General features: G+C 70.4%; 50 protein-coding genes (2 of these 50 cut by a window edge). 28 read left to right on the top strand and 22 right to left on the bottom strand.

Annotation, left to right across the window (positions count from 1 at the left end; genetic code table 11):
* Window positions 1–618, bottom strand: partial view of an IclR family transcriptional regulator gene (locus tag OIC96_RS06600; RefSeq protein ID WP_330308806.1) — the 5' portion only. It extends 150 nt beyond the left edge of the window; only the first 618 of its 768 coding nucleotides appear in the window; it begins with the start codon at window positions 616–618; its stop codon lies off the left edge, out of view.
* Window positions 615–1,118, bottom strand: a complete 504-nt coding sequence (locus OIC96_RS06595) for a MarR family winged helix-turn-helix transcriptional regulator (RefSeq protein WP_406502197.1) — start codon at window positions 1,116–1,118, stop codon at window positions 615–617. Before OIC96_RS06595 ends, OIC96_RS06600 begins: the two co-directional genes overlap by 4 nt.
* Window positions 1,119–1,298: 180 nt before the next feature.
* On the opposite strand from OIC96_RS06595, the gene OIC96_RS06590 reads away from it, so the two are divergent.
* From OIC96_RS06590 to OIC96_RS06575, 4 genes are read left to right on the top strand one after another with little or no spacing between them, the layout of a single operon-like run.
* Window positions 1,299–2,216 (top strand): SDR family NAD(P)-dependent oxidoreductase, encoded by a 918-nt coding sequence (locus tag OIC96_RS06590; protein ID WP_330308807.1) that lies wholly within the window; start codon window positions 1,299–1,301, stop codon window positions 2,214–2,216.
* Window positions 2,216–3,091, top strand: coding sequence for an amidohydrolase family protein (locus tag OIC96_RS06585; RefSeq protein ID WP_330308808.1), 876 nt, complete (start codon window positions 2,216–2,218; stop codon window positions 3,089–3,091). Before OIC96_RS06590 ends, OIC96_RS06585 begins: the two co-directional genes overlap by 1 nt.
* Before the next feature lie 51 nt (window positions 3,092–3,142).
* Entirely contained in the window at window positions 3,143–4,669 is a 1,527-nt protein-coding gene (gene menE, locus OIC96_RS06580) for an o-succinylbenzoate--CoA ligase (RefSeq protein WP_330308809.1), read from the top strand.
* A complete protein-coding gene (locus tag OIC96_RS06575; RefSeq protein WP_330308810.1) occupies window positions 4,666–5,121 on the top strand; it encodes a MaoC family dehydratase in 456 nt (151 codons plus the stop codon). The genes menE and OIC96_RS06575 overlap by 4 nt, the downstream gene beginning before the upstream one ends.
* Before the next feature lie 102 nt (window positions 5,122–5,223).
* On the opposite strand, the gene OIC96_RS06570 is transcribed toward OIC96_RS06575, so the two are convergent.
* The 7 genes from OIC96_RS06570 to OIC96_RS06540 form a co-directional block, all read right to left on the bottom strand.
* Window positions 5,224–6,891 carry a histidinol-phosphatase gene (locus tag OIC96_RS06570; RefSeq protein WP_330308811.1) on the bottom strand — a complete coding sequence of 556 codons (1,668 nt, stop codon included), beginning with the start codon at window positions 6,889–6,891 and terminating at the stop codon, window positions 5,224–5,226.
* Between the two features lie 62 nt (window positions 6,892–6,953).
* Window positions 6,954–8,798: a LamG-like jellyroll fold domain-containing protein gene (locus OIC96_RS06565; RefSeq protein WP_330308812.1), complete on the bottom strand. Its 1,845-nt coding sequence runs from the start codon at window positions 8,796–8,798 to the stop codon at window positions 6,954–6,956.
* 37 nt (window positions 8,799–8,835) lie between these two features.
* Window positions 8,836–11,784, bottom strand: coding sequence for a glycoside hydrolase family 2 TIM barrel-domain containing protein (locus OIC96_RS06560; protein ID WP_330308813.1), 2,949 nt, complete (start codon window positions 11,782–11,784; stop codon window positions 8,836–8,838).
* On the bottom strand, window positions 11,784–12,620 hold the full coding sequence (locus tag OIC96_RS06555) for a carbohydrate ABC transporter permease (protein WP_330308814.1): 837 nt from the start codon (window positions 12,618–12,620) through the stop codon (window positions 11,784–11,786). The genes OIC96_RS06560 and OIC96_RS06555 overlap by 1 nt, the downstream gene beginning before the upstream one ends.
* A 12-nt stretch (window positions 12,621–12,632) precedes the next feature.
* Window positions 12,633–13,595: a carbohydrate ABC transporter permease gene (locus OIC96_RS06550; RefSeq protein WP_330308815.1), complete on the bottom strand. Its 963-nt coding sequence runs from the start codon at window positions 13,593–13,595 to the stop codon at window positions 12,633–12,635.
* Window positions 13,595–14,881 carry an ABC transporter substrate-binding protein gene (locus OIC96_RS06545; protein WP_330308816.1) on the bottom strand — a complete coding sequence of 429 codons (1,287 nt, stop codon included), beginning with the start codon at window positions 14,879–14,881 and terminating at the stop codon, window positions 13,595–13,597. Before OIC96_RS06545 ends, OIC96_RS06550 begins: the two co-directional genes overlap by 1 nt.
* A gap of 101 nt (window positions 14,882–14,982) precedes the next feature.
* Entirely contained in the window at window positions 14,983–15,990 is a 1,008-nt protein-coding gene (locus tag OIC96_RS06540) for a carbohydrate kinase family protein (protein ID WP_330308817.1), read from the bottom strand.
* Window positions 15,991–16,116: 126 nt separating this feature from the next.
* On the opposite strand from OIC96_RS06540, the gene OIC96_RS06535 reads away from it, so the two are divergent.
* The 4 genes from OIC96_RS06535 to OIC96_RS06520 all read left to right on the top strand — a co-directional run bounded on the left by OIC96_RS06535 (window position 16,117) and on the right by OIC96_RS06520 (window position 22,435).
* Window positions 16,117–16,866, top strand: coding sequence for a DeoR/GlpR family DNA-binding transcription regulator (locus tag OIC96_RS06535; RefSeq protein WP_327433483.1), 750 nt, complete (start codon window positions 16,117–16,119; stop codon window positions 16,864–16,866).
* Between the two features lie 52 nt (window positions 16,867–16,918).
* On the top strand, window positions 16,919–18,256 hold the full coding sequence (locus tag OIC96_RS06530) for a 6-phospho-beta-glucosidase (protein ID WP_330308818.1): 1,338 nt from the start codon (window positions 16,919–16,921) through the stop codon (window positions 18,254–18,256).
* A 28-nt stretch (window positions 18,257–18,284) separates the two neighbouring features.
* Window positions 18,285–21,332, top strand: coding sequence for an alpha-mannosidase (locus tag OIC96_RS06525; RefSeq protein ID WP_330308819.1), 3,048 nt, complete (start codon window positions 18,285–18,287; stop codon window positions 21,330–21,332).
* A 173-nt stretch (window positions 21,333–21,505) separates the two neighbouring features.
* Window positions 21,506–22,435, top strand: coding sequence for a sulfotransferase family protein (locus OIC96_RS06520; protein ID WP_330308820.1), 930 nt, complete (start codon window positions 21,506–21,508; stop codon window positions 22,433–22,435).
* A gap of 26 nt (window positions 22,436–22,461) precedes the next feature.
* Here the strand turns inward: OIC96_RS06520 and OIC96_RS06515 are convergent, their stop codons facing one another.
* The 3 genes from OIC96_RS06515 to OIC96_RS06505 all read right to left on the bottom strand — a co-directional run bounded on the left by OIC96_RS06515 (window position 22,462) and on the right by OIC96_RS06505 (window position 26,553).
* Window positions 22,462–23,448, bottom strand: a complete 987-nt coding sequence (locus OIC96_RS06515) for a D-cysteine desulfhydrase family protein (RefSeq protein WP_330308821.1) — start codon at window positions 23,446–23,448, stop codon at window positions 22,462–22,464.
* Window positions 23,449–23,564: 116 nt separating this feature from the next.
* Complete coding sequence (locus tag OIC96_RS06510; protein WP_330308822.1) at window positions 23,565–25,247, bottom strand: carbohydrate binding domain-containing protein; 1,683 nt, start codon at window positions 25,245–25,247, stop codon at window positions 23,565–23,567.
* Window positions 25,248–25,377: 130 nt separating this feature from the next.
* Window positions 25,378–26,553 carry an ATP-grasp domain-containing protein gene (locus OIC96_RS06505; protein ID WP_330308823.1) on the bottom strand — a complete coding sequence of 392 codons (1,176 nt, stop codon included), beginning with the start codon at window positions 26,551–26,553 and terminating at the stop codon, window positions 25,378–25,380.
* A gap of 342 nt (window positions 26,554–26,895) precedes the next feature.
* On the opposite strand from OIC96_RS06505, the gene OIC96_RS06500 reads away from it, so the two are divergent.
* Entirely contained in the window at window positions 26,896–27,804 is a 909-nt protein-coding gene (locus OIC96_RS06500; RefSeq protein ID WP_330308824.1) for a metallophosphoesterase family protein, read from the top strand.
* Window positions 27,752–28,441, top strand: coding sequence for a 4'-phosphopantetheinyl transferase family protein (locus tag OIC96_RS06495; protein WP_330308825.1), 690 nt, complete (start codon window positions 27,752–27,754; stop codon window positions 28,439–28,441). The genes OIC96_RS06500 and OIC96_RS06495 overlap by 53 nt, the downstream gene beginning before the upstream one ends.
* Before the next feature lie 53 nt (window positions 28,442–28,494).
* Here OIC96_RS06495 and OIC96_RS06490 read toward each other — a convergent pair whose 3' ends face one another.
* Window positions 28,495–28,731 (bottom strand): hypothetical protein, encoded by a 237-nt coding sequence (locus OIC96_RS06490; RefSeq protein ID WP_330308826.1) that lies wholly within the window; start codon window positions 28,729–28,731, stop codon window positions 28,495–28,497.
* 261 nt (window positions 28,732–28,992) lie between these two features.
* Here OIC96_RS06490 and OIC96_RS06485 point away from each other — a divergent pair, with 261 nt between their 5' ends.
* On the top strand, window positions 28,993–30,036 hold the full coding sequence (locus tag OIC96_RS06485) for an alpha/beta fold hydrolase (RefSeq protein ID WP_330308827.1): 1,044 nt from the start codon (window positions 28,993–28,995) through the stop codon (window positions 30,034–30,036).
* A 247-nt stretch (window positions 30,037–30,283) separates the two neighbouring features.
* On the opposite strand, the gene OIC96_RS06480 is transcribed toward OIC96_RS06485, so the two are convergent.
* Genes OIC96_RS06480 through OIC96_RS06465 form a run of 4 tightly spaced genes read right to left on the bottom strand, consistent with a single transcriptional unit; the run spans window position 30,284 to window position 34,208 of the window.
* Entirely contained in the window at window positions 30,284–31,762 is a 1,479-nt protein-coding gene (locus OIC96_RS06480; RefSeq protein WP_330308828.1) for an FAD-dependent oxidoreductase, read from the bottom strand.
* Window positions 31,746–32,972: an MAB_1171c family putative transporter gene (locus OIC96_RS06475; protein ID WP_330308829.1), complete on the bottom strand. Its 1,227-nt coding sequence runs from the start codon at window positions 32,970–32,972 to the stop codon at window positions 31,746–31,748. The genes OIC96_RS06480 and OIC96_RS06475 overlap by 17 nt, the downstream gene beginning before the upstream one ends.
* A 16-nt stretch (window positions 32,973–32,988) precedes the next feature.
* The gene (locus OIC96_RS06470; RefSeq protein WP_330310366.1) at window positions 32,989–33,519 is read right to left on the bottom strand and encodes a toxin-antitoxin system, toxin component; all 531 of its coding nucleotides are present in this window, start codon (window positions 33,517–33,519) and stop codon (window positions 32,989–32,991) included.
* A 32-nt stretch (window positions 33,520–33,551) separates the two neighbouring features.
* Entirely contained in the window at window positions 33,552–34,208 is a 657-nt protein-coding gene (locus OIC96_RS06465; RefSeq protein WP_330308830.1) for a helix-turn-helix domain-containing protein, read from the bottom strand.
* A gap of 273 nt (window positions 34,209–34,481) precedes the next feature.
* Between OIC96_RS06465 and OIC96_RS06460 the strand changes: the two genes are divergently transcribed.
* Window positions 34,482–35,138, top strand: a complete 657-nt coding sequence (locus OIC96_RS06460) for an MmyB family transcriptional regulator (RefSeq protein ID WP_330308831.1) — start codon at window positions 34,482–34,484, stop codon at window positions 35,136–35,138.
* A 78-nt stretch (window positions 35,139–35,216) separates the two neighbouring features.
* On the opposite strand, the gene OIC96_RS06455 is transcribed toward OIC96_RS06460, so the two are convergent.
* Window positions 35,217–35,999 carry a cache domain-containing protein gene (locus tag OIC96_RS06455; RefSeq protein ID WP_330308832.1) on the bottom strand — a complete coding sequence of 261 codons (783 nt, stop codon included), beginning with the start codon at window positions 35,997–35,999 and terminating at the stop codon, window positions 35,217–35,219.
* Window positions 35,953–36,810, bottom strand: a complete 858-nt coding sequence (locus tag OIC96_RS06450) for a FadR/GntR family transcriptional regulator (protein WP_443058306.1) — start codon at window positions 36,808–36,810, stop codon at window positions 35,953–35,955. Before OIC96_RS06450 ends, OIC96_RS06455 begins: the two co-directional genes overlap by 47 nt.
* Before the next feature lie 77 nt (window positions 36,811–36,887).
* Between OIC96_RS06450 and OIC96_RS06445 the strand changes: the two genes are divergently transcribed.
* The 4 genes from OIC96_RS06445 to OIC96_RS06430 all read left to right on the top strand — a co-directional run bounded on the left by OIC96_RS06445 (window position 36,888) and on the right by OIC96_RS06430 (window position 40,916).
* The gene (locus OIC96_RS06445) at window positions 36,888–37,925 is read left to right on the top strand and encodes an ABC transporter ATP-binding protein (RefSeq protein WP_330308833.1); all 1,038 of its coding nucleotides are present in this window, start codon (window positions 36,888–36,890) and stop codon (window positions 37,923–37,925) included.
* Window positions 37,926–37,992: 67 nt separating this feature from the next.
* Window positions 37,993–39,192, top strand: a complete 1,200-nt coding sequence (locus OIC96_RS06440; protein ID WP_330308834.1) for an ABC transporter substrate-binding protein — start codon at window positions 37,993–37,995, stop codon at window positions 39,190–39,192.
* Between the two features lie 7 nt (window positions 39,193–39,199).
* Entirely contained in the window at window positions 39,200–40,090 is an 891-nt protein-coding gene (locus tag OIC96_RS06435) for an ABC transporter permease (protein ID WP_330308835.1), read from the top strand.
* 10 nt (window positions 40,091–40,100) lie between these two features.
* Window positions 40,101–40,916, top strand: a complete 816-nt coding sequence (locus tag OIC96_RS06430; RefSeq protein WP_330308836.1) for an ABC transporter permease — start codon at window positions 40,101–40,103, stop codon at window positions 40,914–40,916.
* Between the two features lie 37 nt (window positions 40,917–40,953).
* Here the strand turns inward: OIC96_RS06430 and OIC96_RS06425 are convergent, their stop codons facing one another.
* Window positions 40,954–42,363 (bottom strand): aminopeptidase P family protein, encoded by a 1,410-nt coding sequence (locus OIC96_RS06425; protein WP_330308837.1) that lies wholly within the window; start codon window positions 42,361–42,363, stop codon window positions 40,954–40,956.
* A gap of 77 nt (window positions 42,364–42,440) precedes the next feature.
* Here OIC96_RS06425 and OIC96_RS06420 point away from each other — a divergent pair, with 77 nt between their 5' ends.
* From OIC96_RS06420 to OIC96_RS06365, 12 genes are all read left to right on the top strand, one after another.
* The gene (locus OIC96_RS06420) at window positions 42,441–43,595 is read left to right on the top strand and encodes an NAD(P)/FAD-dependent oxidoreductase (protein WP_330308838.1); all 1,155 of its coding nucleotides are present in this window, start codon (window positions 42,441–42,443) and stop codon (window positions 43,593–43,595) included.
* Window positions 43,592–43,891, top strand: a complete 300-nt coding sequence (locus tag OIC96_RS06415) for a (2Fe-2S)-binding protein (RefSeq protein ID WP_330308839.1) — start codon at window positions 43,592–43,594, stop codon at window positions 43,889–43,891. Before OIC96_RS06420 ends, OIC96_RS06415 begins: the two co-directional genes overlap by 4 nt.
* A complete protein-coding gene (locus tag OIC96_RS06410; protein ID WP_330308840.1) occupies window positions 43,884–45,296 on the top strand; it encodes an NAD(P)/FAD-dependent oxidoreductase in 1,413 nt (470 codons plus the stop codon). Before OIC96_RS06415 ends, OIC96_RS06410 begins: the two co-directional genes overlap by 8 nt.
* 118 nt (window positions 45,297–45,414) lie before the next feature.
* Window positions 45,415–46,314: a dihydrodipicolinate synthase family protein gene (locus OIC96_RS06405; RefSeq protein WP_330308841.1), complete on the top strand. Its 900-nt coding sequence runs from the start codon at window positions 45,415–45,417 to the stop codon at window positions 46,312–46,314.
* 31 nt (window positions 46,315–46,345) lie between these two features.
* Window positions 46,346–47,347 carry a proline racemase family protein gene (locus OIC96_RS06400; RefSeq protein WP_330308842.1) on the top strand — a complete coding sequence of 334 codons (1,002 nt, stop codon included), beginning with the start codon at window positions 46,346–46,348 and terminating at the stop codon, window positions 47,345–47,347.
* A gap of 166 nt (window positions 47,348–47,513) precedes the next feature.
* A complete protein-coding gene (locus OIC96_RS06395) occupies window positions 47,514–48,203 on the top strand; it encodes a GntR family transcriptional regulator (RefSeq protein WP_330308843.1) in 690 nt (229 codons plus the stop codon).
* Between the two features lie 93 nt (window positions 48,204–48,296).
* Window positions 48,297–49,307, top strand: coding sequence for a LacI family DNA-binding transcriptional regulator (locus OIC96_RS06390; protein ID WP_330308844.1), 1,011 nt, complete (start codon window positions 48,297–48,299; stop codon window positions 49,305–49,307).
* 152 nt (window positions 49,308–49,459) lie between these two features.
* Complete coding sequence (locus OIC96_RS06385; RefSeq protein ID WP_330308845.1) at window positions 49,460–50,800, top strand: ABC transporter substrate-binding protein; 1,341 nt, start codon at window positions 49,460–49,462, stop codon at window positions 50,798–50,800.
* An 8-nt stretch (window positions 50,801–50,808) separates the two neighbouring features.
* On the top strand, window positions 50,809–51,777 hold the full coding sequence (locus OIC96_RS06380) for a carbohydrate ABC transporter permease (protein ID WP_330308846.1): 969 nt from the start codon (window positions 50,809–50,811) through the stop codon (window positions 51,775–51,777).
* Window positions 51,774–52,649: a carbohydrate ABC transporter permease gene (locus tag OIC96_RS06375; protein ID WP_330308847.1), complete on the top strand. Its 876-nt coding sequence runs from the start codon at window positions 51,774–51,776 to the stop codon at window positions 52,647–52,649. Before OIC96_RS06380 ends, OIC96_RS06375 begins: the two co-directional genes overlap by 4 nt.
* A gap of 63 nt (window positions 52,650–52,712) precedes the next feature.
* Entirely contained in the window at window positions 52,713–54,314 is a 1,602-nt protein-coding gene (locus OIC96_RS06370; protein ID WP_330308848.1) for a glycoside hydrolase family 13 protein, read from the top strand.
* Between the two features lie 119 nt (window positions 54,315–54,433).
* Window positions 54,434–56,584 (top strand): discoidin domain-containing protein, encoded by a 2,151-nt coding sequence (locus OIC96_RS06365; protein WP_330308849.1) that lies wholly within the window; start codon window positions 54,434–54,436, stop codon window positions 56,582–56,584.
* Here the strand turns inward: OIC96_RS06365 and OIC96_RS06360 are convergent.
* Both OIC96_RS06360 and OIC96_RS06355 read right to left on the bottom strand, forming a co-directional pair.
* A complete protein-coding gene (locus OIC96_RS06360; protein ID WP_330308850.1) occupies window positions 56,553–57,371 on the bottom strand; it encodes an ABC transporter ATP-binding protein in 819 nt (272 codons plus the stop codon). The two genes, OIC96_RS06365 and OIC96_RS06360, sit on opposite strands and share 32 nt — an antisense overlap.
* A 20-nt stretch (window positions 57,372–57,391) precedes the next feature.
* Window positions 57,392–57,671, bottom strand: partial view of an ABC transporter permease gene (locus OIC96_RS06355; protein ID WP_330308851.1) — the end only. The gene runs 500 nt beyond the window's last position; 280 of the gene's 780 nt are visible here — the last part of the coding sequence; its start codon lies off the right edge, out of view; the stop codon is at window positions 57,392–57,394.

Here is a 57,671-nt window from a genome sequence, read left to right as displayed (position 1 = left end):
CGTCCCGCGCACCGGAGCGGCCACCGACAGGGCGTCGTCGGTCACCTGACGGCTGCTCACCGCCACTCCCGTGCGCCGTACTTCGGCGAGCAGGCGGCGCAGCCGGGCCGGATCCGTGACGGTGTGCGGGGTGAAGGAGGCGAGCGGGCGGTCGCAGTACGCGTCCTGGAGCGCCGGGTCGCCGTGGGCGAGCAGCGCGAGCCCCACGCCGGTGGCGTGCAGCGGCCAGCGGGCGCCCACCTGGATGCGGACGCCGACCGCGGAGCGCCCGGAGATCCACTCGATGTAGACGACCTCGGAGCCGTCGCGGACGGCAAGCTGCACGTTCTCGTGCGTCGCTTCGTACAGGTCCTCCAGGTGCGGCAGTGCGATCTGCCGCAGCGCCAGGCCGCGCGGGGCGAGTGCCGCGATCTCCCAGAGGCGCAGGCCCACGTGGTAGACGCCCTCTTCGTCCCGCTCCAGTGCGCCCCACTCGGTGAGGGCGCCGACCAGCCGGTGGGCCGTGGTGAGGGTGAGCCCGGCCCGGCGGCTGATGTCCGTCAGGCACAGCGCCGGGTGCTCGTGGTCGAAGGCGGCGAGCACGGCGAGCAGACGGTCGGGCGCGGACAGGGTGGTCATGAGTCGAGTTCGGTCTCGGTGATCCGTTGCAGGAGCGCGTGCAGGGTCTCGCGCTCGGCGGGGCCGAGGGGCTGGAGCAGATCGTTGGTGACGCGCAGGCCCGCTTCGTCGGTGTCGCGCAGGAAGGACCGGCCGTCCTCGGTCAGGACGACGATCCGGCTGCGGCGGTCGTCCGGCGAGGGGCGGCGCTCGGCGAACCCGAGCTTCTCCAGGTCGTCGACCAGGCCGACGATCGCGCTCGGGTCATAACCGAGCCGGGTGCTCAGCTCCCGCTGGAGCGCGCCCTCGGAGGTGGCCAGGAAGCGCAGCAGCGCGTAGTGGCGCAGGCGCAGCCCGGACTCCTGCAGAAACGTGTTGAACAACTGACCCGAGCGCAGACCCAGCCGGTACAGGAGATATCCGGTGTCCGCGTGCAGCCCGCGCATCCACGGCTCCTGCGCGTCGATGGAGGCGGGGGTGGCGGCGTGCGGCTGGCGGGCGATGGCGGGCTCCCTGGTCATGGCCCCGGGCGGGGCGGTCCTGCGTCCTTCTCCGGTACGGAGTGACGTCCGTACGAGAACAGCATGGCGTACAAGTCGAACGGCAACAACTATTGACGTCAACAATTATTGTCCTTAGCTTCGATCTCGTAGCCGCACCTGCTTCTCGTAGCCGCATCTGCTTCTCGAAGGGACACCGTCGTGCCCAGCATCGATCTCACCGGCAAGGTCGCCGTCGTCACCGGCTCGGGCCGTGGCCTCGGCCTGGCCTACGCGCACGCTCTCGCCGCCGCCGGAGCCTCCGTGGTCGTCAACGACGTCGACGAGGCCGTCGCCGAGCAGGCCGTCAAGGCGATCACCGAGGCGGGCGGCACCGCCGTGGCCGAGGTGGTCCCGGTCGGCACCAGCGAGGCCGCCGACCGCCTGGTCAACCGTGCCGTGGAGGAGTTCGGACGGCTCGACATCCTGGTGACCAACGCGGGCATCCTGCGCGACAAGGTCCTGTGGAAGATGACCGACGAGGACTTCGACGCGGTGATCACCACCCACCTCAAGGGCACCTTCACCTGCGCCCGCGCCGCCGCCGTGCGGATGCGCGAGCAGGGCGAGGGCGGCAGCCTGATCCTGGTCGGCTCGCCGGCCGGGCAGCGCGGCAACTTCGGCCAGACGAACTACGCCGCCGCGAAGGCGGGCATCGCCGCCATGGCCCGTACCTGGTCGATGGAGCTGGGCCGCGCGGGCATCACCGTCAACGCGATCGTGCCGGTCGCCGCGACCGCGATGACCGAGACCATCCCGGCGTTCGCGCCGTACATCGAGGCCATGCGGGAGGGCGCGCCGCTGCCCGACTTCCTCCGCAAGGGCGAGGGCTTCGGGACCCCCGAGGACTGCGCCGCCCTCGTCCCCTTCCTCGCCTCCGAGGCCGCCCGCGGCGTCACCGGGCAGGCCATCGGCATCGGCGGCGACAAGGTGGCACTCTGGTCGCATCCGCAGGAGATCAAGGCGGCGTACGCGGACGGCGGCTGGACCCCGGACACTCTGGCCGACGCCTGGGCCACCTCTGTCGGCGCCGAGCCGCAGACCGTCGGGATCCCCGCGCCGAAGCTGCCGGAGGCGTGATGGACCTGAACGAACTGGTCGCGATCGACGTCCACACCCATGCCGAGGTGTCGTCGAAGGGCCACTCCTCGCTCGACGACGATCTGCACGACGCCTCCAGCGCCTACTTCAAGGTCGAGGGCAAGCGGAAGCCGACCCTGGAGGAGACAGCCGCCTACTACCGCGAGCGGAAGATGGCCGCCGTGATCTTCACGGTGGACGCCGAGTCCGCCACCGGCACCGCGCCCGTCCCCAACGAGGAGGTCGCGGAGGCGGCGGCCGCCAACGCGGACGTGCTGATCCCCTTCGCCTCCATCGACCCCTTCCGCGGCAGGGCGGGGGTCAAGCAGGCCCGCCGGCTGGTCGAGGAGTACGGGGTGAAGGGCTTCAAGTTCCACCCCAGCATCCAGGGCTTCTTCCCCAACGACCGCTCAGTGGCGTACGACCTCTACGAGGTGATCGAGGAGACCGGCACGATCGCCCTCTTCCACACCGGGCAGACGGGGATCGGCGCCGGAGTGCCCGGCGGAGGCGGCATCCGGCTCAAGTACTCCAACCCGCTGCACGTGGACGACGTGGCCGCCGACTTCCCGCATCTGAAGATCATCCTGGCGCATCCGTCCTTCCCCTGGCAGGACGAGGCGCTCGCCGTCGCCACACACAAGCCGGGCGTGCACATCGACCTGTCCGGCTGGTCCCCGAAGTACTTCCCGCCGCAGCTGGTGCAGTACGCCAACACGCTGCTGAAGGACAAGGTCCTGTTCGGCTCCGACTTCCCCGTCCTCACCCCCGACCGCTGGCTCGCCGACTTCGAGAAGCTGCCGATCAAGGACGAGGTCAAGCCGAAGATCCTCAAGGAGAACGCCGCCCGACTGCTCGGGCTGAGCACACCGTAAGGGGCCACCCCATGTGCCATCCCATGTGCGACGACGGACAGGGGCAGACAGATGCGCAATGAGGGACTGGGGTCGTGGCCCGCACGCCGGGCCCGCAAGACCCCGCACCGCACCGCCCTGATCCACGGCGACCGCGACGTCAGCTACGCCGAGCTGTACACGCGCACGACCCGGCTCGCGCAGGCCCTGCGCGCCCTGGGCCTGCGCCGCGGCGACCGGATCGCCTATCTCGGCCCCAACCATCCCGCGTACCTCGAAACCCTCTTCGCCGCGGGTGCCCTGGGCGCGGTGTTCGTACCGCTCAACCCCCGGCTCGCCGGCCCCGAGATCGCCTACCAGCTGGGCGATTCGGGCGCCAAGGCCCTGGTGTACGCACCGTCGCTCGCCGGGCTCGTCGCGGGGCTGCCGGGCCACACCGACGTCCGTACGTTCCTCGAAGTGGGCGAGCGCTACGAGGAGTTGATCGCCGGGGCCGCCGAGGAGCCGGTCGACCAGCCTGTCACCGCCGACGACACCTGCATCATCATGTACACCTCGGGCACGACGGGCCGCCCCAAGGGCGCGATGCTCACCCACGGCAATCTGACCTGGAACGCGGTCAACGTCCTCGTCGACCACGACCTGATCGCCGACGAACGCGCCCTGGTCTCCGCCCCGTTGTTCCACACGGCCGGGCTGAACATGCTCACCCTGCCGGTGCTGCTCAAGGGCGGCACCTGCGTCCTGGTCGAGTCCTTCGACCCGGCGGCCACCCTCGACCTGATCGAACGGCACCGGATCACCTTCATGTTCGGCGTGCCGACCATGTTCGACCAGGTGGCCAGGCATCCGCGCTGGGCCGACGCCGACCTGTCCTCGCTGCGCATCCTCACCTGCGGCGGCTCGCCGGTGCCGACCCCGCTGATCGCCGCCTACCAGGAGCGCGGCCTCACCTTCCTCCAGGGCTACGGCATGACGGAGGCCGCGCCCGGCACCCTCTTCCTGGACGCGGAACACGCCGAGAGCAAGGCGGGTTCGGCGGGCGTGCCGCACTTCTTCAGCGATGTCCGGGTCGTACGGCCCGACTTCACGCCGGTCGACATCGGGGAGACGGGCGAGGTGGTCGTCCGCGGCCCGCACGTCATGCCCGGCTACTGGGGCCTGCCCGACGAGACGGCCGCCGTCTTCACCGACGGCTGGTTCCGCAGCGGAGACGCCGCCCGGATCGACGAGGACGGCTATGTCTTCATCGTCGACCGCATCAAGGACATGATCATCTCGGGCGGCGAGAACATCTACCCCGCCGAGATCGAGGACCTGCTCCTCGCCCACCCCGACATCGTCGAGTGCGCGGTCATCGGTGTCGCCGACGACAAGTGGGGCGAGGTGCCGCGCGCGGTCGTCGTCGCCCGCGAGGGAATCGACCTGGACCCGGACGCCGTCCTCGCGTCGCTCGCCGGACGCCTCGCCAAGTACAAGATCCCGAAGTCGGTGGTCATCGCGGACGAACTCCCGCGCACCGCCTCCGGAAAGCTCCTCAAAGCCCGTGTCCGTACGCGGTACGGCACCACCAACTCCTCGACAGGGAAGCGCATATGAGCATCACCGTGAACGGCCTCGACGAACTCAAGAAGCTCGCGGGCAGCGACCTCGGCACCAGCGAGTGGATCGAGATCACCCAGGAACGCGTCAACACGTTCGCCGACGCCACCGGCGACCACCAGTGGATCCACGTCGACCCGGAGAAGGCGGCCGAGGGCCCCTTCGGCGCGCCCATCGCGCACGGCTATCTGACCCTCTCCCTCTTCATCCCGCTCTTCACCGAACTCCTGGACGTCGAGGGCGTGTCGACGAAGGTCAACTACGGCCTGAACAAGGTGCGGTTCCCCTCCCCGGTGAAGGTCGGCTCGCGGATCCGGCTGGTCGCGAAGCTCGCCTCGGTCGAGGACGTGCCCGGCGGGGTGCAGATCGCCGTCGACGGGACGATAGAGATCGACGGCGGCCAGAAGCCCGCCGCGGTCCTGCAGAGTCTGTCTCGGTTCTACGCCTGACGGGTTACCGCTGACGGTACGTGTACGCGGCCGTGGCCGTGGCCGTGACGCACGCTCCGGGCGGGAACGCCTCGGCCCGGGGCGTGCCGCGCTGACGCTACGTCAAGCACCAGCCACATCGACGAAGACCGGGTTCGCATAGAACCACGTGTCGACCCACGGGTCACCGTTCCCGGGCACGTGCGGTATCGGGCCGTGCGGGTCGATCGACGCGCCGAGATAGCCCGCACCATTGCGGTTGCCGTCGCTGCCGCGCAGCCGGACGTAGAAGGACTCGTCGCCGGCGACCAGCGGGATGCGCAGGGTGTACGTCCCGTTCCGGCCGCTCACGTCCCGCGTGTGGACGACCCTGGTGTCGGGCGCCCGCCAGTCGTCGCGGTCGGCCGCCGGGCCGCGCACAGCGCCACGGATCACGTCGACATGGGCCAACTCGGGCAGGATTCCCTGGGGGTTGGGGCGGGAGGCGGTCGTCACGGTGACCGACAGCGTGAGCTTCTCGCCCTTGCGGACCCGCAGCCGACCACCCATCGTGACGCCCGGGCCATGGTCGCAGTCCCGCTTCAGGCGGACGTCGAGCCCGTCCAGCAGGTGCCCGTGGTCGAGCCAGACCCGGCCCGCGCGCAGGCCCGCCATCACCGAGCGGTAGCCGTAGCGGGTCACACCGACATGCGTACGGCTGAACTGGCCGGGCCAGAAGTCCCCGCCCGGCTGCTGGGTGTCGGTGTTCACCGGGTCGGGGATGTGCCCGGTGTTGTCGAAGTTCTGCCCGGGCGCCCAGTCGCCGTTCTTCCAGGTGTCGAAGACCACGCGGTGCACATCGGAGTTGGTGGTGATCGTGAAGAGCCTGCCCTCGGCGAGCATCGCGTCCCACATGCCGCCGACGGTCGCCGTCATCCAGTCGAACCCGCCGTACAGGACGTAGGCGTCCGCCGGGTAACCGGCGAAGGAGTTCTCGGACGGCTTGTTGACGTACTCGCCGCGCTGCTGGCCCGAGCCGACCCAGCCGGGGATACCGCCGCCCTGGGCGCCGGGCGCGCCCTCCATGCCGATCATGATCTCGGGTGCCGCGTCACGCCAGCCCCGCATCTCGTGCGGGGAGTCGATGCCGAGGCGCAGGGGGTGGTTGGCGAGGACGAGGACATCGTCGACGTATCCGGTGCGGCGCTGTTCGGCGAGCCACTGGATCGCCTTGACCGCGTGGGCCTCGTTGCGCGCCGTGTCGGGGCTGGTGGGGGAGCCCGCCGTGTAGCCCAACAGCTTGCCGTCGTAGGCGAGTTCGAACTGGGTGAGCAGGTCCACCTCGTGCGGGCCGGGCGCCGCGAAGACCGTGGCGTGCTCGGCGGCCGGGATGTACCACTCCAGGCCTTGGAAGATCAGCTGGCGCGGGTTGTCGGTGCGCGCCTTCAGGATCTCCTGGTGCTCCAGCTGGGCGCCGTAGTTCGCGTGCCCGAAGTTGGAGTGTTCGTTGAACACCATCCAGTCGAGGCCGTACCGGGCGCCCGCCTGGGCGAGTTGGGAGAACGTGTACTTCGCGTCGTGGCTGTAGACGGAGTGGATGTGGTGGTCGCCCACGAGATAGGCGAGACGCGGGTCGTCACCGCCGTAGCGTCCGGTGGCGGCCGTCGCGGGCGTCGCGAGCGAGCCGACCGCGAAGGCCGCCCCGAACAGGCCCGCCCGGCGCAGCAGTCCGCGCCGTGACATGCCCTGCGGGTCCAGCGAGGCGGGGGATACGGATGGGTCGGCCCAGGCGGGCAGTTGCTGCTCGGACATGCGGACGTTCTCCCTCGGGGAGTCGAAAAGTCTTTGGGGGTATGCCGGCCGACTGCTGCGGCTCAGTGGTTCATGAACTGTGCGACGGACAGGGCTCGTTCGACGATGCGCACATCGCCGAGCCGTCCGTGCAGAATCTGGTCGATCTTCCCCGCGTACTCGTAGCCGCCGAGCAGCCACGGCAGGCCGAGGGAGGTGAGTCCGACGGCGGAGGCGTGCGGATTGCGGGCGACCGGGCAGCCCTGGACGTACATCGTGGTGTGCGAGCCGTCGTTGACGACGGCGACGTGCCACCACTGCTCGCGGGCCGTCTCGTCGCCCCAGTTGGTGGCGATGCCCTGCTGGTCGAGCGGCCGGACCGCCCACTGCGGGCCGGGTCCGTCGGACAGGGAGAGCGTGGCGAGCGGCTCGTCCGGGTCGTCGGCGGTCTTGCCCGCGCCGCCGCCCGTACCGGTACGGCTGACCAGCGAGGCCCAGGCGTGGTGGGAGGGGTCCCAGTCGGCGGGGAGCTGGTAGAAGGCCTCGATGGTGTAACCGCGCTGGAAGGTCGCCGAGTTGAGGGGTGCGCCGTCGACCGTCCGCAGATACGCGCCCTTCAGCGGAGGCTTGCCGCCCTGGAAGACGAGGCTGCCGTGCCCCGGCTGGTCCGGGTGGTGCGCCGACGACCAGCTGAGGGCGCCGTCGGCGACCTTGACCACGGTCAGGTCGTTGCCGCGCCCCGACAGGTCACGGACCGTGCCCTCGACCGCCGTACCCTCCTCGTGCCCGTCGAACCGCCAGTACGCCACCGTGCCCCGGACCAGCATCTTCGCGGCGGGCCTGGACGGACGCGCGGGCACGGGTGCGAAGCCCGAGAAGCGCTTCTCGAAATCGACGGCGACGGAGAACCGGTCGGCGTCGCCGCTGAGTTCGATCTCCTGCCGCTCCAGTTCATTGAGCCCCTTGGCCGCCCGGCCCAGGATCCACGGCGAGATCGTCTCGACGTCGATGGTGTTCCGGTCGAGGTCGAAGCGGTAGAGGCGGATCATCGCCGCGCCGCCGTAGTAACGGTTCTGATAGTTCGTCAGATGCAGATGGACGTCGTTCCCGGCCGCGTTCTCGCGGGTGGCACGGGCGGCGGGCCAGTAGTGCCCGTTGAGCGTGAGGAAGATCTGGTCGTGGTCGTGGACCAGCTCGTCCCAGAGCCGCTGACCGTACGAGGAAAGGGTGTCGTCGTCGACGACCAGCTCGTGCGTGGTCAGGATGACGGGCGTGTGCGGATGCTGGGCGATGACGTCCTTCGCCCACGTGTACCCCTTCGCCGACAGCCGCCAGTCCAGCGCGAGGACCAGCCACTCCCGGCCGGCCGCCGTGAACAGGTGGAAGGTGTTGTAGCCGTCCGGCGAGGCACCCCCGAAGGTGCGCTTGCTCGCGAAGCGCCGCGGTCCGAAGACGTCGAGGTAGGCAGTGGCGCCGCGCTGGTCGTCGGTGGACGACCGGACGTCGTGGTTGCCCGCCAGCACGCTGTAGCCCACGCCGTGCCGGTCGAGGAGCTCGAACGCCTTGCCCGCCGCGTCGAATTCGGCCTGCGCGCCGTTCTCCGTGAGATCGCCCAGGTGCGAGAGGAAGACGATGTTCTCGTCCTTGCCGTGCTCCAGGAGATAGCGGAGCGATGCCTCGATCGGCGCGGGGTTGATGCTCGGCCCGTCGAAGAGGTACTGGGTGTCCGGCATGACGGCGAGCGTGAAGCGGCGGCTTTCGGGGTCGGGCCGTCGGCTCTTGTCCTGCGTGGTCGCCGCCCGGGCGGTCGCGGGGAGTGCGGCCGTCGTGGCGGCCGCCGCGCCGATCAGCGCCGTGGCCCGCAGGAAGTTGCGTCTGCCGGCGCCGGCCTGCTCGGCCTCCGTCGCCTGGTCATGCGAAGTACACACGTCTGCTCCATGGGAGAAAGCGGGGATGCGAGAAGGGTCAGAGCACGCGCAGGGTCCAGGACCAGCTGTGGGTGCCGGGCTCGATGAGGTAGGCGGGGGAGGTGTCGGGCCCGCACGACGCGGTGCCCAGCCCCCGGTGCGCGGCGTCGATGTGCACGACGCAGCCGGGCCGCGGCACCAGTTCGTCATGGTGTGCGGCGGCGGTCAGGTCCTCGGCCCGGTACCGGGTCACGGCGACCTGGCGAGGCCCGTCCAGCGCGACGGAGAGTCCGGTGGCGTCCGGCGCCGACAGCCTGAAGTGCCGTACGCCGTGTCGCCCGCCGCTCTCCTGCGGCCGCAAATAGGGGGTGAACAACGCGTCGACGGGCACGGAGTGGTGTCCCACGGGCGCGCCCGTGCTCCGGTCCGGATAGGACTCCCAGGGGCCCTGCCCGTACCACTCCAGGACATCGAGCCCGGCGACGGTCTCGAACACGGAGCCGACCCGCGCCACATCGTCGAGCCGGTCCGGCAGTTCGGCGGTCTCCTCGATCCGTACGCCGCCCTCCACCCGCGTGAACACCTGCTCGTGGCGTACGACGCCCGCCCACGTGTCGTACTCGGCGAGCACGGTGACGCTCCCCCCTTCGCGGCGTACGCCGACGACCTTGCGTACGAGAGTGTCGAGCCCCCACGTCCGCCAGCGCACCGCGGCGCCGCCCAGCTCGTCGTTGTCGGTCGGCGCCCGCCACAGCGACAGCACGGGGGCGGCGGTCAGCAGAGGATGGAGGAGGAGCCCGCTGTCGTCGACCTCGACGGGCGGCCCGCCATCCGCCGGCACCGGAGCCACGGCAGCCGACCGCAGCCGGACCTGCGGCAGACACACCTCCGTGCCCCGCGGTGCCCATGCCCCGTCCTCCGCCGTCGTCACACGCAGCGTCAGCCAGGCCTCGCCGCCGTCCTCCGGCAGCTCGAAGGGGAGCGGCACGGACGCGGTCTCGCCAGGCCGTACGTCGGGCAGCTCGGCCGGAGCCGTGAGAGTGCCGCCGTCCGCGAGGGCGAGCGACCACTCGGCGGCCAGCCACTCCAGCCCGCGGAAGTGCTGGCGGTTGGTGACCCGCAGCTCGCCGTCCGCGTACTCCAGCCGCACGGGCGCCGCGATCTCCCGGTGCTCGTACATCACCGGCTTCGGCGTGCGGTCGGGAAAGACCACCCCGTCGGCGATGAACGCGCCGTCGTGGATCGTCTCGCCGAAGTCGCCGCCGTACGCCCAGCGATGGCCCGGTGCCGTGACACCGTTGTCATACAGCCCGGCGCCACCGCGCCCGGCCGGTCTTCCGTCGTTCACGCGTTGCAGAATGCCGTGGTCCCAGAACTCCCAGATGAAACCGCCCTGAAGCCCCGGGGTTGACTCGATGGCGGCCCAGTGGTCGGCGAGCGTGCCGTTGCTGTTGCCCATGGCATGGGAGTACTCGCACTGGATGAGCGGCTTGGTCTGCTTCCCGGACAGGGCGTGCGCGACGCAGTCCTCGATGGGCGCGTACATGGGGCAGGCGATGTCGGACGCGAGCGCGGGATCCGCCCAGTCGAGCTTGGCGGCGCCCTCGTACTGCACGGGCCGGGTCGGGTCGTGGCGGCGCAGCCACCCCGCCGCCGCGTCGTGGTTCGCGCCGTAGTCGGACTCGTTGCCCAGCGACCAGATGATCACGCAGGGGTGGTTCTTGTCGCGGAGCACCATCCGCGCGACGCGGTCCACGAAGGCGGCCGTGTAGCGCGGGTCGTCGGCGATCTCGTGGGCGTGGTCGTGCGCCTCGATGTTCGCCTCGTCGACGACGTAGAAGCCGAGCTCGTCGGCGAGGTCGAGCAGGGACGGGTCATTGGGGTAGTGGGCGGTGCGGATCGCGTTGAAGCCGAAGCGCTTCAGCAGCGTCAGGTCGGCGCGCATGTCCTCGTACGACACCGTCCGGCCCGTCAGCGGATGGAAGTCGTGCCGGTTGACGCCCCGGATGTAGACCCGCTCACCGTTGAGGAGTAGGTCCCGGCCGCGGATCTCGACCTCGCGGAAGCCCACCCGGTGGTGCGAGGTGTCGGCGACCGAACCGTCGGCGCGGTGCAGCCGCACGGCCAGGTCGTACAGTTCGGGTGTCTCCGCCGTCCAGGCGCGGACGTCGTGGACGACCGTGTTCAGCCGTGCCTCGCCCAGGAAGTCGGAGACCCGGCCGTCCTCCTCCTTGAAACGGTCGAACTCCACGTCCTGCGCGAGGAGGTGGCCGTCCAGCTGTCCGCTGACGTACCAGCCCTCCGGCAGCGCGCCGGAAGCGTTCCGCACCTGGCAGTCCACCCGCAGCTCCCCGTCGAGCCGGGTCCGCACGGTCACGTCGGCCAGATACAGCGGATCGGTGGCGTACAGCAGCACCGAGCGGGTGATCCCGCCGTGCCACCACTGGTCCTGGTCCTCGATGTGCGAGGCGTCCGACCATTTGACGACGGTGAGCCTGAGCCGGGCGCGCGTTCCGGGACGTACGACGTCGGACAGATCGAACTCGGCGGCGAGATGCGAGTCCTTGGAGATGCCGACCGCCCGCCCGTCCACATGGACCAGCAGCACACTCTCGGCGGCACCGACCTGGAGCACGATCCGGCGTCCGGCCCACTCGGCGGGCACGTCCACCTCACGCTCGTAGACGCCCGTCGGGTTGGCGGCGGGCGACGCGGGCGGGAACTCGCCCCAGGGCATGCGGAAGTTGGTGTACCGCGGCAGGTCGTCGGTGCCCTGCATGGTCCAGGCGCCGGGGACGTACGACGAGGACCACTCGGGGCCGGGCTCCGCCGAGGGCGCCGGCAGCAGCTGGAACCGCCAGTCGCCGTCGAGCGAGAACGCACCCGCCCGCCGGTCCACGGCGTTCATCGGCAACCGCCCCCAGGAGGTCACCTCGGGTGCCTCCCAGGGGCGCAGGACGATCAGGGGATCGGCGGACAGCGGACCGCGGATCGACGGATCGGTCATCAGCGGATGGCCCCCTTGCCGAGGTCGCCGATGATCTGCTTGGCGCCGATCGCGAAGACGATGAGCAGCGGGACGAGGGCGAGCAGCGCGCCCGTCATGACCATTCCGTAGTCGGTCGTGCCGTGCACGCCGTTGAGCTGGGACAGGGCGACCTGGAGGGTCACGTTGTCCGGGTTGGTGAGGGCGATCAGCGGCCAGGCGTAGTCGTTCCACTGGCCCATGAAGGTGAAGATGCCGAGGAAGGCGAGGCCGGGCCGGACCACCGGGAGCGCCACATGCCAGTACTGGCGCAGGAATCCGGCGCCGTCGAGCTTCGAGGCGTCGAGGAGCTCGTCATGGATCGCGCTCTTCATGTACTGGCGCATCCAGAAGATGCCGAACGCGTTGGCCGCCGCCGGGACGATCAGCGCGGTCATCGAGCCGATCCAGCCCAGCTTCGCCATGATCACGAACTGCGGGATGGCCTGGAGCTGCGCCGGGACCATGAAGATCGCCATCATCAGCGCGAAGAGCACCCGGCGCCCCGGGAACTGGAACTTGGCGAAGACGAACGCGGCGAGGGAGTCGAAGAACAGGACGAGGACCGTCACCGAACCCGCGACCAGCAGGGAGTTGAACATCGACCCGAAGAAGTCGACGTTGTCGAAGAGATGGCGGACGTTCTCCAGGAAGTGCGAGCCGGGCAGCAGCTTCGGCGGATAGGAGAAGATCTCGGTCGACGAGTGCGTCGACATGATCACGGCCCAGTAGAACGGGAAGACCGAGAGCAGCAGGCCGACGATCAGGACCAGGTGGAGCATGATGCCCCGCTGCCGTGAACCCTTGATGGATGCCATGGTTGCGGGCTCCTATTCTTCGCCCCGGCGCTGCACCAGGCGCCAGTTGATGATCGAGAAGAGGACGACGACGAGGAAGATGCCCCAGGCCACGGCGGCGCCGTAGCCGAAGTCGTTGTTGTCGAAGGTCTGCTGGAAGAAGTAGAGGACCATCGTCTGGCCCGCGTGGCCCGGGCCGCCCGCGAACGACGAGTTGTTGTCCGTCGTCTGGAGCAGCACCTGTGGTTCGGAGAAGCTCTGCAGCCCGGTGACCGTCGAGATGACGAGGACGAAGAGCAGGACCGGGCGCAGCAGCGGCAGCGTGACGCGGAAGAAGGTCTGCACGGGTCCGGCGCCGTCCATGCGCGCCGCCTCGTACAGCTCGCCCGGGATCGTCTGGAGCCCGGCGAGGAAGATGATCGCGTTGTAGCCGGTCCACTGCCAGGTCATCAGGGTCGCGATGGCGACCTTGATGCCCCAGGGAGTGTTCAGCCACGCCACCTGGTCAAGGCCGACCGCCTGCAAGAGAGCGTTGACCAGGCCGAAGTTGGTGGAGAAGACCGAGCCGAAGATGATGGCGACGGCCACGATCGAGGTGACGTTCGGCAGGAAGAACGCGAAGCGGTAGACGTTCTTGAAGCGGACCGCCGAGTTGAGCAGCACGGCCGTGACCATCGCCAGGAAGATCATGGGGAAGGTGGCGAGCGCCCAGATGATGATCGTGTTCCCGATCGCGCTCCAGAACTGGCTGTCGTCCAGGAGATAGCGGTACTGCGACAGTCCCGCGAACTCCATCGAGCCGAGCCCGTCCCAGCGGTGGAACGACAGATAGAGCGAGAAGCCGACCGGTATCAGACCGAAGGCGAGGAAGAGCAGATAGAAGGGGGAGATCGCGGCGTACAGCCGCCAGTAGCTCAGGATGCCCTTCTTGGCATGGACGACGGGGGCGCCTGCCACTGCCGCCGGGGGTGTCTCGACCACGGGTGCGGTAGTCATCAGTAACTCACCCCCAGGTGGTCCGCGATGCGCCGGCACTTGCTCATGGCGTCCTTCCATGCCTGCTTCTCGTCCTTGCCGAGGACGGAGAAGTTCCGCAGCTCGTCGTCGATCGGGGTCTTGAGCGCGATGTCGTACGGGCTGTTGTAGGCGACCGGGATGTTCCGCGCCGCCGGGCCGAAGACGTCCATGGTGATCTGGTTGCCGAAGAACGCGTCGGGTTCGCGCAGTTTCTTCATGCCGTACGACGCCGGGGTCGAGGGGAAGAGCACCGAGTCGACGAAGCCCTGGGCCTGGTTGCCCGCGTCGAGCATCCAGGTGATCATCTCGAAGGCCTTCTCCGGCTCCCGGCACGCCTTGGTGATGGCCAGGAACGAGCCGCCGATGTTCGACGGTCCGCCCGGACAGGCCGCCACCCGCCACTTGCCCTTGGTCTTCGGTGTGTTGAGCTTGATGTCACCGGCCGCCCAGGAGGCGTTGAGCTGGCTGGGCAGCAGACCCCGCTCCGTCGCCGATATGTTGTCCGGCGTGCCGTTGACGATCTTCGAGACCAGTCCGCGGCGGGTGGCCTCGACGGCACGGTCCCAGGCGGTGCGCACATGCTCCTGGTCGCCGATGAAGTGCCGGTCCTTGTCGACGAACCGCTTGGTCGTCTGGTTGATCGAGATGCCGTAGATGCTGAGGGCGTCGGTCAGGATGAACGTGCCGGGGATGCGCTTCCTGAGCTGCTCACCGGCGGCGAGGAACTTCTCCCAGGTGTCCAGCTCCCTGGAGACGTCGGCCGGTTCGTGGGGCAGTCCGGCCTTCTCGAAGACGGCCGGCTGGTAGTAGTGGGCGACCGGACCGCAGTCGATGGGGAAGCCCACCATCGAGCCGTCCTCGGCGATGCCCTCGTCCCACTTCCACGGCAGGTACTGGTCCTTCAGCTTGTCGGCGCCGAGCGTGCGCAGATCCACGAACTGGTCGGAGTTCGGCAGGTACGAGGCCATGTCCTCGCCCTTGAGCCCGGCGATGTCCGGGACATGGGCGCGTCCGGTCATCGTGGTCATCAGCTTCGAGCGGTAGTAGCCGCCGATCTGGATGGCCTGGAGGTTCACCGTGCTGTCGTAGCGGGCCTTGGCGTCCTGGACGACTTTCGGGCTCAGCCCGCCGCTCCAGTACCACATGACCATGTTCCGGCCGGTGGACCCGGTCGGAACGGCACAGCCGGTCGCCAGGCCGCCGAGCGCCGCGCCGGCCGTACCGGCCAGACCCGCACGCAGCAGGCCTCTTCGTGAGAGCCGCACAGCTCCCACCGCCTTTCGGTTTCTTTGACGTTCTCTGAAGTTCTTTGAAGCTCGTTGAAGCTCTGTGAAGTTCTTCGACTGCGCGAGGTACCGATCAGGGCTCAGTGGGGGGTGACGGGCGCGTACCGGACCGGCGGTCCGGGGTCCGCCGGGATCCGGTCGGCCAGGAAGCCGTACGCGCGCCGCAGTTCGGGGTCTTCGAGGGAGTGCCACCAGCGGTGGACGCCGTACCATCCGGGCGCCGCGAGGGCGCCGCCGTGCCTTTGCACCGACAGCCCGGCGGCGAGGACCGCGAAGCGCAGCCGTTCCTCCAGTGGCCAGCCGCCGAGCGAGGCCGCGACGAAGCTCGCGCCGAAGACGTCGCCGGCGCCCGTCGCGTCCAGGACATCGATGTCAAGGGCCGGGACGTCCGCGTACTCGCCCGTCGTCTGGTCCACGGCGACCGCGCCGTCGCCGCCCCGCGTGACCACCGCCACCGGCACCAGTTCGGTGAGCGTGCCGAGCGCCCCCATCGCGCTGTCGGTACGGGTGTAGGCCATCGCCTCAGCCTCGTTGGGGAGGAAGGCATGGCACAGGGAGAGCTGGTCGAGGAGGTCGCGGGACCACTGCTGGGTGGGGTCCCAGCCGACGTCGGCGTAGATCTGTGTGCCGTTCGCGGCGGCCTTGGCGATCCAGCCGCGCGGCTCGGCCTCGATGTGCACGAGGGCCGTGCGCGCCTGGGGCGGGTCACCCATGAGCTCGTCCTGCGAGTACGGGGGTTCCTGGCCGTGGGTGACCAGGGCACGGTCGTGGCCGTACGCCAGGGAGACGGTGACCGGGGTGTGCCAGCCGTCCGCGGTACGGGAGAGCGAGAGGTCGACACCCTCCTGGCCGGCGAGGACACCGTGGCAGTACGCGCCGTAGGAGTCGTCGCCGAAGACCGTGGCGAGGGAGGTGCGCAGGCCGAAACGCGATGCCGCCACGGCCAGGTTGGCGATGCCGCCGGGGCTGACGCCCATGCCGTCGGTCCAGATCTCCTCACCCGGCGTCGGCGGCCTGCCCAGTCCGGTCAGGACGAGGTCGTAGAAGAGCAGCCCGGTCAGCAGGACATCGGGCCGTTCGTCGCCCACGGGCGCATCCTCTCGTCAAAAGTCTGCAAGCGGTGCACAGGATCGTGCGCGCATCGAGCCAATTTGGCAAGAGTCGAGCAGAACGGAGCATAGAAATGATGAGGAATGACGAGTACTGTTCATTCCGTGCTGGCAGAACGACGACATCAACTCATCCTGCGGGCCCTGCGCTCCGGCGGTCCCGCGGCCGTGACCGATCTCTCCGAACAGCTGGGTGTGAGCCCGGCCACGGTCCGCCGTGACCTCTTGAAACTGGAGGAGGAGGGCCTGCTCACGCGGGTGCACGGCGGCGCGGTCGCGGACGAGGGCGACCAGCCCTTCGCCGAGGTCGCCGAGGTCCGCGTGCCCGAGAAGGACGCCATAGCCGCGAAGGCCGCGTCGATGGTCCAGGACGGCCAGTCCGTCCTCCTGGACATCGGCACCACCGCCTACCGGCTGGCCAGACAGCTGCACGGCCGCCGGATCACCGTGATCACCAGCAACCTGGTGGTCTACGAGGAGCTGGTGGACGACGAGGACATCGAGCTGGTGCTGCTCGGCGGCATGGTCCGCCGCGAGTACCGCTCCCTGGTCGGCTTCCTCACCGAGGACAATCTGCGCCAGCTGCACGCCGACTGGCTCTTCCTCGGCACCAGCGGCATCCGCCCCGGCGGCCAGGTCATGGACACCACCGTCGTCGAGGTACCGGTCAAGCGCGCCATGATCAAGGCCGGGGAGCGGGTGGTCCTGCTCGCCGACCGGGCGAAGTTCCCGGGCACCGGCATGGCGAAGGTCTGCGGCCCCGAGGAGCTCGACGTGGTGGTGACGAACGCGCCGGTGGACGCGGCGACGCGGTCCTCGTTGGAAGAAGCGGGCGTACAGGTGGTCGTGGCGTGATTCCTCGCCGCGTGACCTGCGTCCCTGCACGAACTGCAAAGGTGGTAGTTGCGTGAGGCTGACCATTCTGGGCGGCGGCGGATTCCGCGTCCCGCTCGTGTACGGGGCACTGCTCGGGGACCGCGCCGAGGGCCGCGTCACCCACGTCGTGCTGCACGACCTGGACGCGGAACGGCTCTCCGCCGTGGCCCGGGTCCTCGCCGAGCAGGCGGCGGGCGTGCTGGACGCGCCCGAGGTGACCGTCACCACCGACCTCGACGAGGCCCTGCGCGGCGCCGACTTCGTCTTCTCCGCGATCCGCGTCGGCGGCCTCGAAGGACGTGCGGCGGACGAGCGGGTAGCCCTGGACCAGGGCGTCCTCGGCCAGGAGACGGTCGGCGCGGGCGGCATCGCCTACGGCCTGCGCACGGTGCCTGTCGCCGTCGACATCGCGCAACGCGTCGCCCGGCTCGCCCCCGAAGCCTGGGTCATCAACTTCACCAACCCCGCGGGCCTGGTCACCGAGGCCATGTCCCGCCACCTCGGCGACCGCGTGATCGGCATCTGCGACTCACCGGTCGGCCTCGGCCGCCGTATCGCCAAGGTCCTGGGCGCCGACCCGCGCGAGGCCTGGATCGACTATGTCGGCCTCAACCACCTCGGCTGGGTACGCGGCCTGCGCGTCGCGGGCCGCGACGAACTCCCGCGCCTGCTCGCCGACCCCGACCTGCTCGGCTCTTTCGAGGAGGGCAAGCTCTTCGGCCCGGAGTGGCTCCAGTCCCTGGGCGCCGTTCCGAACGAATACCTGCACTACTACTACTTCAACCGCGAAGCGGTCCGCGCCTACCAGGAGGCGGACAAGACGCGCGGCGCCTTCCTCCGCGACCAGCAGGCGCACTTCTACGACGAGATGAAGGCGCCGGACGCCGCCGCGCTGACCGCCTGGGACCGCACCCGCGCCGAGCGCGAGGCCACCTACATGGCGGAGAACCGGGACGCGGCCGGCGCCGGGGAACGCGACGCCGACGACCTCTCCGGCGGCTACGAGAAGGTGGCCCTCGCCCTGATGCGGGCCATCGCCCGCGACGAGCGCACCACCCTGATCCTCAACGTCCGCAACCGCTCCACGCTGAGCGTGCTCGACGAGGAAGCCGTCATCGAGGTGCCCTGCCTGGTCGACGCGAACGGCGCGCATCCCGTCGCCGTCGACCCGCTGCCCGACCATGCGACGGGTCTCGTCTGCGCGGTGAAGGCCGTCGAGCGTGAGGTGCTGGCCGCGGCCGAGTCCGGCTCCCGTACGACGGCCGTGAAGGCCTTCGCCCTGCACCCGCTCGTGGACTCCGTGAACGTGGCCCGCAGGCTGGTCGAGGGCTACACCTCGGTCCACCCCGGCCTGGCGTATCTTAAGTAAGCGCTTTCCACCTTCCTGGAGACTTCTCATGCACGACGAACGCCGCCGGATCGAGGAGCGCGTAGAGCGCGTCCACGACCAGCGCATCAAGCCCGCGGTCTACGCCGCTTCCGTCCCCTTCGCCGTGGAGGCCTGGCAGGCGCCGGGCGAACCCGTCCCCTTCGAGGAGGCCGCGGCCGCCTCGTACGAGCCCTTCACGATGGACACCCCCTGGGGTCCGCCGTGGGGCACGACCTGGTTCCGTATGCGCGGGCAGGTCCCGGCCGAGTGGGCGGGCAAGCGCGTCGAGGCCGTCATCGACCTCGGCTTCACCGGCGACTGGCCCGGCAACCAGGCCGAGGCGCTCGTCCACCTGACCGACGGCACCCCGCTCAAGGCCGTCAACCCGCTCAACCAGTACGTGCCGATCGGCAACCCGGCGACGGGCGGCGAGCAGATCGACTACCTCGTCGAGGCGGCCTCCAACCCGGACATCCTCGCCAATGACTTCGCGCGCCCGACCCCGCTCGGCGACGTCCTGACCGCCGGCGACAAGCCGCTCTACACCTTCCGCCGCGCCGACATCGCCGTCCTCGACGAAGAGGTCTGGCACCTCGCCCTGGACATCGAGGTGCTGCGCGAGCTGATGCTGGAGCTGGCGGAGCACGACCCCCGCCGCCACGAGATCATGCACGCACTCGACCGGGCACTGGATCTTCTCGACCTCGACGACATCTCCGGCTCGGCCACGGACGTCCGCGCGGCACTCGCCCCCGCCCTCGCCAAGCCCGCCCACGCCAGCGCCCACACCCTCTCCGGCGTCGGCCACGCGCACATCGACTCCGCCTGGCTGTGGCCGATCCGTGAGACCAAGCGCAAGACGTCCCGCACCTTCTCGAACGTCACCGCGCTCGCGGACGAGTACGAGGAGTTCATCTTCGCCTGTTCGCAGGCCCAGCAGTACGAGTGGGTGCGCGACAACTACCCGCAGGTGTGGGCCCGTATCCAGGAGTCCGTGAAGAAGGGCCAGTGGGCGCCGGTCGGCGGCATGTGGGTCGAGGCCGACGGTAACCTGCCCGGCGGCGAGGCGCTCGCCCGCCAGCTCATCCACGGCAAGCGCTTCTTCATCGAGCACTTCGGCATCGAGACCAAGGGCGTCTGGCTGCCGGACTCCTTCGGCTACAACGCCGCCTACCCGCAGCTCGCCAAGCTCGCCGGCAACGAGTGGTTCCTGACCCAGAAGCTGTCCTGGAACCAGACCAACAAGCTGCCCCACCACACCTTCTGGTGGGAGGGCATCGACGGCACCCGCATCTTCACCCACTTCCCGCCCGTCGACACCTACAACGCCCGCTTCAGCGGCGTCGAGATGGCCCGCGCCGTGAAGAACTACGCCGACAAGGGCCGCGGCACCCGCTCGCTCGCCCCCTTCGGCTGGGGCGACGGCGGTGGCGGTCCCACCCGCGAGATCATGGAACGGGCGCGCAGACTCGCGGACCTGGAGGGCTCGGCGAAGGTCGTCGTCGAGCATCCGGACGCCTTCTTCGCGGCCGCCCGCGCGGAGTACCCGGACGCCCCGGTCTGGGTCGGCGAGCTCTACCTGGAGCTGCACCGCGCGACCTACACCTCGCAGGCCCGCACCAAGCAGGGCAACCGGCGCAGCGAACACAAGCTCCGCGAGGCCGAGTTGTGGGCCACGACGGCCGCGCTGCACGCGCCGGGCTACACCTACCCGTACGAGAAGCTCGACCGGCTCTGGAAGACGGTTCTGCTCCACCAGTTCCACGACATCCTGCCGGGGTCCTCGATCGCCTGGGTGCACCGGGAGGCCGAGGCGGAGTACGCGCGCGTCGCCGAGGAGGTCGAGGCGCTCACCGCCGAGGCCGTGGCCGCGCTGGGCTCCGGGGAGACGCGGGTCTTCAACACCAGCCCGTGCGACCGGGCCGAGGTGGTACGGACCTCGGTGGGCGTTCCCATGTACACCGAGGTCCCGGCGAACGGCAGCGCGCTCCTGGGCGTCGCCGAACCGCCGCAAGCGGTGACCGTGACCGGCCGCGTCCTCGAAAACGGTCTCGTCCGCGTGGAGTTGGCCGAGGACGGGACCCTGGCCTCCGTACGCGACCTCAAGGCGAACCGCGAAGTCCTCGCCGACAAGGGCAACCTGCTCCGGCTGCACACCGACCTGCCCAACTACTGGGACGCCTGGGACGTCGACAAGCACTACAAGAACCGGTACACGGACCTCCTGGACGCCGACTCGATTACGGTCGTCGACCAGGACCCCCTGCTCGGCGCGATCCGCGTGGAGCGGTCGTTCGGCAAGGGCTCGAAGATCGTCCAGACGATCACCGTCCGGGCCGGCAGCGCCCGTATCGACGTCGAGACCGACATCGACTGGCACGAGGCCGAGAAGTTCCTCAAGGCCGCGTTCCCGGTGGACATCCGGGCCCCGCACTCCTCCGCCGAGATCCAGTTCGGCCATGTCCAGCGGCCCACCCACACCAACACCAGCTGGGAGGCGGCCCGCTTCGAGGTGTACGGCCACCGCTGGGTGCACATCGGCGAACCGGGCTACGGCGTCGCGGTCATCAACGACTCGACGTACGGCCACGACGTCTCCCGCACGGTCCGCGAGGACGGCGGTACGACGACGACCGTCCGGCTCTCTCTGGTGCGCGCCCCGCGCGTGCCCGACCCCGAGGCCGACCAGGGCAAGCACCGCTTCACCTACTCCCTCCTGCCGGGGGCGACCATCGAGGACGCGGTCGCGGAGGGTTACGCGCTCAACCTGCCGTTGCGGGTGGCCGATTCGGCCGGTCCGGTCGAGCCCGTCGTCTCCGTCGACGGCGAGGGCGTGACCATCGAGGCGGTCAAGCTCGCCGACGACGCCTCGGGCGATGTCGTCGTACGCCTCTACGAGTCCCGGGGCGGTCGCGCGGAGGGCACCCTCCTCACCGGCTTCCCGCTCGCCGGGGCCCAGGTGACCGACCTCCTGGAGCGCCCGCTCGCGGAGGCGGAGACGGACGGGAACGCGGTCCCGGTCACGCTGCGGCCCTTCGAGGTGCAGACGCTGCGCCTGGCCGTGGAGAAGAAGTGACCCTGCCGTGCGTGAGGGTGACCGCACTTCCCACGAAGAATTAAGGAAGCGGTAAGAAGCCTGGTCACGGCGGGTTTGGCGCCCGTCGTGACCACGGCCCGTCTTCTGCGTGACACCTGGAGTTCGCCGTTCCCCCTTGTGATGCGGGGGAACGACGAGAAAGAGGTGTCACGGTGCGAGACCCGCATATGTCCGCGATCGGCAAGGGGCTGAGGCGTCGGGGGAGGCTGATGGCGGAGGCGGTGCGTCCGCCGCGGCGCACGCTGGACGCCGTGCCGTCACCCAGGAACCCCGGAACCGCCGGAACTCCGGGGACTCCAGGAACTCCGGGGACTCCCGAAACCTCCGCCGAGCGGCTGTACGTCGCCCCGCGCGCCCCGCGTCTGGTGGACTCGCCCGTCTTCGTGCTCTCCTCCGTGCGCTCCGGCTCGACCCTGCTGCGGGTCCTGCTCAACAGCCACAGCCAGATCCGCGCCCCGCACGAGATGCATCTGCGCACCGTCCACGTGCACTTGTCGCGCGACTTCACGGCCGACGCCATGCGGGCGCTCGAACTCGACAAGGACGAGCTGGAACACGCCCTGTGGGACCGGCTGCTGCACCTCGAACTCACCCGCAGCGGCAAGCGGATCATCGTCGACAAGACCCCGCCGAACACCCTCGTCTGGCCCCGTCTGCACCGATGTTGGCCGGGCGCCCGCTACATCGTGCTGCTGCGCCACCCGGGCGCGGTCATCGACTCGCTGACGAACCGGCGTACGGACCCCGACCTCGACGCCATCCGTGCCGAGGTCCTCGACTACAGCGAGAAGCTCGAAGAGGCCCGCCAGAACCTCGACGCCCACGTGATCACGTACGAACAGCTCACCGCCGACCCGGAGGCGACCACCCGCGGCATCTGCGACCACCTCGGCGTCCCCTGGGAGCCCGCCATGCTCGACTACGGCTCCCAGGACCACGGCACCTTCCGTCCCCAGCTCGGCGACTGGAGCGACACCATCAAGTCGGGGCGAGTGCAGCCCGCCCGCAGCGCCGATCCGACGGTTGAACTGCCGCCCAGGCTCGCCGAGTTGGCGCGTGTCTGGGGGTACCCGGCGGTCTGACCGGCGGCGCGGTCCGGCCGGCGGCGTCACCCGCCGAGGAGGCCGGCCTCCGCTCGTGCGAGCGTCGCGGGGTGGCCGAAGAGTCCGGGCAGACCGCCGGTGTGCAGGAAGACGGTGCGCTGTCCGGGGGTGATGTCGCCGTCCTCGACGGCCGCGGCCAGCCCCGCCATCGCCCGCCCCGTGTAGATCGGGTCGAGGACGATGCCCTCGGTGCGGGCGGCGAGGGTCAGGGCGCTCATGACGGGTTCGGTGAGCGTGCCGTAGCCCTCGCCGACCCGGTCGAGCCGGACCCGCAGTTCCTTCGGAGCACAGCGCTTGCCGGACAGCTCGGAGGTCAGCTCGGCCACGGTCCGCGCGGGTTCGGCGACGGCGCCGACGTGCACGCCCAGCACACGGGAGCCGCCGAGGTGCGCGACGAGTCCCGCCATGGTGCCGCCCGAGCCGAGCGCGACGACGACCGTCGCCAAGTCGGGTACTTGATCGTCGAGTTCGCGCGCACACTCGACATAGCCGCGGGCACCGAGCGCGCTGGATCCCCCGAACGGGATGAGCGCCGGAACCTCACCTCGCCCCCTCAGCTCCTCGACCACCTCCTGGGCCCGCGACGCCAGCCGCTCGCCGCTGTCGCCCGCCCAGACGACGCCGGCGCCGAAGAGCCCGTCCAGCGCGAGGTTGCCGGACGCGGAGGCTCCCGGTTCTCCGGCGAGCACGAGCACGACGCGGAGCCCCAGCCGGGCGCCCGCCGCCGCGGTCAGCCGTGCGTGGTTGCTCTGCGGCGCGCCGGTGGTCACCAGGGTGGTGGCGCCCTCGGCCAGGGCCGCCCCGCAGGTCCACTCCAGCTTGCGGACCTTGTTGCCGCCGCCGCCCAGGCCGGTCAGATCGTCGCGCTTGACCCACAGGTCGTCCGGGCCCAGACCGAGCGCACGGGCCAGCCGGGGAGCGGGTTCGAGCGGGGTGGGCCAGGTGCCGAGGAGGGCGCGGGGCGGGGTGCTGTCGGTGGAGGGAGTCGTCATCGTCGGCAGCGTAGCTGGCCCGGCGCCGCCGGCCGGCGGCGGGCGCGAGGCTGCGGTGGGCCGCCCGGATGTCCCGGACGGCCCACCGCGCCGACGCACTCCGTTTCGGTCGTCCGTCAGCCGGTGAACCCGGCGTTGATGGACGTGAACTGCCAGTTGTTCTGGCTGATGCCGGAGCAGTTGCTCACCACGCCGCCGCCCGGGCAGGGCCGGTCGCGGTTGACCGACCAGAAGGCGAGTCGGGCGATGTGGTGCGAGTTCGACCAGTCGCGGATCGAAGTCCAGATCGCCGGAGTGGTGTTCTCCTGCTGGTCACTGAGACCGTTCATCCCGGAGATGCCGATGTGGGAGTAGGCCGTGGCGTCGTCCCACCCGAAGGTCGACTTCAGCTTGGTCTTCAGGCCCTCGGCGGCGTTGACGGTGTTGCCGTACATGTCGGAGCCGCCGCCGAAGTCGAACGGCATGATCGTGAAGACGTCGATGCCCGCGTTCAGCGACTGCGCCTGCTCGATGAGACGGTTGCCGTAGTAGGTCGGGCCGGTCGTCGAGGTGCCGAAGGTGACGATCGTCTTCAGGCCCGGGTTGTTGGCCTTGACGGTCTTCAGCGCGGTCAGGATCTTCGCCTGGACGGCCTCGTTCTCGAACTCGTCCGTGTTCTCGATGTCCATGTCGATCGCCTTGAGGCCGTAGGCGTCGATCACCTTCTGCAGCGCACCGGCGAGAGCGCTCGCCGAGGAGCAGTTGGCGCCGAGCTTGCTGCCCTGCCAGCCGCCGAACGACGGGACGATGTCACCGCCCGCGGAGCGGATCTGGTTGATGGCGGTCTGGTCGACGCCGCCGGTGAGGGCGCGGCTGCCGTCCCAGGCGGGGGTGCAGCCGCCGGAGTCCAGCATGAACGCCATCGTGAACCACTTGATGCCGGTCGCGCTCATCACCGTGGTCGGGCTCGGCGGGTCGCCCCAGCCTTCGTAGAGATAGGGCGCGGCCTGCTTGAAGCCGGTGCCGCCCCCGCTGCCCGCGTCCGTCGTGACACTCACGGAGTTCGAGGCCGCCGAGGTGTTCCCGGCCGCGTCGCGCGCCTTGACGGTGAACGTGTAGGCGGTGCTGGCCGACAGCCCGCTGACGGTCGCGCTCGTGCCCGACACACTGAGCACCTGGTTCGAGCCGCTGTAGATGTCGTAGGCGCTCACGCCGACGTTGTCGCTCGACGCGCCCCACGACAGCGAGACGCTGGAGGAGGTCTTGCCGGTGGAGGTCAGGTTCGTGGGTGTGGTGGGAGCCTGGGTGTCGGAGCTGCCGCCGGGCCCGTCCAGGCTGATGTCGTCGGCGTAGTAGGTGCCCTGCGCGTACCAGCCGTGGACGTAGATCTTGGCGCTGGTCTGCGAGGCACCGGTCGTGAAGGACACGCTGAGCTGGCTGTACGCCGACGGGGACGTCGTCCAGTTCGAGGCACCGCCGTCCACGCCCAGGTACACATAGCTGCCGCGCACCCAGCCCGAGAGGGTGTACGCCGTGTTCGGCTGCACCGCGACGGTCTGGCTGCACTGGGCGTTGTCACTCGAACTCACCGCCCCCGCAAGGGCCTTGGAGCCGCCGTGCACGGGACTGGAGACGACCGAGCCCAGGTTCCCGGTGCACGTCCAGGGGGAGAGGCTGCCCGACTCGAAGCCGGGGTTGGTCAGGATGTTGGCCGCCTGGGCCGTGCCGGGGAGGGCGACCGCCCCGGCCAGGGCCAGGGCGGCGGTGCCGAGGAGGGCGAGGAAACGATGTCTGGAACGTCTGAGATATGTGATGCGCACGCGATCTCCCTGAAGAAATGGGGGTGTTCGGGAGTGCTGAGAGGTGCGCAACCAAGTTGGTATGGACCAATCCCGCTGTCAAGACGCTGAGCGGAAATTGGTCCAGACCGGTAGTCGGGTGGGGGTGGGACTAGGCGGGTGCGATGGCGGCGGTGGCGGAGGCGTTCTCCGTCGCGGGGGCGGGCTCGGGCTCGGTGACAGGGCCGGGCGCGGGTTCCGTGGCCTGCGCGGGCACGGCGGGCAGTGCCGGCGCGGGAGTGTCGGCCCGCTGGTGCGGCAGCGACACCGCGCGCACCGGACGCGGGCCCGAGACCACCGTGTAGTCCTGCCCGAGGAACGGCGGGACCACCTCGCCCGTCTCCTCGCCGAGCGCCAACTGCACGGCAGCCCAAGGGGCGTTGACGCCGCACTGGGCGAGCTGGTGCAGTCCGCCGGCCGGACGGGTGTTGACGTCCATGAGGACCGGCTCGTCGCCGTACATGCGGAACTGGATGTTCGTCAGGTAGTGCAGTGCGAACTTCTCCGCGAGCAGGCGCGCGGGCTCGATCCAGGACGGGTGAAGCGTGAACCCGCGGCGGCGCCCGTTCTTGGTGCGGCCCACCGCCATGCGGATCCGGCCGTCGGGGCCGGTGAGGCAGTCGACGGACACCTCCGGCTGCTCCAGGCGCGGCATCACCAGCCAGTCGACGGGCTGGTCGGCCGCGCGCAGCGCCTCCACGACCAGATCGAGCGGCACGTACGGACTGGGAAATCCGTTGAGGTGATTGAGCGAGAAGGGGGCGCGCGTGATGACGCGGAAGCCCACCCCGCCCGCCCCCGACGCCGGCTTGAAGCACGCCTTGTGGCCCGCGGCCTCCAGCGCCTCGACCGCCGTGACCAGCTCATCCTCGGTGCGCACCCGCCACCACGGCGGTACCGGCACACCCACCGTCTGGACCGCCTCATAGGCGGTGACCTTGTCCTGGAAGACGGCCACGGCTTCGGCGGGCGGCGCCAGCAGGGCCGTACCGAGCGCGGCGAACTCCGCCCGCTGCGCGACGATCGCGGCCTGGTGCAGGACCGGCACGAACACGTCGATGGAGTGGCGGGCGCAGTGGTCGAGGGCGTACTCGACATACGCGCGCGGGGACAGGCCCTCGGGCTCCATGGAGGCCACGTCGGCGGCGGCCAGGACGGGGGAGTCGGCATCGCCGTGCGTCGCATGGATCTCGACCGCGCGATGCTGCGGATTACTTCGCAGCTGATCCATGAAGAACACGTTCTCCGCGTACGTGCGGTTGAGCCAGACGCGTACGCGAGAGCCCATACAGGCCACCTTTCACGGTTCGCGGGCACGGCGGAGCAGGCCGTGCCCGGCCAGGGGAGTGGGAGGAACACCAAGCCGCCGTACGCCAAAGCAGGTTCCTGGCGGCCGTGTTGGGGCGATCATAAGGGGCGTGGGGCCCCTGTGCTGCTACGGGCGTGTTACGGATTCCCGGAAACACCCGGCGAGGGGGTACGGATGCCGGGGAGCGGGCCACGGGGGACCGGGGCGAGGGCCAGAGTACCGGCACGGCGGACCGGGCGCGGGGCGGCGGCGGGCCCTTCTTGTCCCGTGGGGGCGGATGTGTTCTTGTGTTCCCATTCGTCTTCCTTGGGGGTGTCGCGGGTGCGGTCGACAGACGGCGGTCATGGGAACCTGCTGGCCATCAGCGATCTGCACATCGGATACGCCGAGAACCGCGCCCTCGTCGAGAAGATGCGCCCCGAGACGGACGACGACTGGCTTCTGGTCGCCGGTGACATCGGAGAGATCGTCGCCGACATCCGGTGGGCCCTGGAAACGCTCAGCAGCCGTTTCCGCAAGGTGATCTGGGTGCCCGGCAACCACGAGCTGTGGACCCACCCGAAGGACGAGGTACAGCTGCGCGGCGTCGCCCGCTACGAGCATCTGGTCGCCCTGTGCCGGGAGTTGGGCGTCATCACCCCCGAGGATCCGTACCCGGTGTGGGACGGTCCCGGCGGCCCCGCGGTCGTCGCGCCGCTCTTCCTGCTCTACGACTACTCGTTCCTGCCGCAGGGCTGCGTGACCAAGGACCAGGGGCTGGCCTATGCCCAGGGCACCGGGGTGATCTGCTCCGACGAGCACCTGCTCCACCCCGACCCCTACCCGAGCCGCGAAGCCTGGTGCCGGGCCCGGGTCGCCGAGACCGAGCGCCGGCTCGCCGAACTGCCCGACGATCTGCCCGTGATCCCGGTCAACCACTACCCGCTGGACCGCCACCCGACGGACATCCTGCGCTACCCCGAGTTCGCGATGTGGTGCGGCACCCGGCTGACCGCGGACTGGCACCGCAGGTTCCGTGTCGAGGCCATGGTCTACGGTCATCTCCACATCCCGCGGACCACCTGGCACGAGGGCGTCCGCTTCGAAGAAGTGTCCGTGGGGTACCCCCGCGAATGGCGCAGACGGCCGGGAACGCCGGGCACACTGCGCCGCATTCTGCCGATGGAGGTCGGAGCCGGTGATGGAGGAGCTGCTCCCGGAGTCGGTCGTGGCCGTGGAGAGCTACGGTGACGACGAGGCCGCGGGCGCGACCCTGTACCCCGAGGAGCAGGCGCTCCTGACACGGGCCGTGGAGAAGCGGCGCCGCGAGTTCACCGCCGTGCGCTCCTGCGCCCGGCGCGCCATGGAGAAGCTCGGCGTGCCCCCGGGACCGGTCCTGCCCGGCGAACGCGGCGCGCCGCAGTGGCCGTCGGGCCTGATCGGCAGCATGACGCACTGCGACGGCTACAGCGCCGCCGCGCTCGCCCGCGCCACCGATCTGGTCTCCCTCGGCATCGACGCCGAACCCCACCTGGCGCTCCCGGCGGGGGTCTTCGACGCCGTGGCCCTGCCCACGGAGGTGGACCGCCTCGACCGGCTGGGCGCGCGGACCCCCGCCGTCCACTGGGACCGGCTGCTGTTCAGCGCCAAGGAGTCGGTCTACAAGGCGTGGTTCCCGCTCACCCGGCAGTGGCTGGACTTCTCCGAGGCGGACATCGACATCGTCCAGGGCCCCGCGACCGGCGGCCCCGTCCTGTCAGGGCGATTCCGCGCCCAACTCCTCGTGCCGGGCCCGCTGGTGGGCGGCGAGCGCGTCGGGGCCTTCGACGGGCGCTGGACCCTCCAGCGGGGCCTGGTCGCGACGGCGGTCACCGTGCCCCGCGGCTGAGCCCGGCCCCGGTCACCGTGGACCACGGCTGAGCCGGCCGTGGGCACCGCCCCTCACCTGGGAGCCGGCTCCGGGCACCAGGTGTGCAGCAGCCGGAAGAACGCCTCCTCGTTGCCCGCGAGCCCGGCAGCCGCCAGTGCCCGCTCCGCCTCGGCGAGCGCGGACGGGGGCACCACGGGTGGTCGGCGCCCGTCGGGCGGACCGTCGAAGGCGGCTCGTACGGTCTGCAGGAGCCGCAGATAGGCCTGCACGGCGGCGCGTTCGTGGTCGGTCAGTACGGCGGTCGGCATCGGACGGCTCTCCCCGGGTCGGCTTGTCGTAGCGGTACATGGCGGTACGTCACTCCAGCTTGCCGTCCGGCACTGACAATCCCGTTTGGGTACGCGGAGGTTCGCCCGCTTAGCGGAGGCGAAACCTCACGGAAATCCCTGGTGGAACAGGAGCCCTAGGCTGGAGAGGAGAGCCTGCGGTCGCCTGCACGGCGCCCCGGGAGCTGCCTTCACGGCGGCCTGGAAGCTGCCTTACGGCGGCCTGGAACAGGAGGTCGGCCCGTGGTCGACGTACCGTCTCGGCGTCCGCGGCGCACCCTGCGGCTGCGCTCGGTGGGCGACGGGGAACTGCGCCTGCGCCACCGCGTCGTGCACGGCTACCGACGCGCCTACCGGATGGCGGGCGAGGGCCCGGCGCTCGTCCTGATCCACGGCATAGGCGACTCCTCGGCGACCTGGGCGGATCTGATCCCCGACCTCGCCCGCACCCACACGGTGATCGCGCCCGACCTGCTCGGCCACGGGGCGTCCGACAAACCGCGGGCCGACTACTCGGTGGCCGCGTACGCCAACGGGGTGCGCGATCTGCTCACCACGCTCGACATCGAGTCCGCCACCCTGGTCGGGCACTCGCTCGGCGGCGGCGTCGCGATGCAGTTCGCCTACCAGTTCCCCGAGCGCACCGAGCGGCTCATCCTGGTCAGCGCCGGTGGCGTCGGGGGCGAGGTCAACCCCGTACTGCGGGCCGTCTCGCTGCCCGGCGCGCACCTCATGCTCTCCACGCTGCAACTGCCCGGGATGCGCCTCCAAGTAGGCCTGTTCCTCCGTCTGATGAGGCTCCTCGACACCGATCTGGGCCAGGACGCACCGGAGTTGCTGAACCTCGTGGACGCGCTGCCCGACGCGACCTCCCGCAGCGCCTTCATCCGCACCCTGCGCGCCGTGGTCGACTGGCGCGGCCAGGCGGTCACCATGCTCGACCGCTGCTATCTCACCGAGGGCATGCCCACGATGCTGCTCTGGGGCGACCGGGACAGCGTGGTGCCCGTACGGCACGCGTACGGGGCACACAAGGCGATGCCGGGCAGCCGTCTGGAGATCTTCGAGGGGGCGGGCCACTTCCCCTTCCACAGCGACCCGGCGCGCTTCCTGGCCCTTGTCGAGGAGTTCACCAGCACCACGAGCCCGGCCGACTGGAGCCGCGAGCACTGGCGGGAGCTGCTGCGCGCGGGCCGCCCCGGCACGACGGCGGGACAGCCCGACACGGCCCAGAACCGCGCGGCGGAACGGGACCTGCGGGAGGCGAGCGAACGCAGCGCGACCTGACGCCCGCCTGTCCCGCTAGGCCCTGTCGTCAAATTCCCGCCTGCCCCGCGACGCCATGCACGTTCCCCCACTGCCTTAAGGGCGTGGGAGGTACCCCCACTCGCCGCACCGGGCACAGCCCCAAGTACGTCCAGTACGAGGGTGTGTGCCCGGCACGCCGAGAGCACGCACCTGACGCCGCGCGGCCCGCCCTCCGGGCGGACGACGGGAATTTGACGACAGGGCCTGGCCCCGGCAGGCCGGGGGATCAGCCCGGGGTGGGCGCCCCGGCCGTGCGGACCGTCTCCCGTTCCTGGTCCGTGAACGGCGGCTCGGCCAGCGGAGGCCGGCGCGGGCCGCGCAGCACCGCGAAGGCGACCTCGGGCTTGAAGAGGGTCGGCAGCGGTCCCGACAGCGTCATCACGCTGAACAGCGCCTGGGCGACCAGCGGACGCCCGGTCGCCGTCAGCATGAGCCGGTTCACATAGCGGCCGAGCAGATTCTGCGCGCCCCCGGGCTGCTTGCCGATCGCCTCCGGGTAGCGGATGTCCGTGCCCGTGGCCAGGTCCCAGGCGGTCGCCACCGGACGGGACACGGCACGCTGCACCCGCCGCGCGAGCCCCGGCGCCGTCAGCCCGTGCTCGGCCACCAGCCCGCGCAGCGCCACGGCGCCCTGCGCGGCCACCGACATGCCGTGCCCGTAGACCGGGTTGTACGTGGCGACGGCGTCACCGATCACGACGAACCCCTCGGGCCAGTCCCGCACCTTCTCGAAGAAACGCCGTCTGTTGACCGTGGAGCGGGTGAGGACGACGTCCGTCAGCGGCTCCGCGTGCGCGATCAGCTCGCCCACGACGGGATGTCTGACCCCGCGCGCGAACGCATCGAACTCCTCGTCGGAGCCGGTCGGCTGCCCGCCGCGCGTGCCCGACAGCGTCACCAGCCAGCGGCCGCCCTCGATGGGCACGATCGTCGACGACTGGCCCGGCACCGGCTGCGCCGCGTCCGGCTGTACGTTGACCACCGGGAAGTCCTCAGTGCCCGCGGGTGCGCGGAAGATCCGGCTGGCGTACGCGAGTCCCGAGTCCACCTCGTCCATCGGCGCCTCGGGCACGCCCAGCGCGTCGAGCCAGGTGCTGGCCCGCGAGCCGCGCCCCGAGGCGTCCACCACCAGATCGGCCGCGAGGACGCGCTCCTCGCCCTCGGACGTACGCACCCGCACACCCGTCACCCGGGAGGCGCCGCCCTCCAGGCCGAGGAGTTCGGTGCGCTGCAGGACGGTGACGCGCTCCATCTTGGCGAGCCGCGCGCGCAGCACCGAGTCGAGCAGATCCCGGCTGCACGCGATCATGAACTCCATCTCGGGCCAGCGCCGCAGCCAGCCCTGCGCCGACAGCGAGACGAGACCGGTCGGCAGCGGGATGCGCCGGGCGCCGGCGGCGAGCCAGGCGTCGGTCACCCCGGGCAGCAGCTCCTCCATCGCACGGGCGCCGCCGGACCACAGCAGATGGGCATGGCGGGCCTGCGGGAGGCCCCTCCGCGGCTCGGGCCCCTCGGGCAGCGCGTCGCGCTCGACGACGGTGACCTCGGCGTAGTCGTGCAGGGCGGCGGCGGCCAGCAGACCGGCCAGCCCGCCGCCGACGACGACGGCCCGACGGGAAGCCGCACCCGGCGGCAGACGGCGGGTGGTGTCGGCGGGTCTGCTCGGTTCGGCCGCGTCCCGGGAGGCGCTAGCTGGTTCGCTCATGGAAGTCGCTCTCTGAGCTGGTCGGGGCCCGCCCTCGAGCGGCCGCGACGACGGGTGACTGACGCAGGGCGATGGACATCCGCACGAGATCGCGGGGGCCATCGGTGTACGCGTACGCGGATCCGGGCGCCGGGGGACCGTCGGCCGCCTCCGCCGAGCTGATGACCCTGCCCTCCGGATCGGCGGCCCTGGCCCGCACCGCCGCCGTCACCATCACCGCGTCCGCCTCGGCCTGCGCCTGGGCGGGCGAGGAACCCGCGGTCAGGGCCGCGTCGTAGGCGTGGGAGCGCACCTCGGAGTCGAAGTAGGGGTACAGGCTGAGCATGCCGTCGTGGATGTCGGACTCCCGCTGGGTGACCTGGAGTTCGGCGGGGGACCACCAGGAGATCCGCACCGCGTGGTCCTCGTGCGCGGAGACCGACTTCAGTTCGCGCCACAGCGGCCCGAGCCTGCGGTACGTCGACCAGGTCGTCCAGCAGTCCCCGATGCGCTGGCAGGCCAGTGGCAGCAGGAAACCGACCGCGCTGACCTGCTCTCCCACGGAGGCGAGCATGGGGGCCACATCGGTGCTCAGGCCGTCCAGGTTCGCACCGTTCCAGCGGGCGACCACGGCGGTGAACTTGGTTGCCGCGTAAGGGACGTTGAAGAGGAAGCCGACCGCGATGATCAGCAGCCCGGCCCGCAGCCAGCCGTGCACCTGGAGCGCCCAGCGCCAGCACATGATGTTCATCGCGACGCCCGCGACGGTCAGCGCGAGGAGGTAGAGCACGATCATCTCGCGGATGAACGGGGTGTTGGCGTAGTAGGTGTCGAGATCCCGCAGCCGTTCCACGGGGGCGTCCCCGAGGGCGAACAGCACGACCAGCGCCACGCTGACCACGCCGTACCCGGTGATCCAGCGACGCGCGAGTCGACGGGTCACCTCCGGCGGTCCGCCGCGCCAGTTGATGATCAGCACCAGGCAGGAGGCGCAGAAGGCGCTCAGCAGGCAATAGACCAGGGGCGCCGAGATGTTGGGGACCCCGGTGAGGTCATTGACCCCGGCGATCGTCGGCGGGGCCGCGAAGACGAACACCAGGCCCGCCAGTGCCATGAGTACGCCGACGGACCGCTGGAGCGGGTCACGCCAGCCCCTGATCAGCGCGGGCGCCTTGGCGGCGAGAGCGACCCCCATGGCGGCGGCGGGGACGTAATAGCTGGATGCGTCCATGTCCTCGGAGACGTCCTCAGCCCTGCGTGCCCCGGTAGCCCAGGGACGCCTCGATCCGGCCGGCCAGACCGTCCCGGCTCACCGGCTGGCGCAACGACGAACCGGCCAGCCACGTACGGCACTTGCTGGCGAGCAGCAGACCGAAGCTCTCGGCCTCCTTCTCGTTGTCGAGGTCGAAGTGGGTGCGCGCGGCCACCTTCAGGACGGTCGCCTGGAGGTCCGCGTGGTCGCTGAGCAAGCGGGCCGCGACGGCCGCGCCCTCGACATGGTGACTGCAGTGCCCGGCCTTCATGTGCCACAGCTCATGACCGAGGATCACCAACTGGTGGTCGGGCGCGGTGCGTTCCTCGATGACGACGAGGTCCTGCTCGGCCATGTCGAGCCACAGCCCGCTGGCGGTGCCGGGCGGGAACGCGGCCGTACGGAACTGGACGGGACGGCCGCGGCGTCTGCTCATCGCGTCGCACAGCGCCGCGTACAGCTCGGCGGGTTCCGCCGGTGCCGGGAGCGAGAGCTCCGCGACCAACTCGCCGCACAGGCGGCGCATTTCCCTTCCGATGCCCACAGTTCTCCCCCGGCTCACGACTCGGGCCGCTTGACGCTCTCCAAGAGCATGTCCAGCCACTCGGCGACCTTGTCCCGGTGCTGGTCGGTGGGCAACTGCGCGGCCCGCCAGGCGATTCCGCGGACGCCGTGGTCCAGGAGCAGCCGCTCCAGCGGGTCGTTCACGACGGAGGCCGCCGCGCGCTCGCGGTCGGCGAGTCGCTGCAGGAGCTCCTGCTCCGAGCGCTGGAGGGCGCCCACGAGCGCCTCGGAGTCCTCGGCCGTCAGGAACCCGGCATGGACCCGGAAGAAGCGCTGGATGGCGTCACAGTGCTCCATGGTGGGGCGCCGGTCGCCGTTGATGAGGGCGCCCGCCTGCTGGCGCGACATGCCGGCGCCGTCGGCGATCTCCTGCTGGGTGTACCGGCGTCCGTTGGGCTTGAGCCGGGTGCGGCGCAGCAGGTCCAGGCGTTGCAGGAAGCGGGCCTGCAGGTCGGGCTCCCCGGCGGGGCGGCCGCTCAGCAGGGCCTTCACCACGGGTTCGGGGACGCCGGACTCGGCCGACAGGCGCTTGACGTCGAAGACCTCGGCGTGCTGCACACCGAGCCGGTCGGCGAGTGCGGTGACCCGGGCCACGACGGCCTGCAGCAGAACCGTCGCCGTGGCGCCCGGAACTTCGAAGCCATCCGTCACCGACAGATCTCCTACGTCTCTCTCAGGTCTCGCTCACGAAAGTCAGGAACCGTCCGGGTGTGAGGGTCGGGAACCGATCATCCGGACGCGAAGGTCAGGAACCAACCGGAGACTAGCGGCTTGCTCGAACTCACATCCAGGTCTCGCCACAACTGTGGCGAGATTCAGCCGTCAACAGGCGCCAAATGCCACGATAGTTGACACGCCTGTGCCCTGGGCAGCAGGATCGGGGCGCCGCGTGAAGGCCGCAGAGGCAAGAGGGGTGACCTCCCGATGGCGTACCAGGCAGGAAGGCAGCGGTCCCAGCCGCGACCTGTCCCCGAGAGTCTCGAAGCTCAGGCGTATCTCCAGGACTACGCCGCCCTCTTAGAAGCCGTCCCGTTCCCCTCCGTCGTCTTCGATCACCGCTGGGACGTCGTGCTGTCCAACGCCGCGTTCGAGACACTTTTCGACGGCGTCGGCCCCCATCCGACGGCCATGCCCGGCGACAACTTCCTTCGGTTCGTGCTCTTCCATCCGGACGCGGCCACGGTCCTCGGCGACCACGAGTCGAGCTGGTGCCTGCCGATGCTGGCCCACTTCGCGGCCGCCGTGGAGCTCCACGGCCAGGACCGCGGACTCCAGTCGATCCGCCGGGACATCGCCCAGGACCCGATCATGGACGCCGCCTACCGGCACGGGTTGCCGCACTGGATCCGCGCGGTCGGCCCGGGCGCCGTCGAGCACGACGGCGCCGTACGCCCGCTGGTGCACCCCGAGCCGCGCTGGGGCAGCACGGAGTGCCGGATCGTCGACGACACGCCCAAGACCCTCCGGGACATGGGCTATACGCGGATGACGCTGGTCCTGCGCGAGACGCGGCAGGCGGCGGCCGGACCGCGCAAGGTCCGCAAGACGCGCAACGGAGCGGCGGAGCTGCGGGCGGTGTGAGCCCGCGGGGGCGGGCGGTTGGCGTCTTCGCGGCGGTGCGCACGGCCGGGTGTCCTCGGCCGTGCCGTACGGCGGGGCTCAGTCGTCCAGCACCACGAGCACGAGCGGAACGCCGTCGCACGGCACCAGCCGCATCCGGTCGAAGCGCGCGGTCCGCGCCGACGCCAGTACGGCACCGAAGTCCGGGCCCTTGGTGAGCGATCCGGCCAGATGCGCGGGATCGGCGGACGCGGCCACCCGGCCCCGCGCGTTCACCAAGTGGGCCGCCCCCGGCAGCCGTTGGAGCAGCGGGACGACGGCGTTCTCGAAGTGCCGCAGATACACGTCGGCCGCGGCGACCCCGACGAACCGTCCCTCCACCTGCACGGGCGCGGACAGCGTCAGGCTGTACTCGTCGGAGCACAGGTAGTCCACATAGGGCCCGGCGACCGCGCGCTGCCCGGTGTCGCGGGGGAGGGCGAACCAGTCCCAGTGCGTGTAGTCGGAGTACGCGGAGTGCTCCGGATCGAGGTCGAGCAGCAGCGGCCGTACGTCCCCGTCGGAGCCCTGCTGCCACCACTCCAGCCACGCCGGTACGTCACTCAGCAGCCCCGGCGCCGCGACGAATCCGGCGCCCGACACCAACTCCTGCCGGGTGAGCCGGAGATGGAGCCCCGGGCGCAGTGCGGCCAGATCCACGGTCGCGGGGCGCCGGTTCTGCGCGGCGACCCGGGCGAGCAGCCTCGCGGTGTCGGTACGGGTCTCGGCCACCGCCTCGAACACGGCCTCCAGCGTGGAGCGGACCTGGGCGGCGACGGCCGCCTCGGGCGTCGCGTCAAGCGTCGCCGCCGCGGCGCCCGCCAGGCCGGGGCTCCTGCTCATGGGTGCCCTCCAGCGGACGGGGACCGGACGCGGCGCGCGGCATCGACAGACGCAGGGCGATGAGCCGCGCCGTCGAATCCTGCACGCACCGCTCGGCCAGGGCTCTGGCCGAATCGTGGGCCCCATCTTGCACCGCCGAGATTACGGAGCGGTGACGGTCGGCCACTTCTTCACGGTATTCGTCGTCCCCGAGCACGAGACACAACAGCGCGCCCACTTCCGTCTGGAGCGCGACCTGTTCACGGGTCAGCCGGGCCGACTGCGCCGCCGCGGCGAGCTCGACATGAAACCGGCCGTAGACACGGCTGCGCGCCGCCGCGTCCGCGGCGGTCGACAGTGCTTCGAGGGTGCGGCGCAGCTGCTGAAGATCGTCCGGTTCCGTGCGCTCCGCGGCCAGCCGTGCGGCCGTGCCCGACAAGGCGGCCCAGTGGTCGCCCAGGTCGCGCAGCTCCTCGGTGCTCCAGCCGGCGAGCCGGGCCTTCAGCCGCTCCTCGCCGGGGTCCTCGGGGAGGGACACGAAGCTTCCGCCGCCACGCCCCCTGCGCGTGGTGACCAGTCCCTGCTGCCGCAGCGCCATGAGCGCCTCGCGCAGGGTGACCGTGGACACGCCGAGCTGCCCGGCCAGCTCCATCTCGCCGGGCAGTTGCTCCCCGTCGGAGAGCAGCCCGAGCTCTATGGCATCACTGAGCCTGCGGACGACCGTCTCCACTCGCGCCCGATTGTCCAGCGGGGTGAAGATGGCCCTCCGGGCGCCATTGTCCATGTGTTGCTTCACGACCACCACCTTGTGCGTTGACTCAACCTTTACCATAAGGGGGTCTTGAGCTTTGAACTATGACTTCATATCTTTCCGGTCAACGTAAGAGTGCACCAGAAAGGTTCCCGCCCATGGAGGGAAGCACGATCCGGCTGCAGGATCTGCGGAAGTCGTTCGGCGAGACGACCGCGGTGGCCGGAGTCGACCTGGAGATATCCGACGGCGAGTTCTTCTCGATGCTCGGCCCGTCCGGCTCCGGGAAGACGACCGTCCTGCGCATGATCGCGGGCTTCGAGACCCCCACCTCCGGGCGGATCGAGCTGGCCGGCCAGGAGGTCACCGGGCTCGCCCCCTTCGAGCGGGATGTGCACACCGTCTTCCAGGACTACGCGCTGTTCCCGCACATGACCGTGGAACAGAACGTCGCCTACGGCCTCAAGGTCCGCAAGGTGCCCAAGGCCGAGCGGCTGGTGCGGGCCCGCAAGGCGCTCGCCGACGTACGCCTCGAAGGGTTCGGCAGGCGGCGCCCGAGCCAGCTTTCCGGGGGCCAGCGCCAGCGCGTCGCACTCGCCCGCGCCCTCGTCGGCCGCCCCCGGGTGCTGCTGCTCGACGAACCGCTCGGCGCCCTCGACCTCAAGCTGCGCGAGCAGATGCAGGTCGAGCTCAAGGCGATCCAGCGCGAGGTCGGCATCACCTTCGTCTTCGTCACCCACGACCAGGAGGAGGCCCTGACGATGAGCGACCGCATCGCCGTCTTCAACCAGGGCCGCATCGAGCAGGTCGGCACCCCGGCCGAGATCTACGAGCGCCCCGCCTCGGCCTTCGTCGCCGGCTTCGTCGGCACGTCCAACCTGCTCGAAGGCCAGTCCGCGCAGCAGGTCGTCGGCGCCCCGGGCACGTACAGCATCAGGCCCGAGAAGATCCGGGTTCTGAAGGAGTCCGCCGAGGCCGACGAGCCGGAGCACTCCACCGCCGTCGGCACCGTCGTCGAGGTCGTCTATCTGGGTGACTCCACCCGCTTCCTGGTGGATCTCGACGCCGGCGGACGCCTCACCGCGCTCCAGCAGAACCTGGAGACCACCTCCGAGGACGTCGCCGCCTACCGCGGCACCCGGGTCCGCCTCCAGTGGCGCCGAGGCCACACCTTCAAGGTCCCCGACCCCCGCTGACCGCCCCCCACCGCCCCCCACGCTCGGTCCCCATCACGCTCAGTCCCCATCAGGTATGGAGTACGTCGTGCGCCTCACCCGAACCCTTCAGGCCGCCGCCGCAGTCGCGGTGCTCCTCGCGGCCTCCGCCTGCGGATCGTCCGACTCGGGCGGCTCCTCCTCGTCGACCGGGCTCAACCCGCCCGACCTCAAAGCGCAGTCGAAGCTCGGCAAGACCGAGGGCCAGGTCAACCTCATCGCGTGGGCCGGCTATGTCGAGGACGGTTCGAACGACCCCAAGGTCGACTGGGTCAGCGACTTCGAGAAGCAGACCGGCTGTCAGGTCAACTCCAAGGTCGCCGCCAGCTCCGACGAGATGGTCAAGCTGATGAAGACCGGCCAGTACGACGCCGTGTCCGCGTCCGGCGACGCGTCTTTGCGCCTCATCGCCTCCGGCGACGCGGCCCCGGTCAACACCGCCCTCGTACCGAACTACAAGGACGTCTTCAGCGGCCTGAAGAACGGCGCCTGGAACTCCGTCGACGGCCAGATGTACGGCATCCCGCACGGCCGCGGCGCCAACCTGCTGATGTACAACACGCAGAAGGTCACGCCCGCCCCCACCTCCTGGGCGGCCGTCTTCGACGACGCCTCGAAGTACAAGGGCCATGTGACGGCGTACGACTCGCCGATCTACATCGCCGACGCGGCGCTCTATCTCAAGGCGACCAAGCCGGAGTTGAAGATCAAGGACCCCTACGCGCTGGACCAGACACAGTTCGACGCGGCCGTCGCCCTGCTGAAGAAGCAGGGCGCGAACGTGGGGGAGTACTGGAGCGACTACCTCAAGGAGATCTCCGCCTTCAAGAGCGGTGACTCCGTGGTCGGCACCACCTGGCAGGTCATCGCCAACCTCGCCGCCGACGAGGGCGCCAAGGTGAAGGCCTTCGTGCCCAAGGAGGGCTCCACGGGCTGGTCGGACACCTGGATGATCTCCGCCAAGGCCAAGCACCCCAACTGCGCCTACAAGTGGGCGGACTGGATCATCTCCCCGAAGGTGAACGCCCAGGTCGCCGAGTACTTCGGTGAGGCACCCGCCAACTCCAAGGCCTGCGCCGAGACCAGCGACAAGTCCTTCTGCGACACCTACCACGCCTCCGACGAGAGCTACTGGAAGAACATCGCCTTCTGGAACACGCCCATCGAGCAGTGCCTCGACGGCCGCACCGACGTCAAGTGCGTGCCGTACGCCAAGTGGGTCCAGGCCTGGACCGAGATCAAGGGCTGAGCGACACATGACGTCCACCACGCAGGCCGCCGGACGGTCCCCCGTCCGGCGGCTCGCCGGGACCCTGCACCGGCACTCCCGGCTGCGGCTGTCCCTGCTCCTCACCGCGCCGCTGCTCTGGCTGGCCGTGCTCTACCTCGGCTCACTGGCCGTGCTGTTCGTCTCCGCGTTCTGGACGACCAACTCCTTCACCTCCGAGGTGGTGAAGGTCTGGTCGACCGACAACTTCCACGCGCTGTTCACGACACCGGTCTTCCGGCAGGTGATCCTGCGCAGCATCGGCGTCGCCCTCGCGGTCACCGTCCTGTGCGCGGTGATCGCCTTCCCGGTCGCCTTCTACACGGCCCGCATCGCCCGGCCCAAGTGGCGCCCGCTGCTCGTGGTCGCCATCCTCACCCCGCTGTGGGCGAGTTACCTCGTCAAGGTGTACGCCTGGCGGCTGATCCTCTCTCAGGGAGGCCTCGCCGACTGGATGCTGGAGCCCTTCGGGCTGAGCGGACCCGGGTTCGGACTGCCCGCGGCGGTCATCGCGCTGACGTACCTGTGGCTGCCGTACATGATCCTGCCGATCCACGCGGCACTGGAGCAGCTGCCCGCCAACCTGCTCGACGCGTCGGCGGACTTGGGCGGGCGGCCCGTGCGCACCTTCCGCTCGGTGGTGCTGCCGATGGTCTTGCCGGCCGTCGCCGCGGGCTCGGTCTTCACCTTCTCGCTCAGCCTCGGCGACTACATCACCGTGCAGATCGTCGGCGGCAAGACCCAGCTCATCGGCAACCTCGTCTACTCCAACATCGAACTGAACCTGCCCATGGCCGCCGCGCTCGGCACGGTCCCGGTCGTCGTCATCGTGCTGTACCTGCTCGCGATGCGCCGCACGGGCGCCCTGAGCAGCCTCTGAGGAGCCCGCTGTGCAACTCTCCCGTTCCGCGCGCATCGCGCTGCGCCTCGCCGCCGGGCTCGGCTTCGCGATCATCTACGTGCCGCTCGCGCTCGTCCTGATCAACTCCTTCAACCCGGACCGCAGCGCGAGCTGGCCGCCCTCCAGCCTGACCTTCCACTGGTGGTCGGTCGCCTGGGACAACGAGGGCGCCCGCGCGGCGCTCTGGACCTCCGTCAAGGCGGGGCTCGGCGCCACCGCCATCGCCCTCGTGCTCGGCACGCTGGTCGCCTTCGCGGTCGGCCGGCACCGCTTCTTCGGCCGCGACGCCATCTCCTTCGTGGTCGTCCTGCCGATCGCGCTGCCCGGCATCGTCACGGGCATCGCGCTCAACTCGGCCTTCAGTACGGTACTTGAGCCGCTCGGCGTCGGCCTCGGCATGTTCACCGTGATCGTCGGTCACGCCACCTTCTGCATCGTCGTCGTCTTCAACAACGTCGTCGCCCGACTGCGCCGTACGTCCGGCACCTACGAGGAAGCCGCGATGGACCTGGGCGCGGACACCTTCCGGGCCTTCGTCGACGTCACCTTCCCGCTCATCCGCTCGGCGCTCCTCGCGGGCGCGCTGCTCGCCTTCGCGCTCTCCTTCGACGAGATCGTGGTGACGACATTCACGGCCGGGCCCGGGATCGAGACCCTGCCGATCTGGATCTTCAACAACATGACCCGGCCCCAGCAGGCACCGGTCGTGAACGTCGTGGCGGCGGTGCTCGTCCTGCTCTCGGTGGTGCCGATCTACGTGGCGCAGCGGCTGTCCGCCGACACGGCGACCGAGAGCAGGATCTGAGCGGTCTCGGGGAGGTGAGGGCCCCGGCGAGACCCGGCTATCCGGCGAACTCCCGCATCCACGCCTCGACTTCGTCGGCCGAGCGGGGCAGCCCGGCCGACAGGTTCTCGTACCCGTCCGCCGTCACCAGCAGGTCGTCCTCGATCCGGACGCCGATGCCGCGCCACGGTTCGGGCACGGTCAGGTCGTCAGGCTGGAAGTAGAGGCCGGGCTCGACGGTGAGCACCATGCCCGGCTCCAGGACCCCGTCGACGTACTCCTCGTTGCGGGCCTTGGCGCAGTCGTGGACGTCGATCCCGAGCATGTGACCGGTGCCCGCCATGGTGAACCGGCGCTGGAGACCGAGCTCGTACGCGCGCTCGGCCGGGCCCTCGATGAAGCCCCACTTCACGAGCCGCTCGGTCATCGACCGCTGGGCGGCCTCGTGGAAGTCGCGGTACCGGGCGCCCGGCTTCACCGCGTCCATGCCGGCCTCCTGGGCCTCGTACACCGCGTCGTATATCTCCCGTTGGAGCGGGGTGAACGTCCCGCTGATCGGGAGGGTGCGGGTGACGTCGGCGGTGTAGAGCGTGCGGGTCTCCACGCCCGCGTCCAGCAGGAGCAGCTCGCCCGGGCGGACCGGGCCGTCGTTCTCCGTCCAGTGCATGATCGTGGCGTGCTCGCCGGCCGCACAGATGGAGCCGTAGCCGACGTCGTTGCCCTCGACGCGGGCGCGGCGGAAGAAGGTGCCCTCGATCCACCGCTCCGAGGTGGCGACCGCCTGCGACAACTCCCGTACCACGTCGGTGAATCCACGGACCGTGGAGTCCACGGCCCGGCGCATCTCACCGATCTCCCACGCGTCCTTGACCAGCCGCAGCCCGGACACCGCCGTCTCCAGGTCGGCGTCCCGGTCCTCGTCCGAGGTGAGCGCCGCTTCGATCCCGGGGGCATGGCCGCGCACGACACGGGTCGGTACGCCCGTGTCCTTGAGGTCCTCGACGATCGTGCGGATGTCACGGCACGGCAGGCCGAGCACCGACTCCGACTCGGCGAGGGAACGGCGGCGGCCCATCCACAGCTCGGCCGTCTTGCCCGTCCAGAACTCGTCGCTGTCCCGGGTGTCCCGGGGGAGCTGATAGCAGTGCGCGTCGTGGCCGCCGTCCGCGCGGGGCTCCAGCACCAGGGCACCGTCACGGGCTTGATCGCCCGTCAGATGCACGTAGCCCGAGTACGGGCGGAACGCGTAGGGGGTGTCGTTCGAGCGTGTCTTGAGACTTCCGGAGGGGATGACGAGCCGCTCGCCCGGGAAGAGGGCGGAGAGCGCGGCGCGTCGGCGGGCCGCGTACGGCGCCTGCTCGATGGGCCGCAGATCGCGCTGCTCCGTGTCGGCCCAGCCCGTCCGCATCAGCGCGGACAGCTCGTCGGAGACTCCTTGATACAGACCGTTCTTTCGGCCCTTTGCCACGTCAGGCACCTCTTCTGTGTGTTGTCGACTGTTCCCGGGCTGTTCCAAGCAAGAGAAGCATGTGACATAGTACTGATGTGAGCAAGGCATTTACCTGCGATGTTGTAGTCGTCGGGGCCGGAATGGTCGGCGCGGCCTGCGCCCTGTACGCGGCCCGGGCGGGCCTCGACGTCGCCCTGGTGGACCGCGGTCCGGTGGCCGGCGGCACGACCGGCGCGGGCGAGGGGAACCTGCTCGTCTCCGACAAGGAGCCCGGGCCCGAGCTCGACCTCGCCCTGCTGTCGGGGCGGCTGTGGGCCGACCTCGCGGAGGAGGGTCTCGGACCGGCGATCGAATACGAGGCCAAGGGTGGTGTCGTCGTGGCCTCCACCCCCGAGGGCCTCGCCGCGCTGGAGACCTTCGCGGCGGGCCAGCGCGCGGCCGGGGTCCTGACGTCATCGGTCGCCGCCGGCCAACTCCACGACCTGGAACCGAACTTGGCGCCCGGCCTCGCGGGCGCCGTGCACTATCCGCAGGACACCCAGGTGATGCCCGCCCTGGCCGCCGCCCATCTGGTGCGGGCGTCGGGGGCCCGGCTGCTGACCGGGCGGACCGTGACCGAGGTGCTGCGCACGACGGACGGAGCGGTGCGCGGCGTGCGGACCGACCGGGGCGACCTCCATGCCCCGGCCATCGTGAACGCGGCCGGTACGTGGGGCGCGGCGGTGGCCGGGCTGGCCGGTGTCCCGCTCCCCGTCCTGCCCCGCCGCGGGTTCGTCCTCGTGACGGAGCCGCTGCCGAGGATGGTGCGGCACAAGGTGTACGCCGCGGACTATGTCGCCGACGTGGCCAGTGACTCGGCGGCGCTGCAGACGTCGCCCGTCGTGGAAGGGACGGCCGCGGGGCCGATCCTCATCGGCGCGAGCCGGGAGCGGGTCGGCTTCGACCGCTCCTTCTCACTGCCGGTCGTCCGGGCGCTGGCCGCCGGGGCGACCCGGCTGTTCCCGTTCCTGTCGGAGGTCCGCGCCCTCCGTACCTACCTGGGCTTCCGCCCGTACATGCCGGACCACCTTCCCGCGATCGGCCCGGACCCCCGGGTGCCCGGTCTCTTCCACGCCTGCGGGCACGAGGGCGCGGGCATCGGGCTCGCCACCGGCACCGGGCAGCTGCTCGCGCAGGCCCTGGCCGGCAAGACCACCGACCTCGACCTCGCGCCGTTCCGGCCCGACCGCTTCGTCCAGGAGGCCGCGTGAACCCCCGGGAACTGGTCCGGGCCCAGCCGGGGCCCGCGTTCACCGTCACCCTCGACGGCCGCGAGATCGAGGCGCTGCCCGGCCAGACCGTCGCCGCCGCGCTGTGGGCCGCCGGCGTCACGTCCTGGCGCACCACCCGCGACGCGGGCCGCCCGCGCGGTGTCTTCTGCGGCATCGGCGTCTGCTTCGACTGCCTCGTCACCGTCAACGACCGCCCCAACCAACGGGCTTGCCTGATCCCGGTGCGACCGGGCGACGCGATCCGCACGCAGGAAGGCACGGGCCACCATGACTGACCGACCGCACCTCGCGGTGATCGGCGCGGGCCCGGCGGGGCTCGCCGCGTCCCTGGCGGCGGCCGCGCGCGGCATCCGCGTCACACTGATCGACTCGGCGGCACAGGCGGGGGGCCAGTTCTACCGCCAGCCCGCGAGCGGGCTGGGGGCGCGCCGTCCGAAGGCGCTGCACCACCAGTGGCGGACGTGGGAGCGGCTGCGGGACGGGCTCGCCGCGGCGGACACCATCCATCAACTGACGGACCATCATGTCTGGTGTGTGGAACGGCGGTCCGAGGGCTTTGCCGTGCACGCGCTGCTGGGCCCGGAGCAGGAGAAGCCGGCCACCGTCCACGCCGACGCCGTCCTCCTCGCCACCGGTGGCTACGAGAAGGTGCTGCCCTTCCCCGGCTGGACCCTCCCCGGTGTCGTCACCGCGGGTGGGGCGCAGGCCATGCTCAAGGGCGGGCTCGTCGTGCCGGGTCGGACCGCCGTGGTGGCCGGGACCGGGCCGTTGCTGCTGCCCGTGGCGACCGGGCTGGCCGCGGCGGGCGTCGAGGTGGCCGCGCTCGTCGAGTCCGCCGACCCCAAGGCGTTCGCGCGGAAGGCGACAGCGCTGGCCGCCCAGCCCGGCAAGGTCGCCGAGGGTGCCCAGTACGCCGCCCAACTCCTGCGCCACCGCATCAGGTTCATCCCCCGGCACACCGTCGTCGAGGCGCACGGCGACGCACGGCTCGACGCCGTGACCGTCGCCGCGCTCGACAAGGGCGGGCGCGTCCGGCCCGGCACCGCCCGGCGCATCCCCTGTGACACGCTCGCCGTCGGGCACGGCATGCTCCCGCACACCGATCTCGCCGAGTCGCTCGGCTGCCGCATCGACGGACTGAAGGTGTACGTCGACGACGAGCAGCGCACCGACGTGCCCGGCGTCTGGGCCGCCGGCGAGACCACCGGCATCGGCGGCTCCGCGCTGTCGCTCGCCGAGGGCCATATCGCCGGCCGTTCCATCGCCGCCAGGCTCACCGGCACGGAACCCGACGCGCGCGCATGGGTCGCGGTCGACAGGTCCCGTACGAGGACGCGGGAGTTCATCGCCGCGCTCGACACCGTGTACGCGCCGCCCGCGCATTGGACGGACCAGGTCACCGACGACACCGTCGTGTGCCGCTGCGAGGAGGTCACCGGCGGCGAGATCCGTGCGGCCGTCGCCGAGCTCGGTGCGGGCGATGTACGGACCGTGAAGCTGCTCACCCGCGCCGGGATGGGCTGGTGCCAGGGCCGGATGTGCGAGCCCGCGGTCGCGGGACTCACCGGGTGCGAACAACAGGCGGCGCGGCGGCTGTTGGCCCGCCCGGTGCCGCTCGGCGTCCTCGCGCGGGCCGGGGAGTCGTCCCCGGAGCCTTCCGGGGAGCCCGAAGCCGACTGACCTCCGTCGTGCGGCCGTAGTCGCGACAGCCGCAACAGCCGCAACAGCCGTACGGCCTCTCGCCGACACCCCTCAGCACCAGTAAAATGTCACACCCTATTGAGATGGGATCTCTCTCATGACCGCCACCACCGAGAACCGCCCCTGGCGCGGAGTCCTCGTCGCCACCGCGCTCCCGCTGAACGACGACCTCTCCGTCAACTACGACAAGTTCGCCGAACACTGCGCCTGGCTCGTCGAGAACGGCTGCGACGGCGTCGTACCCAACGGCTCGCTCGGTGAGTACCAGGTGCTCACGCCGGAGGAACGCGTGAAGGTCGTGCAGACGGCCGTCGCCGCCATCGGCGGTTCGCGCGTGATGCCCGGTGTCGCCGCCTATGGCTCCGCCGAGGCCCGCCGCTGGGCCGAGCAGGCCAAGGACGCGGGCTGCGGGGCCGTGATGCTGCTGCCGCCGAACGCCTACCGTGCCGACGAGCGCTCCGTCCTCGCCCACTACGAGGAGGTTGCCAAGGCGGGCGTCCCGGTCGTCGCGTACAACAACCCGATCGACACCAAGGTCGACCTGGTGCCCGAACTCCTCGCCAAGCTGCACGAGGAGGGATACATCCACGCCGTCAAGGAGTTCTCCGGCGATGTCCGCCGGGCCTACCAAATCGCCGAACTCGCCCCGGGACTCGACCTGTTGATCGGCGCGGACGACGTCCTGCTGGAGCTCGCCGTCGCGGGCGCCAAGGGCTGGGTCGCCGGATACCCGAACGCGCTGCCCGGCGCGAGCGTCGAGCTGTACCGCGCCGCCGTCGACGGCGACCTCGACACGGCGGGCAAGCTCTACCGTCAGCTGCACCCGCTGCTGCGCTGGGACTCCAAGGTCGAGTTCGTGCAGGCCATCAAGCTGTCCATGGACATCGTCGGCCGGCACGGCGGTCCGGTCCGCCCGCCGCGCGTCCCGCTGCTGCCCGAGCAGGAGGCCGCCGTCCGCGAAGCCACCGACCGGGCCGTCGCCGCCGGTCTCGCCTGATCCCCACCGCTCTCGATCCATCAGGAGTGTCATGCGTAGCAAACTCGTCCTGCACGCCGTCGACTCGCACACCGAGGGCATGCCCACCCGGGTGATCACCGGCGGCATCGGCACGATCCCCGGCGCGACCATGAACGAGCGCCGGCTGTACTTCCGTGAGCACCGCGACGACATCAAACAGCTCCTGATGAACGAGCCGCGCGGCCACGCGGCGATGAGCGGCGCCATCCTCCAGCCGCCCACCCGCCCCGACTGCGACTACGGCGTGATCTACATCGAGGTCTCCGGCTACCTCCCGATGTGCGGGCACGGCACCATCGGTGTCGCGACCGTGCTCGTGGAGACCGGCATGGTCGAGGTCGTCGAGCCGGTCACCACCATCCGGCTCGACACCCCGGCGGGCCTGGTCGTCGCCGAGGTCGCGGTCGAGGACGGCGCCGCCAAGGCGGTGACCCTGAAGAACGTGCCGTCCTTCTCCGTGGGCCTCGACCGCAAGGCCACGCTCGCCGACGGGCGGACGGTGACCTACGACCTCGCGTACGGCGGCAACTTCTACGCGATCCTGCCGCTGGAGCAGTTCGGGCTGCCCTTCGACCGCTCCCGCAAGGACGACATCCTCGCCGCCGGTCTGTCGCTGATGGACGCCATCAACGCCGACGACGAGCCCGTCCACCCCGAGGACCCGTCGATCCGCGGCTGCCACCACGTCCACCTGTACGCGCCCGGCGCCACCGCCCGCTACTCGCGGCACGCGATGGCGATCCACCCCGGCTGGTTCGACCGCTCACCCTGCGGTACGGGCACCAGCGCGCGCATGGCCCAGCTGCACGCCCGCGGCGAACTCCCGCTGCACACCGAGTTCGTCAACGAGTCCTTCATCGGGACCCAGTTCACCGGACGACTGCTCGGCACCACCGAGGTCGCCGGAATCCCCGCCGTGCTGCCCAGCTTCACCGGCCGGGCCTGGATCACCGGCACCGCCCAGTACCTGCTCGATCCGACCGACCCGTTCCCGGCCGGTTTCGTCCTCTAGACCCGTCCAGACCCCTCTGGACCCGCGGGCCCCGGCCGGTCCTCCCAGTCCCTGCCAGGACCCGCACTGTCACGATGCTCTCCGCCGCGTAGATACTGGTAGCACGTGATATTGCACATGGCCGGTGCGAGGAGACGACGGATCGGCCCGTACGAGGAGACTCCCCATGGCCGCCCAGCGCAGCAGCGCACCCTCCGCCGCTCCCGCCCTGCCCACGCTGGGGGGAAAGAAGAGCAGCTATCGCGAGCGCGTCGCCGACGCGCTGCGGGCCGCGCTGATCGCGGGCGAGCTGCGCGCCGGCGAGGTCTACTCCGCGCCGACGCTCGCCGCCCGCTTCGGTGTGTCGGCGACGCCGGTGCGCGAGGCCATGCTCGACCTCGCCAAGGAGGGCCTGGTGGACACGGTGCCCAACAAGGGCTTCCGGGTCACCGCGGTCTCCGAGAAGCAGCTCGACGAGTACACCCACATCCGTTCGCTCATCGAGATCCCCACCGTGGTGGAGCTGGCCACCACCGCGGACGCCGTCTCTCTGGAGGCGTTGCGCCCGGCCGCCCGGGAGATCGTGACCGCGGCGGCGGCCGGCGACCTCATCGCCTACGTCGAGGCCGACATCCGCTTCCACCTCGGCCTGCTCGCCCTCGCGGGCAACGCCCACCTGGTCGAGGTCGTCGGCGACCTGCGCAAGCGGTCCCGCCTCTACGGGCTCAACGCCCTGGTCGAGGCGGGCCGCTTGCAGTCCTCCGCGGAGGAGCACCTCGAACTCCTCGACGCGCTCCTGGCCCGTGACGAGGCCGCCGTACGAGAAGTGATGACCCGCCACCTCGGCCATGTCCGCGGTCTCTGGGCGGCTCGTTAGAGATCCCTGCGGCGCGGATCGCGGTGGGGGAGTCCTCCTGACGCTTGTTCCATTACGCAAGCGGCTTGCATTTCTTGCGCTATTCTTGCGCGCATGACGCGACGACTTGCTCAGGTGGCCAAGAAGGTCGGAGTCAGTGAGGCCACGGTCAGCCGGGTGCTCAACGGCAAGCCCGGAGTCTCCGACGCCACCCGGCAGGCGGTGCTCTCCGCCCTCGACGTCCTCGGCTACGAGAGGCCCACGCAGCTGCGCGGTGAACGCGCGCGGCTCGTGGGCCTCGTGCTGCCCGAGCTGCAGAACCCGATCTTCCCGGCGTTCGCCGAGGTGATCGGCGGGGCGCTCGCGCAGCTCGGGCTCACCCCGGTCCTGTGCACGCAGACCAAGGGCGGTGTCTCCGAGGCGGACTATGTCGACCTGTTGCTCCAGCAGCAGGTCTCCGGCGTGGTGTTCGCGGGCGGTCTGTACGCGCAGGCCGACGCGCCGCACGACCACTACCGGCGGCTCGCGGACCGCAACATCCCGGTGGTGCTGGTCAACGCGGCGATCGAGCATCTGGGCTTCCCCTGTGTCTCCTGCGACGACGCCGTGGCGGTCGAACAGGCCTGGCGCCACCTGACCTCGCTCGGCCACGAGCGCATCGGGTTCGTCCTCGGCCCGGGCGATCACATGCCGTCGCAGCGGAAGCTGGCGGCGGCGCGTGCGCTGGCCTCGGCCGGCGGTGTCGAGCTGCCCGACGATCACGTGGCGCGCTCGATGTTCTCCCTGGAGGGCGGCCAGGCGGCCGCGACGCGGCTGCTGGAGCGGGGCGTCACGGGCATCATCTGCGCCAGCGACCCCTTGGCGCTCGGCGCGGTACGCGCGGCCCGGCGCAAGGGGCTCGTGGTGCCGGCCGATGTGTCGGTCGTCGGCTACGACGACTCCGCCTTCATGAACTGCACCGAACCCCCGCTGACCACGGTTCGTCAGCCCATCGAGGCCATGGGGCGCGCCGCGGTGGAGTTGCTCAACGCGCAGATCGGCGGGAGCAGTGTCACCGCCGAAGAGCTGCTGTTCGAGCCTGAGTTGGTGGTGCGAGGGTCCACCGCGCAAGCTCCCCGCCACTGAGATCCGGTCGGCTGTCAAATAATTACAGATTCTGCGCGACATCTTGCGGACAGATGTCGGCGGTGCTTGAGTGTGCGGCGCCAGACACGGCGGCGTGCGCTCCCCGCGTGCCGCCGTGGGCCTTCCTCGCTCCTGCCCAAAGGGGTCCACCGATGAGAAGCACCGGGTTCCGCCGTACCTTCGTCATGCTCATGGCGTCCTCCCTCGCGCTCACCGCCTGCGGTTCGAGCGACGACACGGCCGACGGAAAGACCCGTATCACCGTCAACTGCATGCCGCCCAAGAGCGCCAAGGTCGACCGCTCGTTCTTCGAGGCCGACATCAAGGCGTTCGAGAAGGCCAACCCGGACATCGACGTCGTCGCGCACGACGCGTTCCCGTGTCAGGACCCCAAGACGTTCGACGCCAAACTCGCCGGCGGCCAGATGGAGGACGTCTTCTACACGTACTTCACCGACGCGGGGCACGTCGTCGACGTCAACCAGGCCGCCGACATCACCCGTTACGTCAAGGACCTCAAGAGCTACGGCACCATCCAGCAGCAGCTGCGTGACATCTACACCGTCGACGGCAAGATCTATGGCGTCCCGCGCACCGGCTACTCGATGGGCCTGATCTACAACAAGAAGCTCTTCGAGCAGGCGGGCCTCGACCCCGACAAGCCTCCGGCGACCTGGGAGGAGGTGCGCGCCGACGCCAAGAAGATCGCCGCGCTGGGCAAGGGCACCGTCGGTTACGCCGACTACAGCGCCCAGAACCAGGGGGGTTGGCACTTCACGGCCGAGCTCTACTCGCAGGGCGGCAACGTCGTCAGCGAGGACGGCAAGAAGGCCACCATCGACACCCCCGAGGGCAAGGCCGTCCTGCAGAACCTCAAGGACATGCGCTGGAGCGACAACTCCATGGGCAGCAAACAGCTCCTCGTCATCAATGACGTCCAGCAGATGATGGGCTCCGGCAAGCTCGGCATGTACCTCTCCGCGCCCGACAACATCCCGATCCTGGTCAAGGAGAAGGGCGGCAACTACAAGGACCTGGCACTCGCCCCGATGCCGGGCGGCAAGGGCACGCTCATCGGCGGCGACGGCTACATGTTCAACAAGAACGACACCCCGGCACAGATCAAGGCCGGCCTGAAGTGGCTCGACCACATGTTCCTGACGCCCGGCAAGGGATTCCTCGGCGACTACGCCCGCGCCAAGCAGAACAACGCGCCCGTGGGCCTGCCCGAGCCGCGCCTGTTCACCGGCGCCGCCGACGCCAAGGACCAGCAGGTCAAGAAGGCCAACGCCAATGTGCCCGTCGAGAACTACCAGGCCTTCCTCGACGGCAACCAGAGCCTCCAGATGAAGATCGAGCCGCCGCAGGCCCAGCAGATCTACTCCGTCCTCGACAGCGCCGTCTCCGCGGTCCTCACCAAGAAGGACGCCGACATCGACCAGCTGCTGAAGGACGCCTCCGGCAAGATCGACTCGATCCTGGCCCGGGCCTGACACCGGGTATGAAGACCGCATCGAAGCCCGTAGCGCTCCCTCCGGCCGCCCTCGGCGCGCCGGAGGTGCCGCGGTCGGCCGGGCGCCGGACCGGGGGTCCGTGGCGCCGGCGCCTGGCCGACCAGTCCCGCGCCTACGCCTTCCTGATCGGCGGCCTGCTCTGCTTCGCGCTGTTCTCCTGGTACCCGGCGATCCGCGCGGTCGTGATCGCCTTCCAGAAGTACACGCCCGGCTCCGGCGCCGAGTGGGTCGGCACCGCCAACTTCACCCGCGTCTTCCACGACCCGGAGTTCACTGCCGCCTGGCGCAACACCCTCACCTTCACCCTCCTCGCCCTGCTCATCGGCTTCGCCGTCCCCTTCGTGATGGCACTGGTGCTCAATGAACTCCGGCACGCCAAAGCCTTCTTCAGGGTCGTGGTCTATCTGCCGGTGATGATCCCGCCGGTGGTCAGCGCCCTGCTGTGGAAGTGGTTCTACGACCCCGGAGCGGGCCTCGCCAACGAGGCGCTGCGCTACCTGCACCTGCCCACCTCGAACTGGTCCAACGGCGCCGACACCGCCCTCGTCTCGCTGGTCGTCGTCGCCACCTGGGCCAACCTCGGCGGCACCGTCCTCATCTACCTGGCCGCCCTGCAGAGCATCCCCGGCGAGCTGTACGAGGCGGCCGAACTGGACGGCGCGAACATCTGGCAGCGCATCCGCCATGTGACGATCCCGCAGACCCGGTTCATCATCCTCATGCTGATGCTCCTTCAGATCATCGCCACCATGCAGGTGTTCACGGAGCCCTTCGTGATCACGGGCGGCGGACCCGAGAACGCGACCGTGACGGTCCTGTACCTGATCTACAAGTACGCCTTCCTCTACAACGACTTCGGAGGGGCGTGTGCCTTGAGCGTCATGCTGCTCGTCCTGCTCAGCGCCTTCTCGGCGGTCTATCTGCGGCTGACCCGATCGGCAGGGGAGGACGTATGAGCACCCGCACCCTGGTCTCGCCGCTCGCCCTCGCCCGCCCCCGTGGCAAGGCCCTCTACTGGACCGTCTTCGCGGGCGTCGTCCTGCTCTTCGCGCTCTCCTTCCTCTTCCCCGTCTACTGGATGGTGACCGGCGCCATGAAGTCGCCGGACGAGGTCGCGCGCACACCCCCGACGCTGGTTCCCCAGCACTGGAGCCTCGGCGGCTACACCGACGCCTGGGACCTGATGGACCTGCCCACCCACCTGTGGAACACCGTGGTGCAGGCCACCGGCGCCTGGCTGCTGCAACTCGTGTTCTGTACGGCAGCCGCATACGCCCTCTCCAAGCTGAAGCCCGCCTTCGGCAAGGTGATCCTCGGCGGCATCCTCGCCACGCTGATGGTCCCGGCCCAGGCCCTGGTCGTACCCAAGTACCTGACCGTCGCCGATCTGCCGCTGATCCACACCAGTCTGCTCAACGACCCGCTCGGCATCTGGCTGCCCGCCGTGGCCAACGCCTTCAACCTCTATCTGCTCAAGCGGTTCTTCGACCAGATCCCCCGCGATGTCCTGGAGGCCGCCGAGATCGACGGCGCCGGACGGCTGCGCACCCTGTGGTCGATCGTGCTCCCGATGTCCCGGCCCGTCCTGGGAGTCGTGTCGATCTTCGCCCTGGTCGCCGTCTGGCAGGACTTCCTCTGGCCGCTGATGGTCTTCTCCGACACCGACAAGCAGCCCATCAGCGTGGCACTCGTCCAGCTGTCCCAGAACATCCCGCTGACCGTGCTCATCGCCGCGATGGTGATCGCGAGCATCCCCATGGTCGTGATGTTCCTGGTGTTCCAGCGGCACATCATCGCCGGGATCAGCACGGGCGGCACCAAGGGCTGACAGCACCCAGGGCTGACAGCGCGAAAGGGCTGACGGCACGCTCTCCAGTGAAAGGCAGGCACCGTGGGACAGCTTTCCCCTGCTCGCGTTCAGGACCAGTGGTGGCGCTCCGCCGTCATCTACCAGGTGTACGTCCGCAGCTTCGCGGACGGCGACGGCGACGGCACCGGCGACCTCGCGGGCGTCCGCGCCAGACTCCCGTACCTCGCCGAACTCGGCGTGGACGCCCTGTGGTTCAACCCCTGGTACCTCTCGCCCATGGCCGACGGCGGCTACGACGTCGCCGACTACCGCGCGATCGACCCGGCCTTCGGGACGCTCGCCGAGGCGGAGAAACTCATCGCCGAGGCACGGGAGCTGGGCATCCGCACCCTCGTCGACATCGTGCCGAACCACGTCTCCGAACAACACCCCTGGTTCCAGGCCGCCTTGGCCGGAGGCCCCGAGCGCGAGCTCTTCCACTTCCGACCCGGACGCGGCGAACACGGCGAACTCCCGCCCAACGACTGGCCGTCCCAGTTCGCGGGCTCCGCCGAACCGGTCTGGACCCGGCTCCCCGACGGCGACTGGTACCTCCACCTCTTCACCCCCGAGCAGCCCGACCTCAACTGGGCGCACCCGGCGGTCAGGCAGGAACACGAGGACGTCCTGCGCTTCTGGTTCGAGCGGGGCGTCGCGGGCGTCCGCATCGACTCGGCCGCGCTGCTCGCCAAGGACCCGGACCTGCCGGACTTCGTCGAGGGCCGCGACCCGCACCCGTATGTCGACCGCGACGAACTCCACGACATCTACCGCTCCTGGCGCGCGGTCGCCGACACCTACGACGGCATCTTCGTCGGCGAGGTCTGGCTCCCGGACACCGAACGCTTCGCCCGTTATCTGCGCCCCGACGAACTGCACACCGCCTTCAACTTCTCCTTCCTGTCCTGCCCTTGGGACGCGCGGCGACTGCGTACGTCGATCGACGAGACCCTCGCCGAGCACGCTCCGGTGGGTGCGCCCGCCACCTGGGTGCTGTGCAACCACGACGTGACCCGCACCGTCACCCGCTACGGCCGCACGGACACCGGCTTCGACTTCGCCGCGAAGGCCTTCGGCACCCCGACCGACCTCGCCCTCGGCACCCGGCGGGCGCGCGCCGCCGCCCTGCTCTCGCTCGCGCTGCCCGGTTCCGTCTATGTCTACCAAGGCGAGGAACTCGGCCTGCCCGAGGTGGAGTTGCCACTCCGGAGCATCCAGGACCCGATGCACTTCCGCTCCGGCGGCACGGACCCCGGCCGCGACGGGTGCCGGGTCCCGCTGCCGTGGGCGACCGACGCCCCGTACGCCGGATTCGGCGGCGAGCCCTGGCTTCCCCAGCCCGCCGACTGGCCCGCGTACGCGGCCGACGGCCAGGCAGAGGACCCCGGCTCGATGCTCAGCCTCTACCGTGCGGCGCTCCGCATCCGCCGCAGCGAACCGGGCTTCGGCGACGGTCCGCTCACCTGGCTGCCCGCACCGGACGGCGTCCTCGCCTTCAGCCGCACGGACGGTCTGCTCTGCGCCGTCAATCTCACCGACCGTCCGGCCGGGCTCCCGGAACACACCCGACTTCTGCTCAGCAGTGGCCCGTTGGACGCCGACGGGCTGCTCCCGCAGGACACGGCGGTCTGGCTGCGCGCCTGAGACCGCCACACCGCAACCGCTATCCCGCACCCCCACCACGAAGGGATCAGCACATGCACAGCACCAGATCTGTCAGGCGCATGCCACTCGCCGGGCTTACCCGGCGGTCCACCCGGCGCATGCCACTCGCCTGCGCTGCCGCCGTCGCCCTCGCCGCCGGGATGCTCGGTGCCGCCCCCGCCCACTCCGCGGTGACGGCCGCGGGCGCCGACCTGCCCTTCACCTCGGTCGAGGCCGAGTCCGCCACCTCCACGGGCACGAAGATCGGCCCCGACTACACCCAGGGCACCCTCGCCTCGGAGGCCTCCGGGCGGCAGGCCGTTCGGCTGACCGCCGGCCAGCGCGTCGAGTTCACCGTGCCGCGCGCGGCCAACGCGGTGAACGTGTCGTACAGCGTCCCCGACGGCCAGTCGGGCACCCTCGACGTCTACGTCAACGGCACCAAGCTCGCCAAGACGCTCGCCGTCACCTCCAAGTACTCGTACGTCGACACCTCCTGGATCGCCGGAGCCAAGACCCATCACCTCTTCGACAACGCCCGGCTGCTGCTCGGCCAGAACGTGCAGGCGGGCGACAAGGTCGCCTTCCAGGCCACCTCCCCCCAAGTCACCGTCGATGTCGCCGACTTCGAGCAGGTCGCCGGTGCCGCCGCGCAGCCCGCCGGATCGGTCTCCGTCACCTCCAAGGGAGCCGACCCCAGCGGCCAGGGGGACTCCACCCAGGCCTTCCGCGACGCCATCTCGGCGGCCCAAGGGGGAGTGGTCTGGATCCCGCCGGGCGACTACCGGCTCACCTCGTCCCTGAGCGGTGTCCAGAACGTGACGCTCCAGGGAGCCGGCAGCTGGTACTCGGTCGTGCACACCTCGCGCTTCATAGACCAGTCCAGCTCCTCAGGCGGCGTCCACATCAAGGACTTCGCGGTCATCGGGGAGGTCACCGAACGCGTCGACTCCAACCCGGACAACTTCGTCAACGGCTCACTGGGGCCGAACTCCAGCGTCTCCGGCATGTGGATCCAGCACCTCAAGGTGGGCCTCTGGCTGACCGGCAACAACGACAACCTCGTCGTGGAGAGCAACCGCATCCTCGACACCACCGCCGACGGCCTCAACCTCAACGGCAACGCCCGCGGTGTCCGCGTCCGGAACAACTTCCTGCGCAACAACGGCGACGACGCGCTCGCCATGTGGTCGCTCTACTCGCCCGACACCAACAGCAGCTTCGAGAACAACACCATCACCCAGCCGAACCTGGCCAACGGCATCGCGATCTACGGCGGCACCGACATCGCGGTCAAGAACAACCTGGTCTCCGACACCAATGCCCTCGGCAGCGGCATCGCGATCTCCAACCAGAAGTTCCTCGACCCGTTCTCCCCTCTCGCCGGCACCATCACCGTCGACGGCAACACACTCGTCCGCACCGGTGCGATAAACCCCAACTGGAACCACCCGATGGGTGCGTTGCGCGTCGACTCGTACGACAGCGCCATCAACGCCACGGTCAACATCACCAACACGACGATCACCAACAGCCCTTACAGCGCCTTCGAGTTCGTGTCCGGCGGCGGTCACGGCTACTCGACCGGCAGCGTCACGGTGAGTGGCGCGAGCGTGCAGAACACCGGCACGGTCGTCGTCCAGGCCGAGGCGCAGGGCGCGGCGAAGTTCAGCAACGTCCAGGCCACCGGCGTCGGTTCGGCGGGCATCTACAACTGCCCCTATCCGTCCGGCTCGGGCACCTTCAACCTCACCGACGGCGGCGGCAACTCCGGCTGGAGCAGCACCTGGTCGGACTGCTCGACCTGGCCGCAGCCGGGCCAGGGCAACCCGCCCCCGGACCCGAACGCCAACCTGGCCAAGGGCCGCCCGGCCACCGCGACCGGCTCGCAGGACGTCTACACGCCCGGCAAAGCGGTCGACGGCGACGCGAACTCCTACTGGGAGTCCACCAACAACGCCTTCCCGCAGGCCCTCACCATCGACCTCGGCTCGGCCCAGGCCGCCCGCAGGCTGGTGCTGAAGCTGCCGCCCTCCTCGGCCTGGGGCGCGCGCACCCAGACCCTGTCCGTGCTGGGCAGCACCGACGGCTCGGCGTACTCGACGGTGGTCGCCTCGGCCGGCTACCGCTTCGACCCGGCGACCGGCAACACGGTCACCGTGACCCTGCCGAGCAGCACGAGCCTGCGCTATCTGCGGCTCAACATCACCGCCAACACCGGCTGGCCCGCAGGGCAGTTCAGTGAGGTGGAGGCGTATCTGACTTCGTGAGCCTGTCCTGAACCGGGAGAGTCCCGCGCTTCGCCGACTGGATCTGCTCGTACACATGGGTCCGCAGCTCGGCGAAGCGCGGGGCCACCCGGGTGTGCAACTGGTCCCGCTCGACGGGCAGATCGACCTTCAGCTGCTCCTGCACGACGGTCGGGGAGGCGGAGAGGACGACCACACGCTCGCCCAGGTACACGGCCTCGTCGATGTCGTGCGTCACGAACAGGATCGTGATCCCGCGCTCCCGCCACAGCCCCCGTACGAGATCCTCCAGATCGGCGCGGGTCTGCGCGTCGACCGCCGCGAACGGCTCGTCCATCAGCAGGACATCGGGCTCGTACGCCAGCGCGCGGGCGATCGCGACCCGCTGCTGCATACCGCCGGACAGCTGCCACGGATACGCCCCGGCGGCATCCGTGAGCCCGACCGACTCCAGCGCGTCCGCGACCAGCTCGCGCCGCCGCGCCTTGCTCAAGTCCTTCTGCTTCAAGGGGAGTTCGACGTTCTCGCCGACCCGCATCCAGGGGAAGAGGCTGCGCCCGTACTCCTGGAACACGAACGCCATCCCGGGCGGCGGACCGTTCACCTTCCGCCCAGCCAGCAGCACTTCGCCCGCCGTCGGTGTGAGCAGTCCGCCCATGCACTTCAGCAGGGTCGTCTTGCCGCAGCCCGACGGGCCGACGAGACAGACGAGTTCGCCGGCTTCGACGGTGAAGGTGAGGTCCCGGACCGCCTCCACCCGGCGTCCGGAACCCTCGTAGACCTTGTTCAGGCCGCGTACGTCGAGCATGGACCGCCCTTTCACGATGTTCACGGGGACCGGCGGGTGGCGGCGCGCAGCCCGTGGTACCAGCCGAGCACCCGCCGCTCGACCACCTGGAAGACGACGGAGAGCAGGAATCCGAGGAGACCGAGGACGAGGATGCCGGTCCACATGTCGGGGATCGCGAAACTGCGCTGGAACTGGACGATGGTGAAGCCCAGTCCGTCGCTGGCCGCGAACATCTCGCTGATGACCATCAGGATGATCCCGATGGACAGTGCCTGGCGCAGTCCCGCGAAGATCTGCGGGCTGGCCGAGCGCAGCACC

Source organism: Streptomyces sp. NBC_00775, from assembly GCF_036347135.1.
Classification (GTDB): Bacteria; Actinomycetota; Actinomycetes; order Streptomycetales; family Streptomycetaceae; genus Streptomyces; species Streptomyces lutosisoli.
Note: the sequence above shows the minus strand (reverse complement) of the source record. Positions and strands in the feature narration are given on the sequence as shown.

Bases quoted from the DNA above. Each gene is read 5' to 3' on its own strand.
- OIC96_RS06595 (WP_406502197.1), bottom strand. From the start codon at position 1,118: ATGACCAGGGAGCCCGCCATCGCCCGCCAGCCGCACGCCGCCACCCCC.
- OIC96_RS06585 (WP_330308808.1), top strand. From the start codon at position 2,216: ATGGACCTGAACGAACTGGTCGCGATCGACGTCCACACCCATGCCGAG.
- menE (WP_330308809.1), top strand. From the start codon at position 3,143: ATGCGCAATGAGGGACTGGGGTCGTGGCCCGCACGCCGGGCCCGCAAG.
- OIC96_RS06575 (WP_330308810.1), top strand. From the start codon at position 4,666: ATGAGCATCACCGTGAACGGCCTCGACGAACTCAAGAAGCTCGCGGGC.
- OIC96_RS06570 (WP_330308811.1), bottom strand. From the start codon at position 6,891: ATGTCCGAGCAGCAACTGCCCGCCTGGGCCGACCCATCCGTATCCCCC.
- OIC96_RS06560 (WP_330308813.1), bottom strand. From the start codon at position 11,784: ATGACCGATCCGTCGATCCGCGGTCCGCTGTCCGCCGATCCCCTGATC.
- OIC96_RS06555 (WP_330308814.1), bottom strand. From the start codon at position 12,620: ATGGCATCCATCAAGGGTTCACGGCAGCGGGGCATCATGCTCCACCTG.
- OIC96_RS06550 (WP_330308815.1), bottom strand. From the start codon at position 13,595: ATGACTACCGCACCCGTGGTCGAGACACCCCCGGCGGCAGTGGCAGGC.
- OIC96_RS06525 (WP_330308819.1), top strand. From the start codon at position 18,285: ATGCACGACGAACGCCGCCGGATCGAGGAGCGCGTAGAGCGCGTCCAC.
- OIC96_RS06515 (WP_330308821.1), bottom strand. From the start codon at position 23,448: ATGACGACTCCCTCCACCGACAGCACCCCGCCCCGCGCCCTCCTCGGC.
- OIC96_RS06505 (WP_330308823.1), bottom strand. From the start codon at position 26,553: ATGGGCTCTCGCGTACGCGTCTGGCTCAACCGCACGTACGCGGAGAAC.
- OIC96_RS06490 (WP_330308826.1), bottom strand. From the start codon at position 28,731: ATGCCGACCGCCGTACTGACCGACCACGAACGCGCCGCCGTGCAGGCC.
- OIC96_RS06480 (WP_330308828.1), bottom strand. From the start codon at position 31,762: ATGAGCGAACCAGCTAGCGCCTCCCGGGACGCGGCCGAACCGAGCAGA.
- OIC96_RS06475 (WP_330308829.1), bottom strand. From the start codon at position 32,972: ATGGACGCATCCAGCTATTACGTCCCCGCCGCCGCCATGGGGGTCGCT.
- OIC96_RS06470 (WP_330310366.1), bottom strand. From the start codon at position 33,519: ATGCGCCGCCTGTGCGGCGAGTTGGTCGCGGAGCTCTCGCTCCCGGCA.
- OIC96_RS06460 (WP_330308831.1), top strand. From the start codon at position 34,482: ATGGCGTACCAGGCAGGAAGGCAGCGGTCCCAGCCGCGACCTGTCCCC.
- OIC96_RS06455 (WP_330308832.1), bottom strand. From the start codon at position 35,999: ATGAGCAGGAGCCCCGGCCTGGCGGGCGCCGCGGCGGCGACGCTTGAC.
- OIC96_RS06450 (WP_443058306.1), bottom strand. From the start codon at position 36,810: ATGGTAAAGGTTGAGTCAACGCACAAGGTGGTGGTCGTGAAGCAACAC.
- OIC96_RS06445 (WP_330308833.1), top strand. From the start codon at position 36,888: ATGGAGGGAAGCACGATCCGGCTGCAGGATCTGCGGAAGTCGTTCGGC.
- OIC96_RS06435 (WP_330308835.1), top strand. From the start codon at position 39,200: ATGACGTCCACCACGCAGGCCGCCGGACGGTCCCCCGTCCGGCGGCTC.
- OIC96_RS06410 (WP_330308840.1), top strand. From the start codon at position 43,884: ATGACTGACCGACCGCACCTCGCGGTGATCGGCGCGGGCCCGGCGGGG.
- OIC96_RS06405 (WP_330308841.1), top strand. From the start codon at position 45,415: ATGACCGCCACCACCGAGAACCGCCCCTGGCGCGGAGTCCTCGTCGCC.
- OIC96_RS06400 (WP_330308842.1), top strand. From the start codon at position 46,346: ATGCGTAGCAAACTCGTCCTGCACGCCGTCGACTCGCACACCGAGGGC.
- OIC96_RS06395 (WP_330308843.1), top strand. From the start codon at position 47,514: ATGGCCGCCCAGCGCAGCAGCGCACCCTCCGCCGCTCCCGCCCTGCCC.
- OIC96_RS06390 (WP_330308844.1), top strand. From the start codon at position 48,297: ATGACGCGACGACTTGCTCAGGTGGCCAAGAAGGTCGGAGTCAGTGAG.
- OIC96_RS06385 (WP_330308845.1), top strand. From the start codon at position 49,460: ATGAGAAGCACCGGGTTCCGCCGTACCTTCGTCATGCTCATGGCGTCC.
- OIC96_RS06380 (WP_330308846.1), top strand. From the start codon at position 50,809: ATGAAGACCGCATCGAAGCCCGTAGCGCTCCCTCCGGCCGCCCTCGGC.
- OIC96_RS06375 (WP_330308847.1), top strand. From the start codon at position 51,774: ATGAGCACCCGCACCCTGGTCTCGCCGCTCGCCCTCGCCCGCCCCCGT.
- OIC96_RS06365 (WP_330308849.1), top strand. From the start codon at position 54,434: ATGCCACTCGCCTGCGCTGCCGCCGTCGCCCTCGCCGCCGGGATGCTC.
- OIC96_RS06360 (WP_330308850.1), bottom strand. From the start codon at position 57,371: ATGCTCGACGTACGCGGCCTGAACAAGGTCTACGAGGGTTCCGGACGC.